The organism is Roseobacter sp. MH60115, from assembly GCF_015644665.1.
Taxonomy (GTDB): domain Bacteria; phylum Pseudomonadota; class Alphaproteobacteria; order Rhodobacterales; family Rhodobacteraceae; genus Roseobacter.
Genome location: NZ_JADOBQ010000001.1, coordinates 1 through 57,671, shown reverse-complemented (window position 1 = coordinate 57,671; position 57,671 = coordinate 1). Strand labels below are relative to the sequence as shown.

Sequence of the window (57,671 nt, the reverse complement as noted above, 5' to 3'; positions counted from 1 at the left end):
TCACCCACAACGTGCGCCACGCGCTGGCGGTCGGGGACCGCTTCACTGTGCTGAACCGTGGCAAAACCCTCGGGACGGCAAAGCGCGGCGAAATCACCCCGGAGGAGCTTCAGGACCTGATGGCCGGTGGGCAGGAGCTGGCGCAGTTGGAGGGCAGCCTGGGCGGCACGGTCTGACCGCTTGCCCCCGTTATCCCAGATCAGGCCTGCCGTTTAGCATCCATTGCGTCAATCCGGTGGGCAAAGCTCTCCGCATCCATCCCTTCCTTCAGCGCGCGTGCAAAGAACGCGGCTTGCGTCTCGGGTGCCAGCCCTCCTATTGGCGGATCGCTATCCAGGTTGGTGGGGAATGCATATCCTTCGGCGGTACAGGCAATGACGGCGGCCAGTTCATCCTCGGACAATCGCCCCTCCGACAACGCCGCCGCAATCATCGGATAGAGGCGTTTGCACATCGCACTGCGGTCCACCGTTTCCATCGCCCGGCCAAAGGCCGAAGAGATTTGCAGCAGGTTCGCCATCCTGTGGATATCTTTGGTCCTGTTCTCCCCCGCCGCGTGAAACAGTGCCGGGTTAAAGAATATCGCATCCCCCTTCGAGAGCGGCACCTGAACGCAATGCTCCTCAAAGCAAGCGCGGAAATCCTCTCGCCGAAACGCGGTGTAGCCGGGGCGATATGTCTGGCTGAACGGCAAGAGCTTGGTCGGGCCGCTCTCAACCGGCATATCACAATGGGCAATGCCGCCCTGCAAGGTCAGGACAGGGGACAGCATGTGCACATGGGCCGGGTAGGACGCCGCCTGCCCCGCCGTCAGAAACCCCAGGTGATAGTCGCGATGCGCTTCTTGCGCGGCCCCTCCCGGATAGACGACGTTGACCTGTGCGGTCATCTGGAAACCAGGGCCCAGCCAAGCCTCGCAGACCGCCGCGACCGACGCATTGGAAAAGTAGTCAAGATAGACCTCCGGCGCCCTGTCACACAGTTTCTGCAGGCTGTTCCATATCCGGTCATTGGCACCGGCGGTTGCGAAATGGTCCCCGCCCGCGCCGTTCGCCTGCTTCTCCTCTGCGATGATCGCCTCGTAGATCTCTGTCGCCTGATCGAGCACATCCGTTTGCTGATAGGCCCCGGCCAGCACCAGAACACCGGGCCCGGTCAGCAAGATATTTGCCCATTCCTGCAAGAGCACAGAACGTTCGTCAGAGCTGTCCAAGACACCCCGTATCGCCTTCATATCGTAGATTGGCACATTCTTCTGGATGTCCGTCGCCTGCGGCACATCGGCGGCGCGCGTCTTGCGCTGTACAATCTCCAGAAACGCCTGCAGATCACAGGCACCGGGCGCGTAGTAACCACTTTCCAGTTCAACCCGATCCTTCATGATGTGTCTCCTCCCGACACAACGAGCCTAGCGCCCGATTTTTCACCTGTGAAGGCCATTGCAACGTCGCCTCCCGGTACCTCTGTCACGCGTCCCGAAACGGGATCAATGCAGCCAGATGGGCAACTGGTGTTTGCCTTCTGCAATTTGTCAAAGTAGCGTCTCCAGACTGATGTTTAAAAAAGAGAATTCGGAGCCCCACGGCAGCGTGTCACGCGGGTATCTGAAATGGACTTGGGAGAGATAGATGACACTTTCATTACGCAAGCTGAAAGGATTGGTTGCAGGGGCCGCCATGGTGGCTGGTCTGGCCTCGATCGCTTCAGCACAGGAGCTGAAATTCTTCACCATCGGAACAGGTGGCACCGCCTATACCTACTACCCGGTGGGCGGCGTGATCGCCAACGCGATTTCCAAACCCCCGGGATCGCGCGAATGCGATGCGGGCGGGTCTTGCGGTGTCGAGGGGCTGATTGCGTCCGCGGTGTCCTCGCGCGGTTCGGTGGACAATGTGAACGCCATCATTTCCGGGCTGCGGAATTCCGGCTTTGCGCAATCGGACGTGGCCTATTGGGCCTATACCGGCACAGGCACGATGGAAGGCAAGGAACCCGCCGAAGACCTGCGGACCATCGCGGCGCTCTTTGAGGAACACATCCATCTGGTAGCCCTTGCGGATAGCGGCATCAACGCCGTGGCTGATCTCAAGGGCAAACGTGTGTCCCTGGATGAACCCGGGTCGGGCACATATGTCGATGCGAACCTGATCCTCGAAGCCAACGGTCTCGCCCTTGCCGATGTGACCGCTGAAGCCCTGAAAGGCGGGGCCGCATCGGAGGCGCTGCGCAACGGCAAGATCGATGCGTTCTTTGTGGTCGCGGGCTACCCCACAGGCTCCCTGGTCGAGCTTGCCTCAGCGGCAGAGATCAAGCTTGTACCCATTGACGGTGCCGGCGCCGACGCATTGGTGGAGAAATACGGCTTCTTCGCCGCATCCGACATCCCCGAAGGCGCCTATGAGGGCGTGGGCACGACATCAACCGTCGCCGTGGGGGCCCAGTGGTTTACCTCCGCCAAGGAGGACGATGACCTGATCTACGACATCACCAAGGCCCTGTGGAATGACAATTCCCGCAAGCTCTTGGACGTCGGCCACGCCAAGGGCAAGACAATCACCCCCGATACGGCGCTTAACGGCGTCGGCGTGCCGCTGCACGCGGGGGCAGAGCGTTTTTACAAGGAAATCGGTCTGCTGAAATAAGCGCGACCCTGAACAAGCAAGGCCCGGACGTAAGGATACGCCCGGGCCTTTTGCGCCGTGGCGGATGAAGACATATGACATCGGATACACAGAGAGAACTGACCGCCGAGGAGCTGGCGGAAATCGAACGGAAATTCGATCCCGAAACCGCATTCCGCGCGACCGGCCCCGGGCTAGGATCGATCATCGCCGCCGTGCTGGTCGCAATGTCTGTCTACCACTTCTATGCATCGGGATTTGGTCTGATCCGCGAGCTTTTGCATCGCGGCATCCACCTGTCCTTTGTCCTGGGCCTTGTCTATCTGCTCTTCGGCTGGCGCAGTGACACAAGCACGGATGTCGCCGCCCCCGCCTGGTACCGCGTGCAGGGCGTACCGCTGCTTGATATCATCTTTGCTGTGCTCGCCGTTGGGGCGGCGCTGTATCTGCCGCTCCTGCCGCCCACCATCGTTGCCGAACGGGTCGGCAACCCGTCGCAGTTCGATGTCTTCATGGGCACGGCTCTGTTGCTTTTGACCCTGGAGGCCACGCGCCGGTCTGTGGGTCCCACCCTGCCGATCATCGCACTGCTCTTCATCATCTTTGCCATTTTCGGCCCGCTGATGCCCGGCGCGCTGAAACACGGCGGGGCATCCTGGCTTGGGCTGATCAATCACCTCTACATGACCAATCAGGGCATCTATGGCGTGGCCATCGGGGTGATGGCGCAATATGTGTTCCTCTTCATCCTCTTTGGGGTGCTGGCCACGCGGATCGGTCTGGGACAGCTTTTCATTGACCTCGCCATGGTCATCGCCGGGCGGTATTCCGGCGGCCCCGCAAAGGTTGCGATCTTTTCCTCGGCCTTCATGGGGACCATCTCCGGCTCGTCGATTGCCAACACGGTGACCACCGGTGCCCTGACCATTCCGGCGATGAAGCGCGTGGGCTATCCGGCGCATTTCTCCGGTGCGGTCGAGGCCACCGCCTCAACCGGCGGGCAGATCACCCCTCCGATCCTCGGGGCTGCGGCCTTCATCATGGTTGAATACCTTGAAATTCCACTGCGCGATGTATTGGCCGCCGCGCTGTTCCCCGCGCTGCTGCATTACTTCGGCATCTTCATCATGGTGCATCTCGAAGCCCGCAAACTGGGCCTTAGAGGCTTGCGCACCGAGGAGTTGCCCAAGGCAGCACTTGTCCTGAAACAACACTGGCTGTCGATTATTCCACTGGGAATCCTCGTTTACTTGATCTTATCAGGCAAAACGCCCGATTACGCGGCTGTCTACGGGATCATCGCCTGCGTCGTTGTCGGGTTCCTCAATCCGGTTAACCGGCTGACCCTTACCGACCTGTGGAACGCACTCGCGGCCGGGGCCAAGAACACGCTGGCGGTCGGGGCAGCGGCCGCCACGGTTGGTGTGGTTGTTGGCGTCGTCACGCTGACAGGGGTCGGCTTCCGGCTAGGCTATGTTGTGGTGCAAACGGCCACGGATATCGGCGCGTTTCTCTCGACACTCTGGCCGCTGAGCTATTTTGCCATCGAACAATGGGCGCTTTTCGTCTCGCTGATCCTGATCGCCATCTCCTGCATCGTCATGGGGGCGGGCATCCCGACAACGGCCACCTACATCATTCTCGTGGCCGTCGCCGCCCCGGCGCTCGCGCAGTTGCAAGTACAGCCCTTGGTCGCCCACTTCTTTGTCTTCTACTACGGCGTGCTGGCCGACATCACGCCCCCCGTGGCGCTGGCGGCCTATGCGGCAGCGGGCATCGCAGGGTCCAACCCGTTCAAGACCGGCAACACCGCTTTCCGGCTTGGGATCGCCAAGGCGCTGGTGCCTTTCGTCTTTGTCTATTCGCCAGCCCTTCTGCTGGTTGCGGATGGCTTTACCTGGGGGGCCTTTGCCATCACCTTGACCGGCGCAATGCTGGGCATCGCCAGCCTCGGTGTGGCCTTTTCCGGTTTCCTGATCGCGCCCCTGAAACGGTGGGAGCGGTGGTGGGTTGCGCTCGCCTCGTTCCTGTTCATCGCGCCGGGGATGATCACCATGGGCATCGGTTTGATCGCCATGGCGCCCATCATGGTCTTGCAATTGTCACGCAAACCCGGGCCTGCGCAAGACGCACGGCGTAGCCACTAACACCAGACAATCGAGAAAGGCCGGGGAGTTTCCCCGGCCCTTTTTGATCAGGATAATCTGCGCTTTAACCGCGACGCCGACGCACACCGACCATGGCCGCCAAACCAAAACCCAGCAGAGGCAGAGAGGCTGGCAGCGGGATTGGTGCGAGGTCGGAGAAAACGCCAACGCGTACCGGAGCGAAAAGCCCGCTGTCCTGCGTCTCCTCAAAGAAGGAGAAAGTCACGGTCGCCGTGTCACCAAAAAGGCTTGCGCCATCACCGGACAGAGACCCGAACACCAAGGTAAAGAAATCCTCTGTCTCGGTCCCGTCGCCATTGATCGGGTTGATGGTCAGAACACTGTCGATCAGGTCGGCGCTTTCCAGCAGCGTGTCACCAGCAGCATTGGAGATCAGCAGGTCACTCACCAGCAAACCGCCGATCTGCTCGCCGTTAACGGCCACGTCGATGTCATCAAAGTCGAAATCGATGAATTCACCGAAGAAACCGGTGCCTGCATCCCCGCTGATCAGGGCTTCGCCCTCCGCCTCATAGATCGACACAAGGGCCGCCTGGGCTGTCACAGGTGCCAGCAGGAAAAAGCCGGCAGCAAAAGCATTAAGAAGTTTCATTTTCAAGTCCTTCAAGGGTAGAGGGCGCGGCAGGAAAGCCGCCGCACCAGGTAATTACGCGATGTCGAAAACACCGTTGTTGATAATATCGATCTCTTCGATGTCGCTGATCCCGCGCAGCAGGATTGTGTCGCGATCCTCGTCCAGCGTGATCAGGAGGTTGTCGCGCCCAATGGTCCGGGTGGCTGCGATCACCGCGCCGTCCAGATCGAGCGTGTCGATACCAGCTTCGAAGTCCTGCACGCGCAGGCTGTCCCGTTGCCCGTCGGTGTCCGTGAAGACAAAGGTATCGGCATCGCCGCCACCGCTGACAACATCCAGACGCCCCCCGCCAGAGACAATACGCTCTGCCGCGTCGGTCCCTGCCAGACGATCATTCCCGGATGTCCCGGCAATCAGCAGATCGGTGTCGCGGTCCAGATCCAGACCGACAATCACCGGGTCATGGTCAGAGCCGCGCAGCGGTGTGCTGCCGTCAAACAGGCCCTGATCCGTCGGGCGCAGTGTGTCGGACTGCGAGAAGGTGCCATCGAGGTTGTAGTCGAAGAACACCGGCGTGTCGGAGTTGATGTTCCACGTCGTCGCCCCGGTGACCTGATCCCGCAACCCTTCGTTGGCCAAAGCATAGTCAAGCGTGCCGATCTGACCACTGAAACGGTAGGAGTAGACATCGTCGCCTTCGAATTCCCGGGCAAGGTCAGTATAGCCTGCGGCTTCCAGCACCTGGATCGGGGTTTCGCGGGCATAGGCGTTTAGATCACCTAGGATCATCACGTCTTCGTCGTCCACACCAGTGGGATTTGTTTCCAGCCATGCGGCCAGTTCACGGGCGGCCTCTTCGCGGGTGGCGTTGTTGCGGCCTGCCCCATCGCCCTGATCCTGATCCTCGACCGCACCCGTGGGCGAGCCCTTGGATTTGAAGTGGTTGACCGACGCGGTGAAGACACCGCCGGTTTCGATCTCCTCAAAGCTTTGCGCCAGGGCCGCGCGGTTGAAGGCGTCGCCGCCCTGTCCGGCGCCCAGCGGATCAAGGAATTCCTCCGTGTCGAGGATCGCCGCGTCCCCCACCAGCCTGGTCGTCGTGGTGTCATAGATGAAGGCCACCGCGATGGCGTCATCACCGACGACGTCACGGCCCGGATCAACAAAGGACCAGACCTCGGACCCCAGTGTCGCATTGATCTCGGCCACCAGCGTCTTGATCGCAAAATCATCGCCTGCAAAGTCGTTCTCGATCTCGATCAGACCGATCACGTCGCTGTCCATGCCGAGGATGGTCTGCACCAGCTTCTCAGTCTGACGCGCCAGCTCTTCGGGGTTTTCGGCGCCCCGGGCGTTTTCGCCGTTATCGATCTGCCCGCCCAATGTGGTGAAGTAGTTCAGCACGTTCAGGGAGCCGACCTTGTAGTTGCTGCCCACATCTTCGGGCTCGGTCGGCACCGGGTTGGTCTCGGGGTCAAGGTCGGCCTCCGTACCTTCGGGCAGGCGCAGACGGAATTCACCAAAGTCGAAGTCTAGGATCGCGGTCAGCCCGTCAACCGACTGGCCCATGCGCGGCCCATCGGTCGGCCCGCCAATCAAGGTACCATCCGGCAAGGTGATCGGATCGAAATCGGAGCGCTCGCTGTTGGTGCCGTCGTCGATAGCAATGGTGCGATTGGCGACCTCTTCCAGGTAGGCCGCGTTACCATCGGCATCCGGCGTGTTGATCTGGCTATACTGGTAGACCGGGCCATCGGAGGTCAGCAGCGCGCGGCCAAAGTCCTCGTAGTCGAAGCTTTCAGAGAATGTCAGCGCTTCGTCGATGGTCACCAGCATGCTTTCATAGGCTTCGCGGTCATCAACATCGGGCAGTTGGATCGACTGGGCCAGTGACATCGGGTCCACCGCCTCGGCCTCTTCAACGCGGATTTCCTGGACCTGAATGGTGGTCTTGCCGAAGCGTTCGATCACCGTGCCCAGCACGCGGACCTTGTCGCCTGCGTTCACATCCGTGTTCAGGTCACCATTGCCTTCGAAGGCAAATATTCCTTCCGAGGTGTTCACATCCGCATCCTGATCAGCACTCTCTTCCATCAGGAAGAAACCACCCAGATCACGGAAGCTGTCATCGTCACCGTTCTGGAAATCGCCCGTCACGATGGCCTCGATCACGACGGTCTGACCAACAAGCGCGCTCGCCGCGCCGCTGCCCTGAACATCGCTGATCAGTGTGGGTTCATCGTCAATGTTGCCACCGCCGCCACCGCCGCCGCCAAGGCCAGTGCCGGAGGTCGGAGTATTGATCTCGGCGTCGTTGAAGAAGTTGAGCAGGTCAAAGTCCCCGGCGGTGTCGGTGTCCACGCCGTCCTCCACGCGACGCACACCTGCTGGCAGGAAATTCCCATCGGGGCCAATACCGGGCGCATCCAGGGCAGGCGTATCGCCATCCGCATCCAGTGTCGCCACAGAATCGATCACGACCTCACTACCGGTGATGGCATCGCCCTGCAGGCTGGAGGTCTCGACCAGCACGAAGGTGGACGAGCCATTCTCCAACGCATTGGCAGGCAGGGTGAGGTTGGCAGAGACGCCATAGGTCGCCTCGGCTGTCTGGTTTGCAAGCAGCAGGAAGCCATTGTCTCCCAGAACCGTGCCTGGCTCGAAATCAATACGGAAATCGATGCTGCCAGCCCCCTCGGGAGCATCCGCATCGTTCTCCACCACGATCAAGCTTAGGCCATCAAGCGAGGCGCCTGGCGTACCAAAAAGCTCTATATACTCGGCGTCCGTGCTGACGGTGCTGGAAAGCACTGCGTTGATCACCACGCTGTCCTCAGTCCCTTCGTCAAAGACCGTGTCTTCGCGGAAACTGAGGTTCTGGATGCGCGTATCACCGCTGGCATCCGTGTCCGCCTCCGAAAATGGCGCATCCAGATCGTCGAGGTATTCTGCCAGCGCGTCCTGTTCGGTGCCATCATCGGCAAAGGTCGCATCGCCTGTGCGCGCCGCATCCACCTGCGGCAAGTCCACCCGGTTTGCGCCCTCACCCTGGGGGAAGGGGAAACCGTCCCCACCACCTGCGAGGAAGTTCAGCGTGACAATGCGGAACTCCTGGCTCTCATCGCCGCTGATCTCGCCGTCGCGGACCAGCTCGGCAATCTGGTTACCGTCCTCATCCACGATCTCGGCATTCACGATACGGCCGCCTGCGGGCAGATCGGGATCGAAGGAGAACTCGACGCCGGACACCTGCGGGAAGCGGCCCGCCACGTCGGGCAGCGCGCCCACCCCATGCTCCAGCACCTCGACCAGCTCGGCCTTGGTCAGGGTCAGCAAGGTCAGGCCATTGTTGAACGCCAGCGCTGTCTGGATGTCATTCTGGCTGATGCCGCCTTCGGGCTTCACCACATTGCCATCACCATCGACGATCTCGCCATTGGGCAGACGCGTGGCGATTGTGTCCCCCGGCAGAACCACGGTTTCACCGATGGATGCCCGGATACCACCGCCATTCTTGATGGAAACAACAACCGTGTCATCCGCGTCTTTGGCGGCGGCAAGGTTGGCATCTGCCGTCAGATTGCCAAGATTTGTCTCTTGTGTACGGACCCCATCCGGGTCGCCTTCAACGCCCGAGCGGTTGCCGTTCAGGAAGACCTCGGAGGTGCCAAAGACATTGGATTCCGTTGCGATGATCTGCGCTTCGATGGCATCCGCAATGGCCTGAATTTCCGGATCGACCAGCCCTTCGGCACCCAGATCGGCCACACCCTGCGCATCGGTCGCATAGGCGCCGGACACATCCGCATCGTAGGAGCCGGGAATGATGTTGCCGTCTTCGTCAAAGTCTATGACGAGGCGGCCCACGTATTTGTAGCTACCATCCGTGTTCACGACCGCTGTCTGGGTGCCGCCGGCGTTCTCGATGAAGATCGGGTATTGGCCCTGATCGCTGTCGCCATCCCGCGGACGGTCGTTGTCGTCGAAGAGACGGGTGTTGGAGCCACCGGCAACGATCACGTCGACACCTTCAAGCCGGGCGGCCAGTTCCTGTTCTATGTTCAAGCGTTGCATATGCGCCAAAAGGATGACCTTGTTCAGGGTCGGATCGGCGGCCAGCAGCGCGTCGACCTCCTGCTGGATCTGTGCGGCCAGCGCATCCAACTGCTCGGGTGTCGGGTTGTCGTCGAAGTCACCCGGCAGGATGCCCAGATCGCCTGGGCTTGAAATCCGGTCGAGCGTCGGGGTGGTCGCGCCAATGACGGCAATCTTCTCACCGCCTGTTTCAAGCACAACCGATGAGGTCACCGTATTGCCCTGCGGCGCCGCGCCGCCTGCAACCTCCAGCGGCGCAAGATTTGCGTCGGTCGAAAAGTCGAGGTTGGACGAAAGATACGCGAAATCCGTCCCGCCGAAGTCGGTCCCGAAGACATCACCGGGCGCATCGCCGGAAATCAGGTCAGCCAGCGCCTCGGTGCCGAAGTCGAACTCGTGGTTGCCCAGCGCGATGGCCTGGATGCCCAGCTCGTTCTGGATCTGGATATCTCCGATCCCGGCGGAACCGAACACCGCCTCGGACGCGTCGAAGAAGACGCTCGGAATGATCGCGTCACCGGAGGACAGCGTCAGCGTGTTGTCGGGCTCGCCATCGTTGCCGAGGTCCTGCGCCCGCAGCGCGTTCAAGACGGCCGAGAGGTTTGGCGCATCCACAACCGCTGCGGAAGAGGCCTCCTGGTCGGAAATGTGCAGCAGTTCCAGCGTGAACACACCGCCGTCCCCATCGGTGGCCTCAAGCCCGTCCACCACGAGGTTATCGATGCCGAACTCGTCACGGGCACCGCCGCCGTCAACGTCATCACCTGACCACCGCAGATAGAAGGGGGTGTTCGCAGGCAGATCCGGCAACGGCACCGCGATCACGGATCCAACCACGCCATCGGCGTTCGGCGCAGCAGCGCTGGCAAACATATCGAGCGGCGAGAATGTGACGCCATCGAGCGAATAAGACAGATCAAATGCATTACCCCGCGGCGCGTTATTGTTGACCAGCCGCTCGAAAGTCACAACGACATCGGATAAATCGGTCTCGCCGCTGTTCAGGGTCAGTGTAATGTCGCCGGGTGTGAAATCGTTGCCACCCGGCTGCAGGTAAAGCGCGTTGTCACCGTCGGAGCGGTTGAGGGCATAGAGTCCCCCCGTGGATACGCCGCCGTCCGTTTCACCGCGCGACAGATCCGCCACGGAATTGAACCCTTCGACAGACCAAAGAAGGGAATCAAGCTGACCCGGTGCGGGGTTCTCATCCAGCCCAAGGCCTAGAAAATCGTTGAAATCATTAGCGTAAATCTGACGGCGCATGGCAAAACCTATCTTTGAAGCGAGGAACGCAGACGCCAGACAGCAACACTTCGCCGCCTGTTTCTGCGCTTTCTGGACCCGTGGGTAGAGTGTGGATGTAACGACTTGTTAACGATTACTTTACAGTTTTGTTCTGAGGCCAAAACAACCATAAAGTGTATCGCCTGCCGGACATGCGCGGATTTCAGCTTGTTTCGAGGATCGCATGATAACTTGCTGAGCATTTGACCAATGAAACGCCACCCGTGGCATTCTGGCCAAGTGATACGGTCCGGCGGCGCAAGAGCTCGATGGCGTCAGACCGTTTTGCGGGCAAGTCCCTGGCCGAAACCGGCGCACTGATGTGAACGCGGAACGGCTGGCGATCCTTGTTCAGCGTTTCATGGAACAGCGTGATGTCCCGCAGGGTGGGGTGCAGCAGGTCCAGAAGATAGAACAGCGCCGAATTGCGCGCCTGGATGTTCACCGGGATGATCGGCACGTCGAACTTCTGCGCAATCATGACGGCGGATTGCATCCAAGCGCGTTCGTAGAGGTGCAACTGCCGTCGTTTTGCCAATCGGCCCAAAGGAAAGATGATGCCCAGACGACCGTCCGACAAGGCGGTGCCGGTCAGCTGCATGGTCTTTTTCGTCTTCTCGTAGTTCCGCCGGTCAAGCCGCCATTCGACCGGCAGGATCAGGTTCCGCATCTGGGGCAAAACGCGCAGGATATCGGAGTTCGCAAAGATGAAGAGATCCGGCCGGGAGCGTGCAAAGGCGTGATAGAGGATGATCCCGTCGGCGATCCCCGTAGGGTGATTGGCCACGACCAACGCAGGCCCTGATTGCGGAATATGGCGGAGGCCGGTGATACGCACGTTCTGCGCGATGCGGTCGGTCAGGGCCGCCATGATCTCCGGCATCGGCATGTCGCGAAAACGATGCGCCAGTTCGACCGTTTCCCGATAACGCAGGATGTATTCCGCGACAGAGCGCACCGCCCGCGTCAACGGGTGAGGCGCAAACAGCCACGGCGCGCGCTCTGCAATCAGCGGGTCAAGCCGGTCTCTCATGCCGCAGGCTGTAGCGGGCTTTTGAAACAGAATTGTAACGCCTCCCACCCGTTCGGCGGGCATTGGCGCATTACGAAGATCAGCTGCGCAAAGCCAATCTAGCAGCCTTCATCTGGCTGTCACACCTGCCTCCTATGAAACCGCCAAATGCCGCGCAAGGGATCCTGCCCATGCTCCACCGAACGATATTTCTGTCCGACATCCATCTGGGCACGCGGGGCTGCCGCGCCGATCTTCTGCTGGATTTCTTGAATAAGCACGACGCAGAAGAAATCTACCTGGTGGGCGATATCTTTGACGGCTGGGCCCTGCGGCGGGGCTGGCACTGGCCGCAGAAACACAATGACGTTGTGCAATTGCTCCTGAAAAAGACCCACAACGGGACGCGGGTTGTGTTCATTCCCGGCAATCACGATGAGGTCATGCGCAACTATCTGGGCACCCATTTCGGCGGGATCGAGGTGGTTGAGACAGCGGATTTCACCGCGCAAAACGGTAAACGCTATTTTGTCACCCATGGCGATCAGTTCGACACGGTCGTGATGAACGCCAAGTGGCTCGCGCATTGGGGTGACCGGGTCTATGCGGCGCTGCTCTGGCTGAACCCCAAGATCAACCGCCTCAGATCCCTTTGGAGCGGGGGCTACTGGTCGCTGTCGAAATGGGCCAAGCGGCAGGTCAAGCACGCGGTCAGTTTCATCAGTGAATACGAATCCGTGCTGGCCGAAGAGGCGCGCAGAGGCGGGTATGACGGTGTGATCTGTGGCCACATCCATCACGCCAACATCCGCAAAATCGGCGAGATCACATATGTGAATACCGGCGACTGGGTCGAAAGCTGTACCGCCGTGGTGGAACGCGCCGACGGCACGCTGGAACTCTTTGATTGGGAAGCCCGGGCTGCCGCGACCTCCTCGGTCCGCCGACGCAGGCGGTTGGCCAGGATCAAGGCCCGTAAGAAAGACCTCGTAGAGACGCAAACATGATTCAGGAGCTGCCATGACTGTAACGCAAACCGTGACGGACCAGCTTGGCGCCGCCGTCCACCAGAATGCGCGCCTGTCGCGCGACGGCCTGCTGGAGCGGCTGTTTTCGCGTCTCTTTCACGGCTTGGTCTATGCCCAGATATGGGAAGACCCCGTCGTCGACATGCAGGCGCTGCACCTGACACCGGAGGACAACGTGATCTGCATCGCCTCAGGTGGCTGCAACGTGATGTCCTATCTGACGGCTCAACCGGCGTCGATTACGGCGGTCGATCTTTCGCCTGCGCATGTCATGCTCAACAAGGTCAAACTCACTGCAGCCCGGCAGTTGCCGGATCACGCGGCCTTCTATGACATGTTCGGCCACGCGGATCGCGCCCACAACATCAAGCTCTTTGACACCTATGTGGCACCGGCGCTGGACGCAGAGACCCGCGCCTACTGGAACGGCTGGACGCTGCGCGGCCCGCGAAAACGGATGTTGGCGAAGGGGCTCTACCGCTTTGGGCTGCTCGGCCGTTTTCTGGGTGCGGTTCATCTGGTGGCGCGCGTCGCTGGTGTGGATTTTCGACCTCTGCTCGCCGCGACGACTCTGGACGAACAACGCCGGTTCTTCGACGAAAAGATCGCGCCGCTCTACGCCTCCGGTTTCGTTCGGTTTCTCGCCCGCCGTCGCGCATCGCTCTTTGGACTGGGCATACCGCCCGCGCAATATGACAAACTGGCCTCTGATGCAGGGGGCGACGTGATCCCGGTCCTGCTCGACCGCACGCGCAAGCTCTTTTGCGACTTCCCGATTTCACGGAACTACTTTGCCTGGCAGGCTGCGCATCGTGGCTACGATCCTTCGGGCACTGGCCCCGTGCCACCCTATCTGCAACCGGAGAACTTTGACATTGTCAGGGACAATGCCGCCCGCGTTCAGGTGTTGAATAAATCACTGACCGACGTTCTGGCCAACCAGCCGACAGCGTCGAAAGATGCCTATGTTCTGCTCGACGCCCAGGATTGGATGACGGACACCCAGCTAAACACCCTGTGGGACCAGATCACCCGCACAGCGGCCCCGGGCGCGCGCGTGATTTTCCGCACGGGTGGCGCAGACAACATCCTGCCAGGGCGTGTGGCGGACAGCCTGCTGAGCATGTGGGAATACCAAACGGACGCGTCGCGCATCGGCTTTGAAAACGACCGTTCGGCGATCTACGGCGGGTTCCATGTCTATAAACTGCGGGGGTGAGACGATGACGGATGCCCGGTCAAGTCATGCGGCGCTGATGGACAATGTCTATCGCCGTCAACGGCTCTTTTACGACGCGACGCGCAAGTATTATCTGCTGGGCCGGGATCATCTTGTGGAGCAGATCGAACCCACCGCCGACGCCCGTATTCTGGAGGTCGCCTGCGGCACAGGCCGCAATCTGGACCGGATCGACAAACGCTATCCCGGGCGGCAGCTTTACGGGTTCGATATCTCACAACAGATGTTGATCTCGGCACGGGCCAAACTGGGACACCGTGCGACGCTCGCGCCCGGCGACGCCTGCGACTACGACCCGCAGCAGATGTTTGGCGCGCGGCAGTTCGACCACATCGTCATGTCCTATAGCCTGTCGATGATCCCTGACTGGCGGGCCGCCATTGACGAAAGTCTACGTCACCTCGCACCGGGTGGGCGGCTGCACATCGTCGATTTCGGCGACCAGAGCGACCTGCCCAACTGGTTTGATCGGGCCCTGCGCCAGTGGTTGGCGAAATTCCACGTCAAACCCCGCGATGCGCTGCGCCACTTCACCGCGCAGCTGTCAGGATGTAGCGTGCAGCACGAAGACCTCTATGGCACCTACGCACAGTATCTTTGCCTGCGTCTGCCGAACGTCTTGCCCTGTCGCGAAACGTTTGCACAGCATGAGAAAGGCCGCGACGGATACAAAGAGTTAACGCTGGCATCAGAATCTGTTTGAGATCGACGCGCATCCACGGTTGACTGCTGCCACCGCATTTTCCCCTTGGCCTCTTCGCCAAAACAAAAGACAGTACACGTAATGCGTGTTGTGACATGCAGGGTGCAAATAATCGGCGCGAGGCCCCAGTGCGAATACTTCTGGCAGACGATCACGAACTTGTCCGCGAAACGATTGCCGCCTTTCTGGAAAAGGAGGACGGGTTTGTCGTTGTGCAGTCAAACGATCTGCCGGAGGTCGAAAAGGCACTGATGGCGCATGATCCGTTTGATCTGGTCCTGCTGGACTATGAGATGCCCGGCATGAACGGTCTCAGCGGCTTGCAAAAGATCATGGATGCCGTGCGCCCGCGCCCTGTGGCGCTGATCTCGGGCTCTGCAAGCAAGGCCGTGGCCGAAGAGGCGCTGGAAATGGGGGCCGCCGGATTTCTGCCGAAAACGGTCGCGGCCAAATCACTGGTGAACGCCATCCGCTTCATGGCGATGGGCGAGAAATACGCGCCCATCGATTTCATGACCCAGGAAGAGGAAGAGGTAGAACACCCGCTCAAGGAATTGCTGACACCGCGCGAACTACAAGTTCTGTCCTGTCTGACCCGCGGGTTGGCCAACAAGGAAATCGCGCGGGAAATCGACCTGCAGGAAGTCACGATCAAACTGCATGTGAAAACGCTGTGCCGTAAGTTGGATGCAAAAAACCGCACGCATGCGGCAATGATCGCAAAGGAGGCGGGCCTGTTCTGACCTGCCTCCTGTTGAGTTTCAGAGTTCCAGGCTGTCGCAGACCTGAACCAGGAACATCTCCATCAGGTCGTTGTGATCCCACAAATCAACCGTCAGGTTCGCCAATTCGATCGTCACGCTGAAATCAGCGTTCTGCACCACGTGCTGGTCGATCCAGTCCGATTTGGTCTGGTCCGAGGTCAACAGATCCAGCATCCGGAAATCCAACCGGTCGTTTTCAGTACCGTCGCAGGTGAAGTCGAGGATCGTATCTGTGCCGCCGTCCGTATCCTCGCTTCTGAAAACGAACCAATCGGCATCGGCACCGCCCAGCACCACATCATTCCCGGCACCCAGCAGGATCTTGTCCCGTCCCTGCCCCGCGTCAATGGTGTCATCCCCTTTCGAGGCATTGATGTAGTCGCTGCCAGACCCGCCGTTGATCACGTCATTGCCGGACCCACCATAGAGCTTGTCCTTGTCGTCCCCCCCGTTCAACGTGTCGTTGCCGGTGCCGCCTTTCAGAACATCCCGCGCCCCCGCGCCTGACAACACGTCATCGCCGGAACCGCCGGTGAGAAGGTCGATACCGGTTCCCCCCGTCAGCATGTCGTTGCCTGAGCCACCGTCCATGACGTTATCTCCCTGGCTGTCGGTCAGGATGTCGTCGCCGGTGCTGCCTTCGAGCGTGTCATTGCCCTGCCCGCCTTCGAGACTGTCATCGCCGACACCGCCGTTGAGCAGATCATCCCCGGAACCGCCATCCATCCGGTCGGCCCCTTCACCACCGCGCAGGACATCCGCCCCGGCGTCTCCCTGCAGATCATCTGCGCCGGAACCCCCGATCAACTGGTCATTGCCCGCACCCCCTTGCAAAACGTCGTTCTGAGCACCGCCAGCAAGTTGGTCATCGCCATCGCCTCCCTGCAGCCAGTCGAACCCCGATCCGCCGTTGAGGTCATCGTTGTCGACGCCCCCATCCAGCGTGTCATTGCCAGACCCGCCGTGGATCATATCCGAACCGGCGCCACCAAAGAGACTATCGTTCTCCTCGGGCAGCAGATTGCCATAGCCGTCATAGCGGTTGCCGAGATCATCGTAGGTATAGGTCATTTGCGGCCCGACCCGGGTAGCATTGCCGCCAAAAAGCTGGTCATCGCCCTGCCCGCCGGTGAGCGTGTCGTTGCCGCCCTGGCCTTCGATCAGGTCCGCCCCGATCCCGCCATCCGCGATGTCCGCGCCAGCGCCATTGGCAATCACATCGTCATATGTCGTGTCCCCGCCGGTGGTCGCCGCGACGCTCAGCCCGCGGATCAGAACCGATGCGGATGTATCCACGTCCGCAAAGGGACTCATGGCGCGCGGATCGGCTGTGCCGTCATTGGAATAGGATTTCGGACTGCCCGCCATCAACTCCAGCTGAACGCTTTTGCCGTCTGCTTGACGCACCACGCGGTAGATACCGCCCGCCGTCGCGGTGGCGTCGTTCATATCATGATCGCCCCCGTTACCGCCCACGTAGAGGTTGCCATCCGCATCATGAATGGCCGCGCCAAAGGTCATCAGCGGGACACCTTCCTGCAACACGCCGTCAATCAGCGTCCCTGTGATATCGCTGGTCGTGATGATCGGCACCCCGCCATCCGCAACGGTGGAAATGTCGATCTGATACAGCTTGGCGGGCGCGCCTTCGGACGAGGGTCGCGTCACACCGTAGAAAGATGCGCTGGCGGCATCAAAGGCCACATCCCAGAGCTGATCCTGGATCATTGATTTTGGAAAGGGGAAGGTCTTGCTGACCACCTGACCATCGGCCCCGACGTTATCCACGTCGATCATGGTCAGCCGGTCCATGCTGGACTGGAACGCCCAGAGATTGCCATCGGCATCGAAATCCCCGGTCCATGACCGATAGGGCGTGCTGCCGATCCGGAAACTTGCCCCCGAGGCGTCCAGCATGACCAGATCGGAACTGGCAACATCATTGCCCAGACTGTCCGTGCCATTCGACACCGCAAGCCCATAGATCATGTCATCCTGAACATTGAAGCCGATGGCGTTGACGGTCACCGTCGCCTTTTGCCCAGCCAGCGTGTAGCTGCCGGTCTGCGGATCAAACACCTGAAGCGTGCCATTGATGACCTGATAAATGCTCGCCTGCCCCTCGGCAAAGCCTTTGACATCGACGGCTTTGCCCCCGATCTCCATCTGTTTTTCATAGTAAAAGACAGGTGCATCCGTGTGGATGGTCGGGCCGGTATCAAGCGTGCTGTCGATGGATCGGAATGTCAGCTCGCCGACGCCATCAATCCCCTTGAAGGTGATGTCATGGGCGGAAAAGCTGGCGCTGTTGGTATCGAACTGGTCAATGACGGCCCCGTTCCACAACACTTCCACAGCGCCGCTGACAGAGCCCGCACCATAGTTCGCCGCCAGATCGAAGCTGATCGCATAGACCTCACCTGCCCGGGTTTCCACCGCCTGCGTCATGCTGGTGTGGCCACTATCACTGGTGGACACGGCCCAGGCGCCGGTATCGGCGTATTGGGCAAAACTGGTGGCCCCGTCCGTGCCCTCAAGCATGTTGGTTTCGATGAAGTCCCCAAAGACGATGTCGTCCCCCTGCGTGGTCTGGATGATGTCATCCCCGGAAAGCCCAACAACGAAATCCACGTCGGCGGTGCCTTCAAGTGTTTCGGACAAGTGTGTCCCGATCCTAAGGTTCTGATTAACTGATACGGACATTTGTCCCTCCTTTACTGGTTACGTTCACAAAATGCGGGGCGGCTGTTACCAGCCGATCCCTTGATAGTTTGCCGCTGTCGGCGCCGCAGACGCGATCCGGGCGACATCAATGACCGGCGTGTCGCCTGCAGTCTCTACCGCAGCGCGGTAGGTTGGGTTGGCATGGGTGACGATCATTGCCTCGACACTGCCCGTGACCTCATCAAGATCGGCGCGCATCATACCCGGCAGGTCCTTGGCCAGCGCCTGCAGACCGGGGCTGCCGTGGCGCACATAGGCAAGCTGACCGGCAAGGGGGGTTTCCGGTGTGATCGCCGGGTCGTGGATCACCACCTCGACCCCTTCGGCGTTCAGCGCGGCAATCACCTCCAGAATGGGGCTTTCGCGCAGATCATCGGTACCGGGTTTGAACGCCAGCCCGAGAACGCCGACCCTTTTGGCACCCGTGTCGCGCACCATCTGAAGCGCTGCGTCGATATGTGTCTCATTGGAGGCGCCGAGGCTCTGGATCAGCGGCAGATCAACGCCTTGCTGCTCGGCAATATGCGCGACCGCGCGCACCTCCTTGGGCAGGCAGGAGCCCCCATAGGCGAAGCCCGGCTTGAGATAGTAGGGAGAGAGGTTCAGCTTTGTGTCCTGCACGAAAACATCCATGACATCGTGGCTGTCAACGCCCAGCGGCTTGCACAGGCGTCCCACTTCATTGGCAAAACAGACCTTTGTCGCGTGCCAGACATTGTCGATGTATTTCACCATCTCCGCCGTCTCGACGGTGGTGACAATCGGGTTTTCGTCCACCGCCTCGTAGATGCGGGACAGAACTGCGGCGCTGCGCGCGTCATTGGCGCCGATCACTGTCTTGGGCGGCGCGTAGAAATCCTCCACCGCGACACCTTCGCGCAGGAATTCCGGGTTGAAACAGACACCGAAATCCTCCCCTGCCGTCAGGCCGGACACCTCTTCGATGATCGGCGCCATGAAGCCCATGGTCACCCCCGGCGGGATCGAACACCGCATCACCACCACGTGGAAGCTTTGCTTGCGTTTCAGCCCGGCGCCAATGGCCCGCGCCGCCGCATCAATATAGCTGTGGTCACAGCCGCCATCCGCGGCGGTCGGGGTGCCGACAGAAACAAATGTGACATCCGTATCAACAACCGCCTGCTCCAGGTCATCCGTGGCAGAGACAAGACCATCCTCCACGCCTTCTCCCAACAACCGCTCCAGATCCTGTTCATGGATCGGCGACCGGCCAGCAGCGATGCAGGCCACCTTGCCGGGGTCGATATCGACCCCCACCACGCGGTGTCCGAGGCTGGACAGGCAAGCGGTGGACACCGCCCCGACATAGCCAAGGCCAACAACGCTGATGCTGGGTTTCTCATCTACCAGCCGCAGCGGCGCTTGCAGGGTTTCCTGGGGGAAGTTCAGGGGAATGTCGAACATGATACCAATCCTTACTTGTGACTGACATCCTTCTATCCAACTGTTTTACAACAATCTTTCCTACAGCGGTATAGGTGCGCCAAACTTTGTATGGCGGCGCTATCCTTTGGGATAGCCCCGTGCCCGGATGGGAGATCGCAGCAAATAGCGTGGGCATGACCCTGGGCTGACGCGGGCTGTGCCGCGTTTGGGGACCACGTCAGGCACAGAAATGACGGTGGCTCAGAAGAGAGGAGGCAGCTCCAGCGCGCCCACATAAACCGCCAGCGCCGTGACGAAAGCCGTGACCGTGGTGACCAGCTGGAACTTGGCCACTGCGTTCTGCATCCTGTCGCGCAACGTACCGCCATTGCCCGCCGTTTGATTGCCCCGGTTCGACCATTTCTGTTTGCTGAGGTGAAAGATCATATAGACCTTTACGCCCGCATTTATGATCTGGTTGAAGTAGAGAATGAAGGGCCAGCTGATATCGGCGCTGCGCGCATAGCGGAACAGGAACAGGCACAGGATTGTCCGGCTGAGCACGATCCAGATCAGACAATGCATCAGGTAGGCCGGTGCGACGAACACCGTCAGCACCGCCAGTGTCGGGCTGACCAGCATCGTCCACATGGCAAGCCGCTGGTCGACCAGGCACCACCAGATGAACGGGTTGACCACGCGCGGCCCCAATGCAATGGCGCGCGTACCGTTGCGCAGCATGTTGCCGGACCAGCGGCGGAAATTCTGCACCATACGCTCGGTGCCCGATCCTTCGATCTGTTCGATTGTGTAGACGCAGGCATCGGGCACATAGGTCATCTTGGCGCGTTTGGTTAGCAGGTGATACCAGGTGCTCTTGTCGTCGCCGGACAGAAACCTGAACCGCCCCCACAGCCAGTGATCAAGATGATCTGCTTCGATGGTCCGGATGAATGTCTCATCCGTGACGTGATACGCACGAAAGACGCTCATCCGCCCAGTCAACGTCAGCACCTTGTCGGACAATGCATGGCTTTGCATGGCCAACCGGCGTTGCGCAAACCGCATCGACAACCAGCTTTGAATCCAATCCGGCCCGTAACACAGCACCTCCTCATTGGTGGTCAGCGCCTGCAGGCCGGGGTCTGCGCCAAACATCGAGCAGGTCTTTTCCAGCACATCCGTGCCATAGACCGCGTCCCCGTCCATGAAGATAACCAGATCATCCGGGCGAATACCGGCACGATTCATCGCCCGCAGGATCATACCGATGGCCATGCGTTTGCCCGGCTGGTTCTGCCGCAAGAACACCAGTTCTGCATCCAGATCGGCGGCATGGGTGCGCACGAATTCCGTGATGATCTGCTCATCATAGGAAGCGCCGGTGCCAATCCACAGGGTGGTCGGGATGCCCTCTCGCCGGATTTGCCCAAGGATGGAGCCGATCACGCGGCGCGTGATGGCGGGTTCTTCGTAGAATGTTGTCATCTGGATATGCAACCGCCGCGGGCGCCATCCCGATTGCCAAACCGCATCCGCGCGACGGCGCATGCCCGGCCATTTGAACCGTGCAAAAATCTCGGCGCGGACCGCATGGGTGAACCACCAGCCAAAGCGCCAGATGCCAAGGCCACCCAGAACAAAGGTCACCTGCAAAAGGTCGGGATGAAAGAAGTTGTTTGGCCAGAACACCATCGCGGCGCTCAGCAGGCCAAGCAAAAGGGCGAACTGAACGCTCTGCCTCGGAGACCATTTGGCAAACCCTTTTGGCACCGGTCCGGAGAGCCTTTTCAACCAGCCATCCAGGTGCTTTTCAAAGGCATAGACCGTATCGGGCGCTTGCATGCTCTCACCCCTTCCAAAAAACAAGGGGGGAGACACGGTCAAGCGACACCTGCGCCGGGGCATTGCGGCGGAACCATTTGCGGCTGTTCATGACCCCGACATCATCCGCCTGAATGGTCAGGATCATGCCAAACCGGTCGGGCTGCGCGATATTCGTGCCGGCCTGCACATCGGTGACGGTGCCTGTGACCTCTCTGGCCTCACCCCGGTAGACATAGGCGATCCGCGCCGCCATGCCGACATGGACGCGGGTCGCCATGGCATCGTCCAACCAGGCAACGGCGCGGCGCGGGTTCTTGTCTTCGACGTCGATAACCGGTGTGTTCCGCCCGACATAGCCACCTTTTTCGGCGTGCACAGCATAGACGGTACCTGCGGTGCGTGCCCGGATCAGCAGCTTGTCGGCAGCAGCCTTGCGGTGCCGCAACTCGCGCTTCCAGCGACGCAGATCAAGCTCACGTTCCTCCACACCCGCCTCCAACGTGGCCTTCATGTCAAAGTAGCCCCCCGCAACCGTGTCGCGACCGCGGTCAAATGCGTATAATTCGCGCCATGCCGTCTCAACCACAGGGGGGTAAACCAGCGCGCGCGGGTCGTTCCGCTGCCACGGGTCCCACACCTGGGAAAACGCCGCCCAAAGTGCGGCGCGGCGCGTCTGGTACAGCGCCAGATGACGTGCCAGACGGTCTTCGGCGGTTTTCAGGCGGCGTTCCGCCAACAGCACTTCGGCCCGCACATCCTCTACATCGCTTTCCCGGTCCGGGTCCTCGATCCGGGCCAGAATGTCACCTGCGGCCACATCGTCACCAACCGCCACGTTCAGCCGCGTCACATATCCCGCGCCCGGTGCGACATACTCCAGGATTGGCGCCGTAAACCGCGCATGCTCCAGATCGATACGGGACAGGCGCTGCCAGATGTGGCCGCCCAGAAAGACCGTCAAGAGAGCGGCCATTGCCGTGTAGAATGCCATGTTCCAGATGATACGGAGGAGCCGGGGTTTCCCGGCTGCGCGACCCGCGGCCTCCTCCGCTTCGGTCTCGTGCATCGGCACCAGATCCACCGGGGTATCAAGACTGGTGATCATCTCTCCCGCAGAAACCATCTGGCCCGAAAGCACCCCCTGATAGAAGGTAGAAAGGGTCTCTCGCTGCCGCACGGTAAGCTCTGCAAACTGGTAGTGACCCGGCGTGTCGGTCGCCGTCAGCGAAACCGGGAAAGAGACCTCAACCCCTTGGAAAGGAACGCACAACATCGTTTCGCCGGCCATGTCGGGCGCGTCGACCTCCAGCCATATCCCCGCCAGCGACCAGCGGCTTGCAGTCACCTTGCAGCCATTTGCCTTGTGCAAATGCAGCGGTGCGGTGACCGAAAACGAAAGATCTGACATCGGACATTCGTGGCGAATGTTCATGGCGGGCTCCAGGCTGCGTACAGACGATACGGCGGCGTTCCGGACGGTATATCAGGCGGAGACGCGCCGCAGAGGGGCGCAGCGGAACACTCTCATGCGCAAAAGTCTAAAGGGGGCTATCCTTTGGGATAGGGGGATGTCGCCGCATCCCTCAGGGCTGTGCGGGTCTCTGGCCATGCATCGACAGCCTCCGTAGCCGCAGAGTGCGAGGCTGCAGGCTTCCCAGCCTTGGCCGCCTGTTCCAGCTTGCGCAAGCGCCGCTGGAACGGGACCACACCCACCATGCCCGCAGACCCAATTGATTTATGCGTACGTGCGGCCAGGGTTGGCAGGTCGGACGCATCCAGAAGGGTTGGCACGTCGGCCAACAAGGCATCAATCTCCGCCTCGAAGTCCGCCACCAGTCTCTGCAGCCTTTCCTTGGCGAACACTGTTCTGAGCTCGTCGAAAATGTGAGAGGCCACAAGATCCTCCACCTGCACCCTCGCTTTTTCCGGTGCCATCACATCCACGGTACCAATTGCAGTGGCCAGCGTGCCGAGCAGTTCCGCCTGCGACACCGGCTTGTTGAGGCAGATGTCCATCCCGGCAGCGATGAATTTGGCCTGTTCATCGGCCAGCGCATGCGCGGTCAACCCGATGATGGGCACCGCGCGATTGGGCGTGTCGGCCGCCCGGATAATCTCCGTTGCGTCGAGGCCATTCATCACCGGCATGCTGACATCCATCAGGATCGCGGCAAACCGGCGCTGATGCGCCAGATCCACCGCTTCCTGACCGTTATGGGCTTCGGTGACCTCCACGTCATGCGCCTTCAGCATTTGCCGTACGATCAGACGGTTGATCTCATTGTCTTCGACCAGCAGAATATCTTGCCCCTTCAACATCTCCGTATCCGGCATCGTCGGTGGTTGATGTGGCTCTGGGGCACGCTCCTCGGCGACCTGCAGAGGGACCGAAACGGTGAACGTGCTGCCCTTGCCCACCTTGCTTTTCAGGGTGATCGTCCCGTGCATCATATCCACAAGCTGTTTGCAGATGGTCAGCCCAAGACCCGCACCCGAGGCCAACCGGTCATAGGATTTTTCCTGCGTGAAGAAGCGATCAAAGACCCGCGTCTGATCTTCCGGGGGAATGCCAACGCCCGTATCCTTGACGGAGAATTCCAGCATCAGATGGCCATCATCCGTCGGTGTCGTCCGCGCCTTCAAGGTGACCTTGCCGTGGTGCGTGAACTTGAGCGCGTTGCTGACCAGGTTGAAGGCAATCTGGCGCAGCCGCTGTTCATCAGCAACCACGTGACAGCGTGACATGCCTGCCAAATCCAGCGTGAGCGTATTGCTTTGCGCATAGGCGGTGGTTTCATTCGTGGTCACCACGTCCTTGAAGAACTGCCGAAGCTCGAAAGTGTCCTCGCTCAGCTCCAGCTTGCCCACGTCCATGCGCGCCACGTCGAGCACGTTGTTGACATGGTAGAGCAGGATATCTGCCGAGTGTCGGGCGATCCCGAGATAGCCCGCCTGCGTCTTGCCCAGCTTGGTGTTTTGCAAAAGCTCGATTGTCCCGAATATACCGTTGAGCGGCGTGCGCATCTCGTGGCTCATCACCGCGAGGAAATTGGATTTGGCCTGTTCGGCCTGCAAGGCCTCGTCCCGGGCACGTTTCAGGTTTTCCTCGGCGGCCAGCCGTTCGGTGATGTCTCTCAGGTAGGAAATGAAGATCGTACCGCGATGGTCCTTGGCCATGCCGATGGAGATTTCCACCGGGAACTCCTCTCCCGATTTGCGCAAGGCCGTGATCTCGATCCGGCCCTGCCCCACCAGCCGCGCCTCTCCGGTTTTGTTGAACCGGTCCATCCCGGCCCGATGCGCCGCGCGGTGCTGATGGGGCACAATGAGATCAGCCATCTGGGACCCAATCGCCTCCTCTTTCGCAAAGCCGAACACCGTTTCCGCCGCGCCGCTGTAGTCCAGAATGACCCCATGATCGTCGGCCACGATGATTGCATCCAGGGACACATCAAAACTCGACTTCAACCGGGAATTCGCACGCTCCGCGGCCTCTGAAATCTCGCGGTGGACGCGATACTGGCGCAGCAAAACAAAGAGCATGAAGCCCAGAAAGAGAATGAGCGCGATGCTGATCGTGGCGGCGGCAAACAGCAATCGACTGAACGCCGCCCGTTCCGCATCGGACGCCGCAGAGCGCAGCGCGATACCGGTCAAGGCGATGTCATGTGCGTCCTCGCGGATCGTGGTCGACAGCTGCCAGACCTCTCGCAGACTGTTTCCCAGCTCCGCATCGGGGCGGTCGATCAGCAGCGCGAGCTTGTCCAGGCAGGCCTGCAACGTGGCCAGCTGTGCGGAAAAAGTGTCATCCGCGCGCATCTTCGCAAAGCCGCGGCTTTCGCGGATATTGACCGCGCGGCTATAGGCATTGTCGAACCGTCGCCGCAGGGTTGCGAGATCGGGCGGGTCCGACTGCTGCGCCAGCAGCGCCTCATCCGTCAGCAGCAGCACATCCACCTCAACCTGGGACAGGGTCCAGGTCAGATTGTCGCCGGGGGCCTCGCGCAGCGTGTTCATCCGCTGCGTGATCGCCAGGAACAGGCCGACCAAAAGTGCTATCCCGATGAGGATCACCCCAAGCGGGAGGATGCGCCGCAAGATCGCGTCCTTTCTGAACAATTCCAGTACCATCCCGATAAGGAGCCCAGCATCGCGCGCTAGTTGTTCGAGACTATACGGTCGAGTTGCCAAATAGAACGTGAATAGATCACCTCGCTGCGATACTTGGCATCGCTGTCGTAGTTGTAGACGATCCAGAGCGGCCCCTTGTTACGACGCGACATGGGCTCGCCGTTCATCAGATAGGCGATGATTGGGGTGTCTTCCTCGATCTCGCTGAGCGGGATCTCGATCTTGTAGTCGTTCAGAGCCACGGCACTGATCTCCTGCCCCTGCGCGCCGGCATAGTCCAGCACGTCACGCAGCGGCACACCGGTGAAGGTGACCTCCCCCTCCATCCAGATCGTGGAGGTGGTGAATTCCACCGTCTCCATGACTTCCAGCAACGCCCGATCCAGCGTGACAACCCCATCCGCCGTTTCATGTGTCAGTGCCCCGGAGAGGGTCAACAACACATCGCCAGTCGGAACGGGCAGCTGTTCTGCCAGACCTTCAGATGTCAGACCCAAAATGAGTGACAGGGCGCAAAGGGTAGGTTTGATGGACATGGTGTCGGCTCCGTGAAAGCAGCAAGGGATGTCCTCGGACTACCGCCACTAGCAGCCAAAAGCGATATGGCAGCGGTATAGCCGCCTATCCTTTGGTATAGGATCGGCGAAATGGAGCCTGCCGAACGGCTGGGCGTTGCCGGGCGGATCATGCGCGCGCGCAATCCGGCACTGTTTCGTGCACTCAATGGGCAGAAGATGCACAGCCGGTCCGGTATAGAGTACCCCGCCTTGTTCGAGGGGATGTCACAAAGGCGGTCGAAAATGCGGCCCATCGTTCTGCCCGCGGATTTCGGGGCCGCTTGTTTCTTGTACTCAAACTGACCTCAGAGCGGCAAAAACAGAGTGCTCCGACAGGCCAATTCACTCGTTACCAACACGGTTGCTACGAACCGGCTGTGCAAGGACAGGTCTACGCAAAAGGGCGCACATCGGGCAGACCTGCAAAAGAACAGGGACACGACAATTCGCCTAGCGCCGATAGCCGTCGGTATAGGTTTTGCTTTTGAACATGTGGGCGCGGGTTCAGAAACGCGCGCAGGCATGTGAAAGGGCCGCACGTTTGACAGCGCGGCCCTTGGTGGTGTGGTACCAGATCAGCCGTTGATCCAGCCGGTCACCGTTTCCTTGTTGTCGGCGATCCAGTCTTCGGCCACCTCACGCGGATCGCGCTTGTTTTCGAACATTTCAACGATCCAGCCGTTGATCTCGTCACCGGTGAACTGCACGTTGGACAGCATCTTGGCGACCGGTGGATTCCGCTCTTCCAGCGACTTGGAATAGGCGACAAAAATATCGTTCGCCGCGATCACGCATTCGAAATAGGACACTTCCAGCCAGTCTTCGGCATCCAGATCGACCACTTCGCAGCCGTCAAAGCGGTCGGGCTCTTCCAGAGCGGTCAGGTCGTATTTCACGTGGATCGCCTCAGGCGTCCAGTAGTAGAAAAGCTGTGGCTTGCCTGCGGTATAGGCCGCTTCGAGACCCGCCTTGAACGTGTCGGCAGAGACGATGTTCGGCTCCCACAGCCCGTCCAGCCCGTAGGATTTGAACTTGATCTGCCAGCGTTTGGTCGACGCCCATGTCACATCCCCGGCCCAGTATTCACCCTTGCCGTTGCCGTCGGTATCAAACATCGCTGCAATCTCGGGGTTGTTCAGGTCCTCGATGGAACTGACCTTATCCGCCATGTAGCTGGGTACGTAGATGTTGGACGTGCCCTTGTAGGGCTTGTTTGTCGCCACCGTCTGGTTGCCGTCGATGTACTCGTCCCAAAGCGCCTGCTGGTTCGGCATCCACATGTCCGTGTAGACATCGATAGATCCGTCGCCCTTATCCATGCCCGCCATGATGACGGCCGCCTGGTTCATGCCCGATACGATTTCCGCATCACCGCCCATTTCCTGCTCGACGATGGCCGCCAGCACATGCCCGATGGCCTGCGCGCCGTTCCAGCTGAGGTCGGAAAAGGTGATCTTCTCCTGCGCGCCCGCGCCTGTCGCTGCCAGCAAAAGCGCTGATGCGGCGGCGGAGTGTTTCAATCCCTTCATGGTAGTCTCCCTTCATTTTGATTTTGGTTGCGAGGTGATCAGATCCGACTGAACGAATTGCGGATCCCTTTGAGAATGCGGTCGATCATCATCGCCACAAGTGCGATGGCAATCCCGGCCAGAAGGCCCTTGCCCGCCTGCGCATCGCCCAGAGCGGAGGTCACAATCGCGCCCAGCCCCTCGGCCCCGATAAAGGCCGAGATCGTGGCCATGGAGAGCGCCAGCATGATGGTCTGGTTCAACCCGGCCATGATCGACGGGATCGCCATGGGCAATTCCACCTTGTGCAGCAGCTGCCGATGAGATGCGCCAAAGGCCATGGCGGCTTCCTTGGTGCTTTCAGGCACCTGCAGAATACCCAGCGCCGTCAGCTTGATCATCGGAGGCATCGCAAAGATCACCGTGGCCAGCACCGCCGGGGGCTGCGAGATGCCAAAGAAGGCAACCGCCGGGACCAGATAGCTGAGGCTGGGAATGGTCTGCATCACGTCGAGGATCGGCTCGGTGATCCAGCGGAACCACTTGTTCTTGGCCATCCAAATCCCGATGGGCAGGCCGACAAGCACACAGACGGCCGTCGAGACGACCACCAGCGCCATTGTCTGCATCGCGATCTGCCACAGTTCGAACAAGGCCAGAAAGCCCAGCGAGGCGCCGACAAAGATGGTCGTCCCGGTGCCCGCAAAGGCCCAGCTGAGCGCAAGGAAGAGGAAGGCAACCACCGGCCAGGGGGTCTGCATAAAGGCAACCTCGACCCGGATCAGCGACTGGCGCAGCACGTTGGTCATGGCGTCAAACGCGGTGGCATATTGCGCACGCAGCCGGTTGATCGAAATGTCGATGCTCTCGGCAGAATAGGTGAAGATCGTGACCTTGCGGCCTTCGACGGGCTCCTTGATCTGCGTGATGACCTTTGTGGCGCCTTCATCGCCTGCCGCAATTGCTTCCTCATCGGCAACACGGCGGTAGGTGATGTCTTCGGGCGGCGTGAGCCGCGCCAAGGTCGGGAAATCATCGATGGTCAGGCAATCGAACCGGTCACGTGTCGAGATGTTCTGGTAGTCCTCGACAAGGTCCCGGTTGCGCCCCAGATCGCGCAGTTCCTTGCGCACGGCCGACCGCTCCGACTTTTGTGCGTCCGTCAGTTCGTCCAGAGCTTCGAGCGCATCGAGCTTGGATTGCAGAGTTTCAACACCGGTTGACATGGACGCATAGAGCGCGAGGACATCCTCTGCCTGATAGAGCGGCAGCAACTGGTCCACGCTTTCCGCAGCGCGAATCTGGTTGAAACAGGCGCGCTCATCCAGGCGCAGCTGGGTGGCGCGATAGGTGGTCAGCGGCACGATGATCGCCATGACCAGAACGCCCAGCACGACACGTTTCATGCTGACGCCGCTTGGCACCGCCTGATTGATCCGCCAGCGGGCATATTGACTGTAATACCAACGGTTTGCACTGCTTCCCATCCAGAAACGGCCCAGGAAAAGCAGGCCCCATCCAGCCCAGCTATAGGTGGTGATCCAGTTGGAATAGCGCGCCACCAGCGTGGCATTCGCGGCAGCGTTGCTTTGCGCTTCCGCCAGCAAGGGCGAGAATTTCAGAACCTGCATCAGGCAGACAATGGCAATCACATCAAGGGCAAGGGACACCCAGAAGAGCAACCAGGACCCCCGCGCGGCGGCCCAAATCCACGGCACCAAAACCGCCCAGATATTGACATGCCAGCGCGGGAGTTTGCCGCGCTGTATGCGTTCGAAAATCGGGCCGAAATAGCTCTCGTTCTGTTCTACGAATGTCCCGATGGAGACATCGCGGTCGTCGATTTCACGCTGTTCCGCCCCGCTCATGCCTCGGCCCCCCCTTGCAATCCACGCAGCAGCGTATCCTTGGTGATGATCCCGACCACCGAACCGTCGTCTTTGATCAGCACCGGCAGGTCGGTGCCCGTGCTGAGACCGACAAGCGTGTCCAGATCGTCATCGGGCCGCGCGGTCGGATGATCCCCCTTGTCGTCCAGCGGCCCACGCGTGGCGGTGAATTCCGCCGGGTCCAGCATGATCTTGGAGGCCGACACCAGCTTGAGCCGCGAAATACCCGCAACGAAATCAGCGACATAATCGTCGGCGGGCGCTGTCACGATGTCTTCCGCCGTGCCGATTTGTACGATCTCTCCGTCCTTCATGATGCCAATCCGGTCGCCCATGCGGATGGCCTCATCCAGATCGTGGGTGATGAAGACGGTGGTTTTCTTGAGGTTCTGGCTGAGCCCCAGGAATTCGTCCTGCAGGTTCCGCCGGATCAGCGGGTCCAGCGCCGAAAACGGTTCATCCATCAACAGAATTTCGGGGTCCGCCGCGAGGGCCCGCGCAAGTCCCACCCGTTGTTGCATACCACCCGACAGTTCCGACGGCAGCCGGTCGCCATAGCCATGCAGCGACACCGTCTCAAGCGCACGATCAGCAGCCTGCGCGCGGGTGTATCCATCGATCCCGCGCAGTTCCAAGGCAAATCCGATATTGTCGCGCACCGAACGATGCGGCAGCAGGGCCATGTTCTGAAAGACCATGCCGATCTTGTCTGCCCGCGTCGCGCGCAGCTGTTCCGTCTTCATCGCACCGATGTCTTCGCCCATGATCCGGATCGTGCCGGAGGTGGGTTCAATCAAGCGGTTGATATGGCGCACCAGGGTCGATTTGCCGGAGCCCGACAGACCCATGAGGCAGAAAATCTCCCCCTCCTCGACCGAAAAGGACGCGTCTTTGACCCCGACCACGGCCTCGAACCGCTCCAGCACCTCAGCCTTGCCCAGACCTTCCGATTTGATGGCTTTCATGGCTTCCGCGGATCGGGATCCGAAAACCTTCCAGACGTTCTCCAGTTCGACAACACTCAAACGCGCGCCCTCTCTCTTGTTGGGTCGACAAAAGGCACATCGCAGAGCGTGCCGGACAGCCGCTTCATGCGGCCGTCGAGTTGACCGATTTCCAGTTTCGTCTCCGCCGCCGCATGCTCGACGCTCAGCCGGATCATGGCAATTGCCCGCTCCAACATCGGGGACCGGGTGGCAGAGGTCACCACGCCCACCTGCCGCTCCCCGCAGAATACCGGCGCGCCGTGGCGGGGGACGTCATCCGCCTCCAGCAGTATGCCCCGCAAGACCCGGCGGGGTGCTTCGGCGTTGCGTATCAAAGCCTCACGACCCACAAAATCCGTCTTTTTAAGGTTCACCGCAAAGCCAAGGCCTGCTTCGAAGGCATCGACACCCGGGGCAAACTCCGCGCCCGCTGCCGCGAGACCTGCTTCAATCCGAATGGTTTCCAGGGCCGCAGAGCCCATCGGTTTCAGGCCAAACTCTGCGCCCGCCGCCATCACGCTGTCCCAGACCTGCAGCGCGTTTTCCTTCGCACAGAAAATCTCGTAGCCCAATTCACCGGTATAACCGGTGCGGGTCAGCAGGAAGGGCACACCTTCGCGATCGTTCAGACGCCCGACCGTCACCCCGAACCATTTGACCTGATCCAGCGTCGGCACATGCGGTTGCGTGAAAACGAGCTTGCGCAGGATATCCCGCGACCGCGGCCCCTGCAGCGCGAGATTGGGCAAGGACCCCTGCATATCGTGGATGCGGACCTGCAGCCCCTCACGCTCCGCCAGTTTGCCCAGCCAACGACCGCTTTCCTCGTTCCCGCAGCACCATCGGAAAAGATCCGGGGCAAGGCGGAACAGGGTGCCGTCATCAATGACCTCCCCGCTTTCGTCACACATCAGCGCATAGCTCGCCCGCCAGACGGCGAGACGCGCAATATCGCGGGTCATCGCCTTTTGCAGCAACCGCTCCGCGTCCGGCCCGATGATGTCGTATTTGCGCAGCCCGCTCATGTCCTGCAGGGTCGCGGCCTCGCGACAGGCCCAGTATTCTCCCAGCGTGCCGGAAGACGGGAAGGACACCGGCGCCCACAGATCACGGGCGGGCGCAAACTGATCCGTCAGCGGCGCCAGACGCGCGTGGAAAGCGGAATGTTGCGAGATCTGCATCGGGGCATCCTCTTTGCTGCGGTAGGCAACCGCGCGGGTGATCCGGGTTTCGGGATGGTAGATGCGCACATGCACATCCGTGGGGTTCCAGCCGTTAATGGGATCAATGTCATCGGGACAGGCAGTGCTGACGCAGACCAGATCATCCAGCGCCTCCAGCGCGACATAATCGCCGGGGCGGGAGTGGGATTCCTCGGTCAGCAGATGCTGATGCTCATCAATCCACGTGTTCCAGAAAAAGTTGATCGCCGGCCATGCCCTGCGGCTGGCAACGCCGAAATTGTCCAACGCGCCGGAAATATTGTCGGAACAATTCACATGGCCGGGAAAGCCGCGTTCTTCATAGCCGCGCGCCGTGCAGGCCAGACCAAAGGTATCGTGCCGCCCGCAGGTGTCCTGGACCACCCGCATCATCGGCACCATTTGCGGATCAAAAAACTTGTCGAAAAGCCCCGGCCCCGGGAACGCCCGGCGCACCATGCTGCGGGTGGCGGTGCTGTCGATCATCAATTCCTGACCGCGATCCAGTCCGCTGGCTCGAAATGCCTGAAAATCGGAGCATTGTTGGCCCTCGACATCGATGATCTGAACGAACTCACCACGTCGGACCTCGAAGGCCCGGGCCGTGGCACGGGATACGGTGAATTCCTCGCGGACATCGCCCAGCGGGTCCGGCAGCGCGGAGGCGCCCGGCGCCCGCTGATGCATCACGACCAAGGCACCTGTGGCACGGGCAGAAACCAGCGCTGTTCGCTCAGCTGGCGCGACGAGCCACAATGTGCAGGCCAGCGGCGCACGCAGCACAAGCGGCTCGCGGACACCGGTCACGGACGTCGCGGTATATCGGATGTCGCGGGCCACACCCTGACGGATAAGCCATCCGGTCACTTCCTCACTGTCGAAGTCGGACCGCAGCAAGGGAACCGGTGCTGGCAGCCCAAATGCCGCTTCGCAACGCCCTCCCTCATCGGTAAACGCCATGATCGCGACGTGATCCTGCGGGTCGCTGAGATCGACCTGCACCAGGTCTCCGGCAGCCACATTCAGCCGCAGGGCCATCCGGGGCTCCAACAAGCGCTTGCGCGGCGACGCCGCATGTTCGAACCCGGCAAAGTGACGGCCTCGGCCCTGATGGCTGATGTTGGAAAACTCTCTTATCAGCGCAGTGGCAAGCACCATATCCCCCAGGCGAGTCGCGCGATGTAACTAGTTACATGATCAATTAAACTAGTTTCATTTGTCAACGATCACGTTTCTTCCTATGTCAGATTAATTGGTGGAGGATGAAAATATGGGCCCGCGGCACCGCAAGACACGCAGCAATATGCGTGATGTCGCCGAAAAAGCGGGCGTTTCCGTCGCCACGGTGTCACGGGTGCTCAGCGGTGCCGATGGCGTGCTGGAGACGACGCGCGAGCGCGTGCAGCAGGCTGCTGAAGAGCTCAGCTTCGTGCCAAGCCCAGCCGCGCGCGCGATCAACTCGGGCCGGACGTATATGGTGGGCGCGCTTGTCCCCACATTGGACCATGCGATTTTCGCCCGCTACATCGAAGCGCTGGAAATGGAACTGGTCAAACAGGGGTTTTCTCTGGTTGTCGCAACAACGGGCGGTGATCCGATACGGGAAGCGGAGCGCGCCGAGAACCTGCTCGATCTTGGGGTTGAGGGGTTGTTTGTCTCCGGGATCACACGCGGCGACGGGTTCGAGGCTCTGGTTGCGCGACGCAAGGTGCCGGTTATTGCGACATCCTATTTCAAGGTCGACCACAGTCTGCCGACAATCGGCTATGACAACGCCAGAGTGGCCTCGATGGCGCTGGAGCATCTTCACGCCCTCGGTCATCGCCAGATCGGCGTCCTCTCGGGTTTCAGCCAAGACAACGACCGAACGGCCGCACGTCTGACTGGAATAGAGCGGCACGGCATGACCGGCCTGCAGTTTGCGCAATCGGCCATCGACTACGATGCGGCGGGCGACAGCGCGGCGGCCCTCTTGGACCGGCATCCGAGGTTGACGGGCCTTCTGTGCCTGTCGGACGTGCTTGCCCAAGGAGCCCTCTTTCGCCTGCAGCGCATGGGTGTGCAGGTTCCGACCGACATTTCGATCATCGGGATCGACGATCTGCCGGGATCGGCCAGCACCTTCCCGGCTCTGACAAGTGTGCGGCTACCGGTTGCGGAAATGGGCAGGCGGGCCGCCGCAGCCCTCGCACATTGGATCGAGGAAGGCGAGCGCCCAACATCTGTTGAGTTGGAAGGCCAGATTTCGCGGCGTCAGTCGACCCGGGCCATCGCCTCTTGAGCGTTTTTCGGGCCGACAAAGGGTAGTTGAGCGACAGGTCCAATGCAGCGCATGCCGAGCAGAGTTTCAGAACACCTGACTTTCAGAAGAGCTGCAGGACTCCCCGGAAGGAGGTCAGCCTTCGTCCCTCGGCTGGCTGTCTGCCGAGGTCAGCTCAAGGCCATAAGCGCTGCGCATTTTTTCAATGAAAGCCAGCGTTTCCGCGTCAAAGGGGGATTTGCCTTCCAGACTGTGCAGCAAAATACCCTCAAGCAGATCGCCCAATGAAATTTCATGCTGAGCCGCGACTGCCTTGAGAACTTTCAATATGCGTTTCTCGATGCGAACACCGGTTTGCACACGTTCTATCCTTTTCTCAGCCATTCAGCCCCAACCGCACGTAGCCCTTTTGTTTCGAGGGTTGAACGTAACAATTTCATCACGGGCTGGAAAGGCCTGGTTGGTATGGCAAACGGCCCAAAAAAGGGTCATTCGGCCAATTAATTCTCCCGGAAATGATCACTGATCTGAAAACTTCACGGAGGGGTTGAAGAGTTCCCGACGGAACAGGTGTGCTGCAGAGAATCCCCCGCAGCACAGCGAGCGCTCAGACCATCGACCATTCTTCGGCAATCACCGGCACCTCCACCACTGGAAGCTCGAATTCCCAGGACGGATCCGGTTGCTTCACGCCGACTTCCGTGTGGAAGATATCGCCATTGGCAATCTGCTGGTTCAGAAGTGCCGCGTTCACGTCCTTGATGATCGCGATCGCCTGCACGTCTGGAACGAGGACCGCATCCCCGGCCACCCCATCCGGTAAAGTTGCGAAGCTGCGCGTGGCAAAGAGCAGCGAATCCTGACCGGTTTGGACCGCAACAAGATAATTCAGGTTGTCCACAGGTTCGTCGAAGTCATAGAAGAATCCACTTTCGAACGCGAATTCATCCCCCCAGATGTTCAAGTCATAAATGGTATCAATGCCGACCCCCGGCGTGTTGTCATAGTGGATGACGTCCAGACCGCTTCCAGTGTGGATGGTGTCGTCCCCCGCCCCGGCGTGGATGGTATCATTCCCACTCCCACCGACAATCATGTCGTCACCGACACCCGCGTCTATGAAATCGTGCCCGTCATCCCCTTCCAGCGTGTCGTTTCCGAAGTCGCCCAGCAGGCGATCATTGCCGTCGCCCCCGTACATCTGATCATTGCCGCCACCGCCATTCATGGTGTCATTGCCGTCACCGCCGGACAGCATGTCCTTGCCATTTTCGCCATAGACACGGTCATGACCTTCGCCCCCATAGACGGAGTCGTTCCCATTTCCCGCCAGCAGCAGATCGTCGCCAGCATGACCTTTTATGTTGTCGATGCCGCCAAAGCCGTAGACCGTATCGTCTCCCGCCCCCATCCACATGATGTTGGCCTCATCGGTGCCGATGACCTCATCATCACCGTCACCGGTTACAACGCGCTCAATACTGTGCAGCACGTCGATACCAAGGCCCCCGCCCCAGGCAATCCCGCCCTGTAGATCGACCGTCATGTCACCGTTCGTGTCGAAGATGGCAAAGTCGAACCCGTCGCCCCCATAAAGCTCATCATCGCCGGTGCCGCCTTCCAGCGTATCCTGACCTTCACCGCCCCATATACTGTCGTTGCCGTGGCCACCTTCCATGTTGTCGTGGCCATCATCACCGCTCAGAAAGTCGTCGTGATTGCCACCGTTCAACGTGTCGTTGCCATCGCCCCCTTCAAGACTGTCGTTCTGATCGCCGCCCAGCAGTGTATCGTCACCGCCCCCGCCAAGGAGTGTGTCGTTGCCCGCGGCGCCGGAAAGGTGGTTCGCGTTGCCGTCGCCGGTGATGTGATCGTCACCGGCGCCTCCGGTAGCGTTTTCAACACTGTAGAAGGTCATCTCGATGACCATCTCACTGTTTTGCCACCCGTCCTCCGGGGTCCACCACGAAACCGGCGGTATGTGAACCATACCGGTCCCACCTGCCAGATTGATCGTGACGGGATGGTGAGAATCCTGCAGGCTTACATGGTCGGTCCCACTGCCACCGTTTAAATAGATCGATCTGTCGAACCGGGTGGACATAAAGCTCCAGTCGATAATCGGATTGAACCTGAAGAAATCATTGCCCCCATACCCGTAAACGGAATGATCCCAGGGCGCGTCCGGCACCATATCGTCGTTTTTCAATCCCGAAATGTGAATGTAATCCGATTGCGCGGTTCCCTTGATGGGATCCGGTCCGGTGACTTGTCCGCGTGCCTTAGGCATTGCTTTAACTCCCTTTTTCAGTGCCTGGCGCGAACCGCTTCGCGTGGTCTCGAATGCAGGTCACGTCAGGCGAATTTAGGCTTGTCGGATCGCCCTGGCCCCAATGGGACAGGGGATTTTCCAGACCAAGACTTGTTGCGTTCCAGCGCACCAGCAGTGGCGCGATGTGGTGGGTCCCCGCCCAATTCCAAACTGTTGAGGAACCCCGCATCTTCAACCGCGAAATCTCAGGGGCCGCGCCCTCCCCCCGTGCATCGCAGCGCTTGCATTGACGGCGCGAGATCTGCACCGCATAGCGCGTAAAATTGCGATCACGACGGCTCTGCCAGTGTTTCGAATAAAACTCTCACAGGGGCTGGCAGGCAGCTGGCGGTTCCAGCTGATATTGCGCGCCCGCAAAGATGCGTGGGCATCACGCTTACGCGCAATGCCCATCGCATGTGGCCAAATGGTCTGCGATTTGCTTTCCGAGGAACAAAAAGCATCCGAGACCAGAGTGCCAAACCGACCCACAGGCCGGCCTTTGATGATCAAAGTGACGTCAAATGTTTTGCCGTAAAATGGCGACCGTTCAATCATTTCACATTTCTCCTCCGCACGACGCTTACGTCGCGCATCGGCCAAATTCGTCGTATCTATTGCATGCACACCCACACCGGGCGCACACCGTCACTTTGCTCTGACATCAGAGATACTCAGACACAGGTCCTGCCGGAACCCGAACCGCCGCAAGCAGCTCATGCGCGCCTGCATGACCGTTCTTCCCACGATGGCGATCCCAAACGTGGTCACTCTTCGGGCCTGGCCAATGGTTTGCTTTGAGAATGCTACCTGCGGAATTGCTACCAGGAACCCATGGTCGTGCGAGCTGCAGACACCAACATCAGCCGTCAAAAACAGACACCCGGCCCTATCTTGCCGCGATAGACCCCATGCATTGGACGCTCAGCGACACAGGCTCATTCCGCGCTCTCGACCACGCCCTTGCTGATCAATTCATTCAGTCCCTCAGGCGCAATAGGCGGATTGTAGTCACCATCATCCGACAGCCTGTGTTTTCGGGGAATATTGATCGCACCGTACATGTCCAAAAGCGCGTTTACCGCGTGCTGGCTCAGGGATTTGTTGGCTTTGGGGCTGGTATTGATATTGATTTTGTCCAGAGCCGTTCCAACGTCCTTGATCGCTTGGGTTCCATACCGATCAAGATCTTTGTCGGCATGCTCAAATCGTTTTTTATAGATCCATTTGTGACCCATGCCCGGAAAATGGAATTGACCATCAAAAGGCAACCATTGGCCGGGTTTTTTGGAGTTTTTTCCGGTGGATTGATAGAATGCCTGCATCACGGTATCGCCCTTCTCGTCGCGCATCTTGACGATCACAAAAGCGCGGGTGACTTTTTTCCCGTTAATGACCTCCACAGCGTCCTTGAGAATGAACACGTCGGACGCGACCGACCCGTCGCGCGGCAGCTTTATGTCGCGCAAGCCCGGAGCGGGCGGCTTGCCAAGCCGGAACTTCTTTCCAAGGTATTTTTTGATGCGTTTCCATCGGGTCCGCACCGTGATCCTGGTCACCTCGACCTGTGCTTTTGTCTTCTGCGCCCGCGTGGACGGTTTCACTGTCGTCACAGGCAGGCCGTTGATCATCATCTGTGACGTCGGCGCGCCGACTTGCGGTTTGACATTGCGCGTGAATTTCTGCGCGGCCGTGTTTTTGCCGCCCGCCATCCCTCCAATGCTCTGGAATTGATGGCCCATGGAATTGATTGCCACCTGATCGTCCGTGGCCCATCCCGTAGCAGTCGCAGCAAAGCCGCCAAGGAGGCTGGACGACATGATCTTGGCAGTATCCAACTGCAGTCTGAGCAGTTGGATGCGGTGGTGAACACTCGCCTGGTACCCCGTCCGAACAACGCCGTCGGCATCCCACCGCTTTACCATCATCAACCGGTGATACTCTGCCGCTTCTGGCGAGTCCAACGCCCGAAGGCGGCCCTCGAACTCGGCCTCCATCCAGTAATTCAGCCGCTCAAGACGCGCCTCCGCGTCCCTGTCTCCGGCCTGATCGGGATACATCTCGTCCAGAACCTGCAGGACGTTTGCCCGCAATCGCGCGCGCCGCCTGTTGGCGCGATCCGCGGGGCTCGGCGCAGGTGCGGTTTCCTCGGGCTCAGGCGAGGCCGTCGTAACCGGATCGCCCAGGTGAAAATCCATCAGTGGCGTGACGGAGTTTGGATCTTTGAACGGATCGAAAACCATCGCCCGGCCAACAGCGATATTGAAATCGGTCGTGTTCAGATTGTGCGACGCCTGAAAGAACAGGTTGCCTGGCTCGCCACTGATCAGCCCGGAATGCCCGTAGTATTCCAGGAAATAATTGCCCTGCCGGTCCTGTTTCACATCGCCATGGAAAATTCCGTAAGGCTCGCTCTTGTCCTTGTCGTTGGCGTGGATGTTCCGCTCGATACTGAATTCCTGGACTTTATCCATGGTGTCAGTCCTGCAGGCGGGTGATCATTTCCTCGCCAATGATCCGCGCCTCGAAATGCGTGAAAGCGGCCGCGTTCACCGCCAGCGCGATACGTTCGAAATGCCCAGCACCGGCATCCAACGTCTTGCTGGTGTTCAAAACGGCTTGCAGATTGGCGGAAAAACGCATCGTTTGCACGCCGGATGCCGCAAGCTCCACCGGCGGGTCAAACGCCCCGATGCTGAGCATTTCCGACAGGGAATGAAACCGGAGCGCGGAGTCGATCTCCTCCAATACGCTAACCCCGTGCAACAGTGGCAGCCCTACGCCGTCCTCAAGCCGCCCGCGCCTGCGTTCAGAGAAATGGGTGGAGGCCCTGACCTTCGCAATGAACTCAAACTGAAAGGACACAATGCCGGACAGGCCCAAGCCATCGGCGAAACTCTTGTCCGCGGGATCGGCATTGACGACCAGATCAATGATATTGGCAGAACCGCCCTCGTCCACCACGTGAAGCCGCGCGGTATAAGTGAAGGCGCCGTCGTGGGTGCGCTTGGACACCGCCATGTGCCAGGCGATCGCGTCAATATCGCTCGGTGTGACCAGATCAAAGGACTTGGACAACCAGCGGCAGGTGTCCTGATCCGACGCCACGAGCGTGAGCACACCCTGCACATCCGACAGAAACGCGTTTTCCAGCACACCACCGCTGAAATCCTCCTGCCCGGAAATCGCATGCACACGGGTTTTATAAGCATCCCGGTAATGCCCGGGCAGCAGTTCGCGAATGACGCCGATCTCCAGGATCGGATCCGTTTGCCGTTTCAGCATCTGGGCAGCCTGATCAGTATCGAAAACGAAATCCAGACCCGAAACCTCCCACTGCTGACCACCCTTGAGAGGCGAAGACAGGGCGGTTGTGACACCGGTAGCGCCCGAAGCGAGGTTCAGGCTTCCACTGCTTGGGTCGGTGAAATAGGTCGCCAGACCACTCAGATCGATCGTATCAGTTATCATCCCAGACCGGCGCCTCCGATACGTCATACCAAATGTCGATATCCACATCCTCTCCCAGATCGGACCCGAAACGAACCGCCAGAGCGTCCCGCACCCCGCGCCGCATCTGGTTGGCCAGCGCTGGCATCTCCATGCCCAGCGGGATGGTGCCCACGATGATATCGCGCGGCTCACCCTGCCAGATGACTTCATTGCCCTTGATGCGATCCAGATCTGTGCTTGGCACCGCCTTACGCTCGATGACCCGTTTGCTTTCGCCGCCCGAGGTCTCCGCGTAGCTCACCGCATCCTGCCCGTCGGTCTTCTTTTGCTTGCTGAAGGCGTGGGTGGATTGGGACGCGGCTTTCTGGATGCTGCCCTGCGAGCCAAAGGAGTGGTTCCCGAGAATGCCGGGCCAGAAATGCGCTGAACTGGTGCCCAGGCTGGCGCCAAACCCGATACCCACATTTATGCCTCCGTTCACACCGGGGGAGATGTTGAAGCCGTTGAGGTAGTTCTTCCAAAGCCCCGGTATCATATTCACGGTTGGACCGCTGCTGCTGGCAGGCCCGGTGGTCAGCAAAGCCATGATCTGGGGCCCCAGATCGGGCGGTGGCGGTACCTGCGTGACCAGCTCAAAGAGTTGCCGCAGGAATTCGCCGTTATTCTGAACCGCAGAAGCGGACGACAGGATCGGCGAAAACGGCGAGAAGGTGAGCGTGTGCAGGCCCTCGATCTCGCCGGGCGCCAGATCTCCCCAGTTTTGCTGAAAATCTACTGTCAGCGGGTTGGCGTCTTCGAGCGTGACAATCTCTTGCGACGGGTCGCCCGTCACATAACGTCGCGCATTGTTCACATAGGACGCCGCGTCCTCCCAGTCGTTCGAGACGGTCGGATAGAGGTGTTCCGTGTGCGAGCGCACCTCCTGCGACCCGCGCGATTCAAAGCCGGCGTGTGTCTCGCCACTGCGGTCGGTGTAGCTTATGCTGGGCCCCATTTCGGTCTGAATATATCCCTGGGACGAGGATTGCGTGATGTGCAGCGCGTAGTTTGGTCGCTCTTCTTCTGGAAAAGCATCAGTGTAGTCATTTGCGCCATAGGGATCCTGCCCCGCCGTCTCCTTTGTCGTGTAGACCACCGACTTTTCAAACTCGACAGACCGCCGCCTGGAGTTCTGGAACACCTGCGCCTTGGTAGTGTTCAGCACATCAAGGAGGCTCTTGAACTGGGCCACCTTCTGGCGTTGCCCTGTTTCCCGGACCCTTTCGATCCCGAGCGTGAAGCCGCGCGATCCCAGCACGGCATAGTCATCCAGCAGGTCTTTCCCGATCAAGCGGAAATGCAGAGCCTGCACGGTCTGAGATGTCGACAGGCGGGGCGTGATCCAGACATCAGACGACTGAAAGAAGTCAAGTTGGGAGACGACGATCCGGCAGGTTTCGCTGTCGGCATTGGACAGCCGGATCGACAGGTATTGCGCAGAGGTGGGCTGATCAAAGCGCAGACCGTCCTGCGCCAATCTGAAAATATCCATGAACGTAGAGACATGTGTCTGCGCGATGCGGCGAAGATACTCTGGCGAGGAGGCGATGCGTGTCGCGGCAAGACCGTCGGGCGGATCAACCTCAAACACCTCGATCTGGATGCTTTCGCAAAAGTTAACCGAATTGGGCAACTGCAGGATGTAGTCTTCTAGAACTTCTTCCAGCGCCTCGCGGCTGGCCGTTTTCAGGCTGTTGAGAAAGGTGAACAGGATGTCGCTGAAGTCCACGCTATCGGAATGGCGTTCGATATCCTGCAACCGGTCAATCAGCGCGTCGATGTCTTCAGCCCGTTTTTCGTCCGGAATGAAGGGCAGCCGCATCTTCAGCCCGGCCACACAGCGCGGTTCATCATCCGCCTGTTCAAAGAGCAGATCCACAGCATCACCGTTGCCAAGCGGTTCAGAGACAAAAATCTCCTTGTATCCTTTGCCTGCGCCGGTGGGATTTGACCGATAAGACCGCGCCGGGGACGTCAGCGACGTGGCGGAATAGACCCCATACTGCCCATCCGGATGCAGGATCGCCGATTTTGCGTGAATGGAAGTCCCATGATCGCTGTCCCGGTCGGGATATTGTTCTGACAGCACCCCGAAACCGGTCAAGGGACGGTACCGCATCGCCTCTTCATGCGTATAGAAGACCACCTGCGGGATGTCGTAGCCCAGTCTGAATTCCACCCGCTCGCGCATGTCATCCGTGAGGTCAGGCAGCTTTTCCTGTTCGTATTCGAACGGGAAGAAGGGAAAGTTCGACAGTTTCAGAGTAACCGCCGAAGTATAGGTCGGCTCAATCGGTATATAGTTGGCACCAGAGTGATAATTGCTTTCCTGATGCACCAATGTGTTGTCGGCATCGAAAAAATTCTGCCCTCTGAGGGGTTGGAACGCTGCATCGACGGAGCCTGCGTTCGTGATCTGAATTTCACGCGGGAGCCCGAAGTTGGCACTGCTCTGGCCAAACCTGTTGAACGTGTAGGGAATGTAGGGATTGCCGAAAACACACGCGCCCCCCAGAAGCGCGGGCCGGGCAAAGCGGATCAGGAGTTCCACCGAGGCTCTGCGCCCATGCGTGAAGGCCGCCTCGTAGTTGGTTTTGGACAGCAGCAAAGGTTTGGAGAGGGCGGAGAGGTGCACCGCGTCCTGTTTGTCGCCCCCGGTAAATTCCGGTCTTTCAAAAACAGTGAGGCCCGTCGCTGGTGCGATCACACTTCCATTGGCATTGAGTGAAGGCAGGTAGTCGTCAAACCGATGTTTTCCGGGGGTTCCCAGATCAAGAATATTCGACCTGAATGAAAACTCGAACGCATCCGTCGCGGCGCTGAGCCTGATAACCCGGGCCGCTTCTGAATTCTCGTTCCGTCCAAACCCGGAAAGCTCGATAGGTCGACCAACATTGGTCCGGATCGGATACCGCGTATTACTAATCATGCCCCACCCCTGGTTGGAGGGATGCTGGAGGTGACGTAGCGTCAAGTCAAGAAGTTTAAATTTCTGGGAAGTGTCGGGATGGGCAGGACCGGCGGTGCACATGGCACTTTGGGCCCTGTTTCAGCCGTGCGGTGATGGCGGGAATGGCAACGGTGCTGACGCGATCTCCGGGCGTACTGTGTGAGGACGACGATCAGGTTTTTCCCGCTTTTTTCAGGTCCCGCCGTCTTTTGGACCGGCCGTCTCCGGGGCATTCGCCCGGTCCGCGTCCAGTTCGACGGCATTAGCCGCGAGAGCCGCGGTTTCAGGGGTGGAGCCGCGCGCGAGTGGACCCGCCTGAAAGCTTCCCTTCTTCTCCTGGGCCACGGCAGGGGCGGTTTTCAGACGCAGAAGCGCAAAGAGAATGAGCAGGATATGCGCGATGCCCGTCACGGCGAAGAGGCTTTGGGGCCCAAGCCGGCTCATCGCGATCCCGGCTACGGTCGGCCCGATGATTGAACCGACGCCAAAGACCAGGAGCAGCCCACCGCTGACCTGGATGAAGGTTCCCGGTGCCGCGTGATCATTCGCATGCGCCACGATGATCGGATACATGGCAAAGACAGCTGCCCCGAAGAGCCCCGCCAGAACCATCACGCCCACCGGATTGACGAAACCGCCGAAGACAAACAGCGCATCGGCGAGCAGCGCCAGACCTGCGACACCGATCAGAACGCGGCGCCGGTCGAGCCTGTCCGACGCGATACCAACCGGTATCTGCAGTGCCGCGCCCGCCAGGATCGGGATGCTGGCAAACAGGGCAATGTCGCTGAGGGTGAGCCCAATGCGCGCCGCATAGACCGCGGCAAGCGTGCCGAATGCCGCGTTTGAGACCCCCACCATGAAAACGGAGAAAACGGCGATGGGTGAGTTTTTCCAGAGACCGCGCAGGTTCAGCGAAACACTGGTCAGGGGTGTCGGTGTCGACGTCGCCGAAATCGCCGTGGGCAGCAGCGCGAGGCAATAGACCATCGCGGCAAGAACAAAGAAAAAATACCCTCTGGAATCGCCCAGCGTCAGCACCATCTGACCAGCGGTCGTGGCGGCCAAGTTGACCATGGTGTAGATGCCAAAGATGCGCCCGCGCGATGCCGCGTCCGCCCGTTCGTTGAGCCAGCTTTCCACGATCATCGCGGCGCCTGCGAAACAGAACCCGGACAGGGCGCGCACGGGCACCCACACCCACGGTTTGATCAGAACCAGTGACAGCAGGACTGCAATCGCCGCCAGCGCGCACATCGCGCCAAAAGCCCGGATGTGGCCCACACGCGCGACCAGCGCAGGTGTGCGCAGGCACCCGGCGACATACCCCGTGGCCCATCCGGTGCCCAGCAGACCCAGGGATGTCGCGGAGAACCCTTCCGCCTCGCCGCGCACCGGCAGGATCAACCCGTTTACTCCACCGGCAAAAAGCAGGAAGGCCGACCCCATGAAGAGCGCCGTGAGCGGCAGGATACTTCTAAGCACCGATCAAAGCCCCTTTTGCTACAGCCATTTGGACAGCTTGAATATCGCGAATAGAGCTATGCCGCATAAGAGTGACGATAGCGTCAAGAACCAGAAAGCCATCGGCGTCGCGGTCCCCGGCATGCCCGCAACATTGACGCCGAAAAGACCGGTCAGGAAACCCAGCGGCAGGAAAATCGCCGCAACCACCGACAGGACATAGCTGTTGCGGCTCAGCGCATGCGCCCGGTCGGCCTCGATGTGATCCTGTAGCGCGGACAGCCGGTCGCGCGTGGCATCCAGTTCTTCGACAATACGGCGCGTGCGGTTGCTGGTCTCGCGCAGCAGGGCCAACTCTTCCGGCGTAAGGATCCATCCGTCCAGCCCCGCCAGCGCGGCAATGGCTTCGCGCTGCGGATTGATGAAGCGACGCAGCTTGATCACGGTCTGGCGCAGCCGGGACAGCCTGTCGGCCTCTACCCGACGCCCATCCGCAAGCGCTTCTTCCAGATCGTCGGTCTGTTCTTCAAGATCGAGAGACACCCGCTCGATCCGGCTTGTCAGCCCGTAGGTCAGCGCCGCCAGAAACTGACCGATGGTCGATGGTGCGCGGCCCTGCTCGGCCTCCTGCCGCATCGCGTCCACGGCCCAGATTTTTCGGATCCGCGCCGAGACAACGGCGTTCCCGGTGATCCACATGCGCAAGGATACCATATCCTCCGGATCGGCCTCGGGATTGAGGTTGACCCCGCGCAGGTTGAGGATCAACCCATCCCCCAGACGCTCGCACCTTGGGCGCGTCTCGCTCTGGCCCAAGGCGCGCGCCGCAATCTCCGGGAGCGATGCCTTGGCCCAGGCACGGGTATCCGGGTCATTCAGATCCAGATGCAGCCACCGGTACCCCTGGGCAGCACCAATCGCGGGCCAAGGGTCCGGCACCGGGGTCGTTTCGCCGTTTTCAATATCAAAGGCGGCGAGGGGTTTGATCGACGTAGGCTCCATCGGCATAGCTTATTGTCGAAATGCCGGAATGCAAAAGGCGAGACGCAGATTTGGAAAGACTGTGACCTTTCTATTGCGCGGCATCCCCAGCCGACCGGGGCCTGCAGGGCGACACCCACTCCTGACCCGCCTCAAAGACCTGTGTTCAGGTCGCTGACGCGGGATTTGTAATGTGCGTGTGCCAGGTGGTCCGTTTCGCAATAGGGCTGAGACGCCAGAAAGCTGCGTTTGAAAAGGGCGTCATACGTGAGACGGGGACCCAGCACGTATTTGCCAGCACCATCATCGCCCAACCCGTCCCCATGATGCTTGGCCGTCTTTAGCGCGTTGTGCATCCAGTTCAGACAGTTGATTGCCGTGAAGGGATCGTTCACCCCCGGAGAGAGGGCCCGGGCGAGCATTTCCACCAGTTGGTCCACCAGAAACAACACATTCTGATGCTCCGTGCGGCTGACACCCAGAGCGTAACATCCACAGAGTTCCTCACGATGCTCCTCTGACAGACCGCCCTCGGCCCAAACGGTCAATGTTGGCGTAAAGGGGGTCACGAAATCGCCGGGCAGTTTCTCGATCCTGATCTTTATATTATGGTCCTGCATCATCTCTTCGATAAGGTCATAGTTCAACGTCTGGATGTAGCCCGCCGATCCCAGCATGATCTGATCATCCGGCGCGCGATCCGGATAGTCGATTTCAGGGCGCTCTCCCAATGCGGCTTCGGCTTCGATGATGTTGACGATCTCGGTCTCCAGCCGCCGCCCCAAGGACGCCGTGATGTTGGAGACGTTGATCGTTTCCGGCACGTGGTGCACAAAATAGATCATCGTGAAAACGGCAATGATACAGCCCAGCATGGCCATCAGCATCGAATACTGCGGCACAAAGGCGTCGACGCCCGCCGCCTCGGACGGGTCCTGCACCGCGCGCAGGATGGAGAGCGCATAGGCAAAGGTCGCGATCAGGATGCCGAGGCTGACCTGGTTGCCTCGATCCCGCATGAAGTTGCCAATCAGGCGCGGCCCGTAGTTCCCCGCCGCAAAAGACACCGCGACAATCGTCATGGAGAACATCACACCGGTCACACCGATGACAGCGGTGGCGATTGTAGACAGGGTGCTGCGGGCACCGTCCACCTGCGTGTTCACGAAGGCATCGGGCAGATGGAAGGGCAAAAGCTCTGTGTGGCGGTCAATCCATTCCGTCACATGCGCCAGCCCAAGCGCAAGCAGGACAAGTGTGGCCGGGATGAACCAGTAGCTGGCGCGGATATCCTGTGCCAGTTTCAGCAGGAGCGCGCGTTTTTTCATGAAGCGCTGTCCGCCCTGTGCCGCATATCCCGGCTATCCGGGCCTGTCCCCCCTTGGCCAAAACCAAGAGCAGGCTTGGAGCCGAAAGCGGACATCAGCCCGCCTCGAAGGGTTCTCAATCGGGTTAGAGCCGCGGGCTTCACGACAGTTGTTTTCCCGTATCGTCAGCCGCCCCCAGAAAATTCCCGATGACGTTCAGCCTATCGACCTTGTCACACACGACCTTGAACACCAGCAGAAAGGGCACCGCCACCAGCGCCCCGGCAACGCCCCACAGCCAGGCCCACAACACAACCGTCAGAAAGACCGCGACGATGTTCAGCTCCAGCCGCTTGCCGATCAGGTAGGGCGTCACGAATTGCGCCTCGATCGACGTTAAAGCCTGATAGACAATCGGTGCCAAGAGCGCGTAGGACAGACTGTCAAAGAAGATCACCGCATGGGCAGCCACCAGCAAGGTCCCGATGACGCCGCCCAAAATGGGCAGATAATTGAGCAGGAAGGCCGCGATACCCCAGATGTAGGCGTATTCGAGCCCCACCAGCCACAACGCGGCAAAAACGGCCAGACCCAGCCCTGCATTGATCACCGTGATTGTCAGCAGGTAGCCGGAGACCCGTCTTTCAATGTCGTAGACCGTTGAAAGCGCCTTCTTTTTCTCGCTGAGTTTGGGAAACGCCTGCACCAATTTGACATAAAAGAGATCACCCGAGGCCAACAGGAACAGCGCGAGAATAAGGGCCACGCCGATGGATGTGGCGCTGCTGGCGACCGCTGTAACTGCAGAATTCAAAAGGCCCGGCTGCTGGACGACGACCTCCTGCGGGCCATCCACCGGGGCTGCCGTCATCTCCTCGACCTGAGACGACGCATCCTTGACCGCGTCGATGGCTTCCTGAACCCCACTGAGTTTGTTTTGAAGCTCCCTGGCGATATTAGGCGCATCATCAGTCCACGACCGCACCGTATCCCCGGCGAAGTATACGACCGAACCGATGGACGCGGTCGCCATCAGGATCAGAAAGCCCGCCGACAAGGCAGCGGGCAGCCCCTTGCGCTGCAGGAACCTGTTGATGGGGCTGAGTGTCAACGCAAAGAGAAAGCCCAGCATGATCGGCAAGATCAGATCGCGTGCGAAATAGGCGATCACAAAGATTGCAATCGTTGTGAGGGTGCTGGCACTGCGTCGCAGGGACCTGATATCGTCGTTCATCTATCGCTTCACTCAATGGCTGAAGGGACCTGCGGCACCCGGCAGCTGCCTTGATGGTTCTTCGGACCGGATGGGCAACGCCCGGTTGCCCGTGCCGATCAAGCCGTCCTAGTTCTGGTACAAAGGCACCGTCGAAATCGACATCTTGGCCGATCCGTCCTGCACCTCGCGCGCATGGGCAACGTAGATCAAAGTCTGATTTGCGTCATCAAAAATGCGTTTTACGCTCAACGACTTCCAAATGATCGACCGCCGTTCCGAAAAGATACTCTCCCCCTCGTCCGACCTGTCGATGTCTCCGATGACAATCGACCCTGTCTGGCGACACGCGATGGAGGAGTTGGAGGGATCTTCGAACCAGTTGCCTTTCTGAAGACGGTCAATCAGACCACGCTCGAAATACGCCACATGACAGGTGACACCTTCGACCTCCGGATCCGCAAAGGCCTCGATCACGATGTCATTGCCAAGCCAGTCCACGTCGACATTGCCGACTGTTTCCGCCGCAACCGGCCCGGCGATCAGGAAAAGGGCTGCAGCGGTCGGCAGGAGGGGAGACAGCCGTGACGCTCTGCCTTTCCGGATCATCTCAGCCCAAAGAACGACAAGACAGCCAGAATGACGACAATGAGGCCAACGATGTAGATAACGCGATTCATGATATTTCCTATCTGTGACGTCCGGCGCGCAACATTGTGCCACGCATCCGGCGCTCCTTCATGCAAACACTTGAGAACCGGCATGGTTCCCTGAATTCTGTGCAAAGATCGAATTAATGCGCGGCCCATTGATCGCGGCCTGCTGCACGGGGTCGAAACGCTAGGCGCCCCGCTCATCCCAGGTCGCGCGATGGCCGCGGGTGTCCACATGCACGAAACTGTTGTAGATCCCGATGCCGCCTTCGAAAAACCCGTCTCTGCGCAGCGCCAGCGCGACATCCGCCCAGTCTCCGGAATTGCCGTGTCCGCTGTCGATGACGCGGAAATCCGCAGCATCAAAAGCCATGTGCCGGCTGCTGCTGGCCCCGTTGATCGACCCATTGTAGGCGGGGCTGCGATAAACGCTGTTGAGGCTGACGCGACCACCGATGCGGTCCCGTACTTCGTCGAGGACACGCACCAAAGGCGTTACGCTGTTGTAGAGCTCTGTGGGCGGGTCGGTGTTGTTCCGATGCGTCGCGTTGGAGGCGCCCTTGAACAGGAATTCGTCCCAATTGAAATGACGCACATCCGACAGGTTGTCCCGCCAGAACGCTTCGAAAGTGTGGCCCGCCACAGCCGCCGCGTCCCGGTTGATATTGTCGCCCGTCTCCAGCGGATCATCGGTTTCCAGATCGGCGAATTGGTTGGACACCAGCTTGATCCGACCATCGTTAGAGAGTTGTCTCAGCAGGGCGCCGACCCCGCATTGTTGTGTCACCGCATTGGCATCAAACACATGATCGGCGATGAATTTTCCGCGCCGGTAGATGGTGGAAAAGCCCCAAAGATAGGGCGATGGCACGCGGCGAGACCGATAGCCGAACCCATTGTATCTTTCGAACCGAAAAAGCGCGCGTGGCAGGGACCAGTCTGTTTCCTGATCGAACCCTTTCAGGCGCAATGCATCCGTTGCACTTTCCTCGAACGTAAACGGCGGCGCGCCGGTGTCCGGCTTGCCCCCTGGGACACGGGACGTCCGGGCACCCAGAGGATCACCATTGTGCAGATGGGCCTCGAAGTTGTAGGTCGATTCCATCTGATGCAGGCCTGCGATGAACCACCACGGGATGCCCAGAGGGGTGCCGATAGATTGGTATCGGGCGCGATTGTCAAAGGCGGTCTGCGCCATCTTCCTGACCTTCGGCAGGTGGCTTGGGCGAATACCGGCCCCGTTGAAAAACCTCACATATTCATCCGCAAGATCGGCGTAGCTGCTGGAATTGATCGGGATCTGATCACTCAAAACACTGCCCGGGGCCAATACGGGTGTCGTTGCCCCATCGATGATCGCCGCGTCACTGCCCGGGTCAGGCGCGCCGGGCTCATCGGCCGGATCGCTGCGCCCGGCGTCGTGCAATTCCGCGTGCAGCCGCCCCATTTCAGCGCGCATATCGCCAATCGCTGGCGAGGCCGAAAACCCGACCGTGCGCGTCAGATGTTCGATATGGCCGATGATCCGCCCAATCACGTCCAGCATGGCCACCGAGTTGTCGCGCAGGTTCTTCAGGGCGGCCAGCCGCATCGCCTCTTCGGCCTCGGTCCAGAGCTTTTCAACCAGATCAAGCTCTTCGTGGCTTTGCGCCTGCGCAGCCAGTTCTATGAAATGGTCTTCGTCGTATCTGAATTCCGGCATCTCATGCTCCGATCAACGATCTTTATCTCTGAGGTCTTTCAAATCAGTCAGGACGCTCTCCAGCAAAATGCGGGTCTCCGTCGCCCTGCGGACAAATTCAGTGCTTCTTTCAACGGAATTGACGGTCTCCAACGTGATCGCCTCGCGCAGCGACACCAGCGTCTTGTCGGACCGGTCGAGTAGCTTCACGTAGTCGGTCAGGGCGTTTTCAAAAAGGATCGCCTTGGCCGCGTTGCCTTCGGGGCTGCGCAGCGCGTCGAGCTTGCGTTGCAACCGTGCCTGTTCTTCGGTCTTGCCGTCCAGACGGGCCCGGTTCAAGGCAATCGATGTCTGCTTCACTGAGCCCACAAATTGCGACACATAAACCCCATAAAGCGCGGGCGTATCGTCGATCATGAGACCGATCAGCGACCGGATATCCGGCTCCAGTTTCAGCACCGAACGGGATGCGGCATTCTGCGTGGCGGCGGTGACAAGCCGTTCAGCAATATTGGTCACGCCCGCAATGGGCAGTTCGGCAAGAACGACGCCGGTCCCGGCAAAAAGTGCTGTCACCGCCGTGTTCAGCGCGCCCAACTCCTTGCCCCGCTGCGCAATCACCGATGCAGGTCTGCCAGCGGAGACATCGAGCAGTATCTCGGAATAGGTCTCCAGAACCGCCAATGCCAGACGGCGGACCTGGATATCGGGATGCTCGTTGACGCGCACCCCCTCCTCACCCAGGGCAAATTCGACCTGGAAACAGGGGCGATACCCCTGCGCATTGCGCGCGCAAGATGTCGTTTTTGGTTCGCTGTCTGTGACCAATACCGCAGACACCTCGTCGAGGATCAGATCCCCAGCCGCCTTGGTGTTCGCAACACTGTCCGCATAGGCGACAAGCTCGTTTTTCGGCAGTACCGCGCAGGCGGATAGAAAAAAAACGGCAATAAATACACAAATAGTTCGGGGGCTACCCACAATAATCCTCCAGCTAAAAATGACCGGAAAAAATAAAAATGATTAAAATATTAACAACTATTAAAGCGCATGAAGGCGTGATCTGGCAAGGGTTTCGTTTATCCCAGCCTGTGCCGGGGCAGTGTGATCCCGCCTGATGAGGAGGCGCGGAGGCAGGTCCAAGAGTTTGTTTTCAAGGGATTCTCGAGGCTACCTCAAGATTCAGGATCTTGCTTTTGGAACCAACGGAGGGCAACCACGCACAAGGTATTCAGAGCTTGCGATAGATGAAATCAGGCGCATCGACGGTGCTCACTTCCTGCACCAACAGCGCATCCAGCGCCGCGCGGTCCGGGGACTTTCGGCACACCGGATCCGTCGCGGACGGATCACCCAGAACCGCCATTGCCTGACATCGGCAGCCCCCGAAATCAATGTCGCGCCGCTCGCAGCTTTGGCACAGGTCCGGGAGCCAGTCGGTACCGCGATAGGCATTGAACGCCCGGCTGTCATACCAGATGTCGCGCAGCGGCTGCTCTGTCACCCGCGCAAAGGTGAGGCCGGGAATGGTCTCGGCCGCATGACAGGGCAGAACGGTGCCGTCCGGCGTGATGTTGACCCCGGTCGAGCCCCAGCCATTCATGCAGGCCTTGGGGAAATCGGAATAGTAATCAGGCGGCACAAAGTCGATCACCAGAGTGCCGCGCAGCCGTTCCGTCGCGGCGCGCACGATCCGCTTGGCCGCGTCCACCTGATCGCGGCTCGGCTGCAGCGCTGCCCGGTTGCTCAGTGCCCAGCCCTGGAATTGCACGCAGGCCACCTCGATCCGGCGCGCGCCAAGGCGGACGGCCATCTCGATCGTGGCCTCCAGATCGTCGAGGTTTTCGCGGTGCATCACCGCATTCAGAGTTAGCGGAAAACCCATTTGGGCGATGTGATCCGCCACATGCATCTTGCGCTCAAACCCGCCCTTATAGCCGCCGATCCGGTCGGCGATCCGGGCATTCACCCCCTGTACCGACAGTTGGATATGGTCGAGACCTGCATCCTCCAGCGCTTGCAGACGTCTTGGCGTCAGGCCGATCCCGGAGGTGATCAGATTGGTGTAGAGCCCTGCATCCCGCGCCGCAGCCACCAATTCGACAATGTCTCTGCGCGATGCAGGCTCCCCGCCCGACAGATGCAGCTGCAACACCCCAAGACCTGCGGCTTGTTCAAAGATATCGGCCCATTGCTCGGTGGACAGCTCCCGATCCTTGGCGGTCAACTCCTGCGGGTTAGAGCAATAGGGGCACGCCAGCGGACAGCGGTGCGTCAACTCGGCAAGCATGGCGAGCGGCGCGTTGGTCATGGCCTGACGTCCAGCAGGCGCTTGTCCGCGAGGTCACCCAGATAGGCGATCACATCCGCCATGATCTCGGATTTCTCTGCATCATAGAGCCCGGCCAGCGTATCGGAAATCTGATCGATGCTCGCTTGCCCGTCGACGTGATCCAGCACCGCGCAACCGATCTGGTCCAGCATCAACACCCGCTCCGGGCCCAGCAGCACCGGGGTGTCACGCACCCGGTCGAAATGCCGACGCACCCCGCGCGGCAGAGAGGGGACATCCGCAGGTCCCATCACAACAGACCTTCGCCCGGTTGCCAGGCCCCGGGCGGAATGCGACCGGGGTCGACATAGGCAGAGTGAAGCGCATCCAGCTGCGACCATAGCACCTCTGTCTTGAAGATGAGCGCATTTGCCGCCGCATCCTGATCCCTTTGCGTCACCGCATGATCCAGCACCCAGCCCAGACCAAAGGCGACATCCCGCGGGGCTTCGTTCAACCGGTGCTGGAAATAGGAAATCGTCTCGGCATTCGCGAAGTCATAGTGTTCCAGGAGCCCCGCAATCCGGTCCTTGTGGATTTTCGGGGCAAAGAGTTCGGTGAGCGAGGAGGCCACCGCCGGCAGCATCGGCTCGTCCCGCACGAACCGGACATAGGCATCGACGGCAAAGCGCGTGGCGGGCAGCACACCCTGCGCCGAGGACACATAGTCGGGGTCCAGCCCAACCCCTTCGGCCAGTTTCAACCAGCGGTGAATGCCGCCCGTGCCCACTTCGGTGCCGTCGTGATCCTCGATCCGCCGCCGCCAGTTGCGCCGCAACGCGGGATCGCTCACGCGGGACAGAAAGGCCGCATCCTTCATCGGGATACGGGACTGGTAATAATAACGGTTGATCACCCAGGCGCGCACCTGATCCGGCGTGCAGCCCCCTGAATGCAGCAGGTGATGGAACGGGTGCTTGTCGTGATACCGTTCCTCTCCAATCTGGCGCAGACGCGCCTCGAACGCGGCACGATCAGGGGCTTGGGTCACAGCAATATCTCCATCCCGTCATGGGCAATCTCCCATCCGGCGGCGGTCACAGCGGCCCGTTCGGCGCTGTCCGGTTGCAGAATGGGGTTGGTGTTGTTGATGTGCACGAACATCTTGCGCGCCTCCAGACCGGCGAGCCGCGCAATCGACCCCTCCGGACCGTTGAGCGCAATATGCCCCATGCGGGCGCCGGTTTTCTGCCCGGTGCCCGTGCGCGCCATATCATCGTTTTCCCAGACCGTGCCGTCAAAGAGCAGGAAATCCACGCCCGCCAGCCGGTCGAGCAGCCAGTCCGGCACCGTCGCGCAGCCGGGCACATAGGCCGCGCGCCGGCCTTCCGTTTCCAGCAGCAGCCCCACGGTCTGCTCTCCCACCGCTTCAAGATCAAGCGCGGCTTCGTCTTCCAGAAACAGCGCGACCTTGCCGGGCACCGCAAAGGGCGTCACACGCAGACCAGGCACCGGTTCGAAAGGCGTATCCAGATGGATGGTCTCACGCCCAACGAGATCGGCATCCAGCACGTTGAAAACGGAATTGCTCGATGTGATCTCTATGCCTGATGATGTGGCATAAAGCCTAAAGGCGGTCTTTTCGCGCAGTGTCAGCAGCCCGGCAATGTGGTCGATATCGCCATTGGTCAGCACGACCGCCCCGATCGGCGTATGCCGCAGCGACTTGGGATGCAGCTGCGGGGTCCGCAGCAGTTGAGCAGAGATATCCGGGGAGGCATTCAGCACCGCCCAGGTCTCACCATCCGCCGAAACCGCGATCGAGGATTGCGTCATCACGGGCAGCTTGCCCGCCCGCGCATCGGCGCAATTCCGGCACCCACAATTCCATTGGGGCAGCCCACCACCGGCGGCCGCCCCAAGAACAACAATCTTCATACTGTCGAATCAGCTGGTGATTCAGATCACGTCGCGGTCGCCGCCACGCTCATCATCTTCGCCGGGTCCGTACATGTTGATTTCCATGCCACACTTGATTTCCCGGGCCTTTGGTTTGTTCCAAGCCATATCATTCCTCCTCTGAACACCTTCAATTGCTAGCATAGAAAGGTCTGATCGGAAAATGCGACCTTTGGATTAGGTCACGCGCTTGTGTGTTTTGCCCAAGCATTGGGGAAACAGCTTTATACCTTAGTCCCATAGGATAGGGGCCTGCGCGAGCCTAGGATCAGCGCCATGACAGGGAGAGAGACTGCAGCCGCGCGCTTGTTCCAGGTGTTGACGGCCTTGCTTTTCTGGGCGGTCACCACCGTACAGGGAGCAGCCGAGCCGTTGTCCCGTGAGGCTCTGGAACCCCATATCGCACCGCCCATGTCGCTGGGGGAGCAGATCAGCGACACCGGTGTCTGGCAGCTCCTGAATTCGGGCGGCGCGAATGCAGGCTATGTGTTTGAGACGGAACCGATGGCGCCGCTGCCGGGCTTCTCAGGCGCGCCCATCAACGTGCTGGTCGTGCTCGATCTGGATGGCCGGTTTCTGGATGTGAAACTCCTGTCGCACAACGAACCGATCTTTGTCTCCGGCCTTGGACAGGCGCCGTTCCATAAGTTCTTCGAGCAATACCGTGGCCATTCGATCACCGATAGCCTCGTGGTCGGCACACCCTATGGATCAGGTGGTGACGGATCGGCGCTGGTCTATCTGGATGGGGTGACCAAAGCCACGGCCAGCGTCCGCATCGCCCATGAAAGCGTGCTGGCCGCAACCCTTCAGGTGGCCCGCGAAAAGATGAGCGGGATTGCAACCGGCCCACCCGCCTATCCGGATCAGGACTACACCGAAAAGCTCACATGGGACGATCTGGTAACGCAGGGCATCGCCGTGCGCCGGGTTGTCAGCAATGCCGAGGTGGACGCGGCCTTCGCGGGTACCCTTTGGGAAGACGATGACCCGGAGGCCACCGATTACCCCGACGAGACCTATCTCGACCTCTGGGTGATCGACATCGGGCCGCATTCCATCGCCCGCGCGGTTCTGTCCGACGACAGCCTCGCAGAGCTGGAACAGTTCATGTCGATCTCCACCATGGACGAGCCCGTGCTGGTCGTGGAGACAGCACGGCACGGCCTGATCACGGATGACTTCGTGCGCAACACAGCCCCCGACCTGATCAGCGCGGAACAGGGTGGATTTCCCATCGCCTTTCGCGACGCCGATATCTACGTGGAGATGCAGGACACCGTGCCCGAAGACATCCGCGACGGCACCGCCCTGATCCTGCGCACGGACCGGCGGCTAGGCTTTGACCCAACGGCCGAATGGCAGCTGCAGATCAAGGCCTTGCGTGAACACGGCGTCTTTCAACCGGAGATCGGGTCGGTGACGTTCGAGGTCCCCTATCAGGCCCCCGAACGGTTCTTTGCCCGTCAAGAGGTGGTCAAACCGGCCCCGCCCTGGGTGGATGCCCTGCGCAACCGCGCCTCTGACCTGATCGTGCTGGGGGTTTTCCTGACCGGACTGCTGATGCTGTTGGGGCTCTCGCTCAACAGGCTGGCGGCGCACCCGCAGTTCACCCCGATCCGCCTCGCCATTCTGGCCTTCATGACCGGCTTCATCGGCTGGTGGGGTCAGGGACAGCTCTCCATTGCCACACCGCTTGCGGTGCTTCGAACGACATTTGAAGGCGGCAGCTATGCTTTCCTGCTCTACGACCCCTTCTCGCTCGTACTCTGGGCCGTCACGATCATCGGTTTCGTGCTCTGGGGGCGCGGTCTCTTTTGCGGCTGGCTCTGCCCCTTCGGCGCGATGCAGGAGTTCACCGCCCATCTGGGGCGCCTGCTCCGCCTGCCGCAAATCGAACCGAATGCGGTCTGGGATGACCGGCTGAAGCTCCTGAAGTATGTCGTCCTCGCGGGTCTCGTCGCCATTCTGTTCACCGCCCCTGCCCGGCTTGACCAAGCCATCGAGGTTGAACCCTTTAAGACCGCCGTCACGACGTTTTTCATCCGCGAATGGTATTATGTCGCCTACGCCGTCGGCTTGCTGGTGCTGTCCATGGTGCTTTTCAAAGGGTTCTGCCGGTATCTCTGCCCGCTGGGTGCCGTGATGGCCATTGGCGGGCTGATTCGCGGACGCGACTGGATTGCCCGGCGCACCGAATGCGGCACGCCCTGCCAACTGTGCAAGGTAAAATGCAGCTACGGCGCCATCAAGAAAACCGGCGAGATCCAGTATTCCGAATGCTTCCAATGCCTTGACTGCGTCACCATCCACGACGACGCACGTCAATGCGTGCCGCTCATCCTCGCGGGCAAAGGGCGCAGCCTGCAGAAGGTGGCCGCCGAATGACCCTGAGCAGACGACGCTTCCTGACCATCTCTGCGGGTTTCGCCTGTGCACCAGGATTTGCGCAGGCCAACACGTGGCAAGGGCGTGCTTTTGGTGCTGATGTGTCGATCACCCTGCGTGGTCCGAATTCGCAAACCAAGCCGGCCCTGCGGCAGGCGCGCGCGCAAATTGCCGAGATCGAGAAGCTCTTCAGCCTTCACGATCCCGCCTCTGCCCTGTCACAGCTAAATACCACGGGCGCGTTGCACAGCCCGGATTCCCGCTTTGTGGCGTTGATGCGGGCTGCGGATCACGCCTTCACAGTGACCGATGGGCTCTTCGATCCAACCGTGCAAACCCTCTGGCGCGCCACCGCCACGGGTGAAAACATTGACGTGGCGCAAAGGGCCGTCGGCTGGCGCAGGGTGCGGTTCGACGCTCAAAAGATCGCGCTGGACAAAGGTCAGGCCCTGACGTTCAACGGCATCGCCCAGGGCTTTGCTACAGATGAAGTCGCCCAAAGACTGAAGGCACACGGACTGCAGAACGTGCTGGTGAACATCGGAGAATACCGAGCCATCGGCGGCCCATGGCGCTTGGGGCTCAGCGATCCGTCATGGGGACATCTGGGCACACGTACAGTAACGGATACGGCGATCGCCACTTCAAGCCCAGGTGCGATGTCCCTTGGCTGTGCAGATCACATCCTGCACCCTGTCGCCCAACCACAATGGTCAACGGTCTCGGTTGAAGCGACGACAGCGACACTGGCAGACAGTCTCTCTACGGCGCTGGTGCTGGCACCGCTTGATCAAATCACCACCATCAAGCAGGCGTCGCGCGATTTGGGGCGCGTGACGTTGGTGTCCGGTCAGGGCGAGGTGATTACAATCTAGAGTTTTTCAGCCCTGCCGTTTTTGGCAGGGCTTTTTGTGTTGCGGGCCTTTTACGTGGCGTTTTGCACTGCGCGTTTGGTCATGACGGCGACCAGATGCGCGCGGTAGGCGCCGGTGCCGTGCAGGTCGCTGATCATGTTGTCCCCCGCCAGCGCAAGCCCCTCCA

General features: G+C 60.1%; 42 protein-coding genes and 1 pseudogene (1 of these 43 running past the window's edge). 11 read left to right on the top strand and 32 right to left on the bottom strand.

Features of this window, described 5'->3' with window-relative positions; translation table 11 throughout:
- Nucleotides 1-176, top strand: the 3' portion of a protein-coding gene (locus tag ISX84_RS00215) for an ATP-binding cassette domain-containing protein (protein ID WP_195818310.1). Its footprint begins 622 nt before the window's first position; 176 of the gene's 798 nt are visible here — the last part of the coding sequence; the start codon falls outside the window, past its left edge; the stop codon is at nt 174-176.
- A gap of 23 nt (nt 177-199) precedes the next feature.
- On the opposite strand, the gene ISX84_RS00210 is transcribed toward ISX84_RS00215, so the two are convergent.
- Nucleotides 200-1,381, bottom strand: coding sequence for a phytanoyl-CoA dioxygenase family protein (locus tag ISX84_RS00210; RefSeq protein ID WP_195818309.1), 1,182 nt, complete (start codon nt 1,379-1,381; stop codon nt 200-202).
- Between the two features lie 247 nt (nt 1,382-1,628).
- On the opposite strand from ISX84_RS00210, the gene ISX84_RS00205 reads away from it, so the two are divergent.
- Nucleotides 1,629-2,642: a TAXI family TRAP transporter solute-binding subunit gene (locus ISX84_RS00205; protein ID WP_195818308.1), complete on the top strand. Its 1,014-nt coding sequence runs from the start codon at nt 1,629-1,631 to the stop codon at nt 2,640-2,642.
- 74 nt (nt 2,643-2,716) lie between these two features.
- Nucleotides 2,717-4,768 (top strand): TRAP transporter permease, encoded by a 2,052-nt coding sequence (locus ISX84_RS00200; RefSeq protein ID WP_195818307.1) that lies wholly within the window; start codon nt 2,717-2,719, stop codon nt 4,766-4,768.
- Between the two features lie 64 nt (nt 4,769-4,832).
- Here the strand turns inward: ISX84_RS00200 and ISX84_RS00195 are convergent, their stop codons facing one another.
- The 3 genes from ISX84_RS00195 to ISX84_RS00185 all read right to left on the bottom strand — a co-directional run bounded on the left by ISX84_RS00195 (nt 4,833) and on the right by ISX84_RS00185 (nt 11,775).
- Nucleotides 4,833-5,381 (bottom strand): VPLPA-CTERM sorting domain-containing protein, encoded by a 549-nt coding sequence (locus tag ISX84_RS00195; protein ID WP_195818306.1) that lies wholly within the window; start codon nt 5,379-5,381, stop codon nt 4,833-4,835.
- 54 nt (nt 5,382-5,435) lie between these two features.
- Nucleotides 5,436-10,721, bottom strand: a complete 5,286-nt coding sequence (locus ISX84_RS00190) for an ExeM/NucH family extracellular endonuclease (protein WP_195818305.1) — start codon at nt 10,719-10,721, stop codon at nt 5,436-5,438.
- A gap of 184 nt (nt 10,722-10,905) precedes the next feature.
- A complete protein-coding gene (locus ISX84_RS00185; RefSeq protein WP_195818304.1) occupies nt 10,906-11,775 on the bottom strand; it encodes a 1-acyl-sn-glycerol-3-phosphate acyltransferase in 870 nt (289 codons plus the stop codon).
- A 170-nt stretch (nt 11,776-11,945) separates the two neighbouring features.
- Here ISX84_RS00185 and ISX84_RS00180 point away from each other — a divergent pair, with 170 nt between their 5' ends.
- From ISX84_RS00180 to ISX84_RS00165, 4 genes are all read left to right on the top strand, one after another.
- A complete protein-coding gene (locus tag ISX84_RS00180; protein ID WP_195818303.1) occupies nt 11,946-12,761 on the top strand; it encodes a UDP-2,3-diacylglucosamine diphosphatase in 816 nt (271 codons plus the stop codon).
- A 13-nt stretch (nt 12,762-12,774) separates the two neighbouring features.
- A complete protein-coding gene (locus ISX84_RS00175; RefSeq protein ID WP_195818302.1) occupies nt 12,775-14,001 on the top strand; it encodes a DUF3419 family protein in 1,227 nt (408 codons plus the stop codon).
- Nucleotides 14,002-14,005: 4 nt separating this feature from the next.
- Nucleotides 14,006-14,725, top strand: a complete 720-nt coding sequence (locus ISX84_RS00170) for a class I SAM-dependent methyltransferase (protein ID WP_195818301.1) — start codon at nt 14,006-14,008, stop codon at nt 14,723-14,725.
- A gap of 128 nt (nt 14,726-14,853) precedes the next feature.
- Complete coding sequence (locus ISX84_RS00165; protein WP_195818300.1) at nt 14,854-15,468, top strand: response regulator; 615 nt, start codon at nt 14,854-14,856, stop codon at nt 15,466-15,468.
- Nucleotides 15,469-15,486: 18 nt separating this feature from the next.
- On the opposite strand, the gene ISX84_RS00160 is transcribed toward ISX84_RS00165, so the two are convergent.
- The 10 genes from ISX84_RS00160 to ISX84_RS00115 all read right to left on the bottom strand — a co-directional run bounded on the left by ISX84_RS00160 (nt 15,487) and on the right by ISX84_RS00115 (nt 32,857).
- A complete protein-coding gene (locus tag ISX84_RS00160) occupies nt 15,487-18,192 on the bottom strand; it encodes a calcium-binding protein (protein ID WP_195818299.1) in 2,706 nt (901 codons plus the stop codon).
- A gap of 45 nt (nt 18,193-18,237) precedes the next feature.
- The gene (locus ISX84_RS00155) at nt 18,238-19,638 is read right to left on the bottom strand and encodes a nucleotide sugar dehydrogenase (RefSeq protein ID WP_195818298.1); all 1,401 of its coding nucleotides are present in this window, start codon (nt 19,636-19,638) and stop codon (nt 18,238-18,240) included.
- Between the two features lie 222 nt (nt 19,639-19,860).
- Nucleotides 19,861-21,444, bottom strand: coding sequence for a glycosyltransferase (locus tag ISX84_RS00150; RefSeq protein WP_195818297.1), 1,584 nt, complete (start codon nt 21,442-21,444; stop codon nt 19,861-19,863).
- 4 nt (nt 21,445-21,448) lie between these two features.
- Nucleotides 21,449-22,858, bottom strand: a complete 1,410-nt coding sequence (locus ISX84_RS00145) for an HlyD family secretion protein (RefSeq protein ID WP_195818296.1) — start codon at nt 22,856-22,858, stop codon at nt 21,449-21,451.
- A gap of 116 nt (nt 22,859-22,974) precedes the next feature.
- Nucleotides 22,975-25,524 carry a PAS domain-containing hybrid sensor histidine kinase/response regulator gene (locus ISX84_RS00140; RefSeq protein WP_195818295.1) on the bottom strand — a complete coding sequence of 850 codons (2,550 nt, stop codon included), beginning with the start codon at nt 25,522-25,524 and terminating at the stop codon, nt 22,975-22,977.
- A gap of 59 nt (nt 25,525-25,583) precedes the next feature.
- Nucleotides 25,584-26,093, bottom strand: coding sequence for a molybdopterin-dependent oxidoreductase (locus tag ISX84_RS00135; RefSeq protein ID WP_195818294.1), 510 nt, complete (start codon nt 26,091-26,093; stop codon nt 25,584-25,586).
- A gap of 596 nt (nt 26,094-26,689) precedes the next feature.
- Nucleotides 26,690-27,643, bottom strand: a complete 954-nt coding sequence (locus ISX84_RS00130) for an ABC transporter substrate-binding protein (RefSeq protein ID WP_195818293.1) — start codon at nt 27,641-27,643, stop codon at nt 26,690-26,692.
- A 38-nt stretch (nt 27,644-27,681) separates the two neighbouring features.
- Nucleotides 27,682-29,490, bottom strand: coding sequence for an ABC transporter permease (locus ISX84_RS00125; RefSeq protein ID WP_195818292.1), 1,809 nt, complete (start codon nt 29,488-29,490; stop codon nt 27,682-27,684).
- Nucleotides 29,487-30,476: a quaternary amine ABC transporter ATP-binding protein gene (locus ISX84_RS00120; protein ID WP_195819321.1), complete on the bottom strand. Its 990-nt coding sequence runs from the start codon at nt 30,474-30,476 to the stop codon at nt 29,487-29,489. Before ISX84_RS00120 ends, ISX84_RS00125 begins: the two co-directional genes overlap by 4 nt.
- Nucleotides 30,477-30,532: 56 nt before the next feature.
- Entirely contained in the window at nt 30,533-32,857 is a 2,325-nt protein-coding gene (locus tag ISX84_RS00115; protein ID WP_195818291.1) for a DUF1989 domain-containing protein, read from the bottom strand.
- 112 nt (nt 32,858-32,969) lie between these two features.
- Here ISX84_RS00115 and ISX84_RS00110 point away from each other — a divergent pair, with 112 nt between their 5' ends.
- Nucleotides 32,970-33,980 (top strand): LacI family DNA-binding transcriptional regulator, encoded by a 1,011-nt coding sequence (locus tag ISX84_RS00110; RefSeq protein WP_229884023.1) that lies wholly within the window; start codon nt 32,970-32,972, stop codon nt 33,978-33,980.
- A 114-nt stretch (nt 33,981-34,094) separates the two neighbouring features.
- Here the strand turns inward: ISX84_RS00110 and ISX84_RS00105 are convergent, their stop codons facing one another.
- The 3 genes from ISX84_RS00105 to ISX84_RS00095 form a co-directional block, all read right to left on the bottom strand.
- Nucleotides 34,095-34,319 carry a hypothetical protein gene (locus ISX84_RS00105; protein WP_299961836.1) on the bottom strand — a complete coding sequence of 75 codons (225 nt, stop codon included), beginning with the start codon at nt 34,317-34,319 and terminating at the stop codon, nt 34,095-34,097.
- Nucleotides 34,320-34,566: 247 nt separating this feature from the next.
- Entirely contained in the window at nt 34,567-36,249 is a 1,683-nt protein-coding gene (locus ISX84_RS00100) for a calcium-binding protein (RefSeq protein ID WP_195818289.1), read from the bottom strand.
- Between the two features lie 959 nt (nt 36,250-37,208).
- Nucleotides 37,209-38,267: a hypothetical protein gene (locus tag ISX84_RS00095; RefSeq protein ID WP_195818288.1), complete on the bottom strand. Its 1,059-nt coding sequence runs from the start codon at nt 38,265-38,267 to the stop codon at nt 37,209-37,211.
- A gap of 189 nt (nt 38,268-38,456) precedes the next feature.
- Here ISX84_RS00095 and ISX84_RS00090 point away from each other — a divergent pair, with 189 nt between their 5' ends.
- The gene (locus tag ISX84_RS00090) at nt 38,457-38,768 is read left to right on the top strand and encodes a hypothetical protein (RefSeq protein ID WP_195818287.1); all 312 of its coding nucleotides are present in this window, start codon (nt 38,457-38,459) and stop codon (nt 38,766-38,768) included.
- Here the strand turns inward: ISX84_RS00090 and ISX84_RS00085 are convergent.
- The 14 genes from ISX84_RS00085 to pqqA form a co-directional block, all read right to left on the bottom strand.
- Nucleotides 38,749-39,741 (bottom strand): hypothetical protein, encoded by a 993-nt coding sequence (locus ISX84_RS00085; protein ID WP_195818286.1) that lies wholly within the window; start codon nt 39,739-39,741, stop codon nt 38,749-38,751. The genes ISX84_RS00090 and ISX84_RS00085 overlap by 20 nt on opposite strands.
- Nucleotides 39,731-42,691 (bottom strand): hypothetical protein, encoded by a 2,961-nt coding sequence (locus ISX84_RS00080; RefSeq protein WP_195818285.1) that lies wholly within the window; start codon nt 42,689-42,691, stop codon nt 39,731-39,733. The genes ISX84_RS00085 and ISX84_RS00080 overlap by 11 nt, the downstream gene beginning before the upstream one ends.
- A gap of 213 nt (nt 42,692-42,904) precedes the next feature.
- Nucleotides 42,905-44,197, bottom strand: a complete 1,293-nt coding sequence (locus ISX84_RS00075) for an MFS transporter (protein ID WP_195818284.1) — start codon at nt 44,195-44,197, stop codon at nt 42,905-42,907.
- 18 nt (nt 44,198-44,215) lie between these two features.
- Nucleotides 44,216-45,184 carry a zinc transporter ZntB gene (locus ISX84_RS00070; protein ID WP_229884022.1) on the bottom strand — a complete coding sequence of 323 codons (969 nt, stop codon included), beginning with the start codon at nt 45,182-45,184 and terminating at the stop codon, nt 44,216-44,218.
- A gap of 125 nt (nt 45,185-45,309) precedes the next feature.
- Complete coding sequence (locus ISX84_RS00065; RefSeq protein WP_195818283.1) at nt 45,310-46,485, bottom strand: DUF2254 domain-containing protein; 1,176 nt, start codon at nt 46,483-46,485, stop codon at nt 45,310-45,312.
- Nucleotides 46,486-46,624: 139 nt separating this feature from the next.
- A complete protein-coding gene (locus ISX84_RS00060) occupies nt 46,625-47,698 on the bottom strand; it encodes an AI-2E family transporter (RefSeq protein ID WP_195818282.1) in 1,074 nt (357 codons plus the stop codon).
- Nucleotides 47,699-47,806: 108 nt separating this feature from the next.
- Nucleotides 47,807-48,286 carry a CreA family protein gene (locus ISX84_RS00055; protein ID WP_195818281.1) on the bottom strand — a complete coding sequence of 160 codons (480 nt, stop codon included), beginning with the start codon at nt 48,284-48,286 and terminating at the stop codon, nt 47,807-47,809.
- Between the two features lie 231 nt (nt 48,287-48,517).
- Complete coding sequence (locus tag ISX84_RS00050; protein ID WP_195818280.1) at nt 48,518-50,032, bottom strand: D-Ala-D-Ala carboxypeptidase family metallohydrolase; 1,515 nt, start codon at nt 50,030-50,032, stop codon at nt 48,518-48,520.
- 12 nt (nt 50,033-50,044) lie between these two features.
- A complete protein-coding gene (locus tag ISX84_RS00045; protein WP_195818279.1) occupies nt 50,045-50,992 on the bottom strand; it encodes a hypothetical protein in 948 nt (315 codons plus the stop codon).
- Nucleotides 50,993-51,242: 250 nt separating this feature from the next.
- Nucleotides 51,243-52,322 carry a pyrroloquinoline quinone biosynthesis protein PqqE gene (pqqE, locus tag ISX84_RS00040; RefSeq protein WP_195818278.1) on the bottom strand — a complete coding sequence of 360 codons (1,080 nt, stop codon included), beginning with the start codon at nt 52,320-52,322 and terminating at the stop codon, nt 51,243-51,245.
- A complete protein-coding gene (gene pqqD / locus ISX84_RS00035; protein WP_229884021.1) occupies nt 52,319-52,594 on the bottom strand; it encodes a pyrroloquinoline quinone biosynthesis peptide chaperone PqqD in 276 nt (91 codons plus the stop codon). The genes pqqE and pqqD overlap by 4 nt, the downstream gene beginning before the upstream one ends.
- Nucleotides 52,594-53,334 carry a pyrroloquinoline-quinone synthase PqqC gene (pqqC, locus tag ISX84_RS00030; protein WP_195818276.1) on the bottom strand — a complete coding sequence of 247 codons (741 nt, stop codon included), beginning with the start codon at nt 53,332-53,334 and terminating at the stop codon, nt 52,594-52,596. The genes pqqD and pqqC overlap by 1 nt, the downstream gene beginning before the upstream one ends.
- Nucleotides 53,331-54,221, bottom strand: coding sequence for a pyrroloquinoline quinone biosynthesis protein PqqB (pqqB, locus tag ISX84_RS00025; RefSeq protein WP_195818275.1), 891 nt, complete (start codon nt 54,219-54,221; stop codon nt 53,331-53,333). Before pqqB ends, pqqC begins: the two co-directional genes overlap by 4 nt.
- 21 nt (nt 54,222-54,242) lie before the next feature.
- A complete protein-coding gene (gene pqqA / locus ISX84_RS00020; protein WP_195818274.1) occupies nt 54,243-54,350 on the bottom strand; it encodes a pyrroloquinoline quinone precursor peptide PqqA in 108 nt (35 codons plus the stop codon).
- Between the two features lie 168 nt (nt 54,351-54,518).
- Between pqqA and ISX84_RS00015 the strand changes: the two genes are divergently transcribed.
- Together ISX84_RS00015 and ISX84_RS00010 are read left to right on the top strand one after the other, a co-directional pair.
- Nucleotides 54,519-56,630, top strand: coding sequence for a 4Fe-4S binding protein (locus tag ISX84_RS00015; RefSeq protein ID WP_195818273.1), 2,112 nt, complete (start codon nt 54,519-54,521; stop codon nt 56,628-56,630).
- Entirely contained in the window at nt 56,627-57,505 is an 879-nt protein-coding gene (locus tag ISX84_RS00010) for an FAD:protein FMN transferase (protein WP_195818272.1), read from the top strand. The genes ISX84_RS00015 and ISX84_RS00010 overlap by 4 nt, the downstream gene beginning before the upstream one ends.
- 50 nt (nt 57,506-57,555) lie before the next feature.
- Here ISX84_RS00010 and ISX84_RS00005 read toward each other — a convergent pair.
- Nucleotides 57,556-57,671, bottom strand: a pseudogene (locus ISX84_RS00005) (FAD binding domain-containing protein); the annotation flags it as partial.

Bases quoted from the DNA above. Each gene is read 5' to 3' on its own strand.
- ISX84_RS00115 (WP_195818291.1), bottom strand. From the start codon at position 32,857: ATGGTGCTTGCCACTGCGCTGATAAGAGAGTTTTCCAACATCAGCCAT.
- ISX84_RS00060 (WP_195818282.1), bottom strand. From the start codon at position 47,698: ATGAACGACGATATCAGGTCCCTGCGACGCAGTGCCAGCACCCTCACA.
- ISX84_RS00015 (WP_195818273.1), top strand. From the start codon at position 54,519: ATGACAGGGAGAGAGACTGCAGCCGCGCGCTTGTTCCAGGTGTTGACG.
- pqqD (WP_229884021.1), bottom strand. From the start codon at position 52,594: ATGGGACCTGCGGATGTCCCCTCTCTGCCGCGCGGGGTGCGTCGGCAT.
- ISX84_RS00135 (WP_195818294.1), bottom strand. From the start codon at position 26,093: ATGTCCATCAAACCTACCCTTTGCGCCCTGTCACTCATTTTGGGTCTG.
- ISX84_RS00095 (WP_195818288.1), bottom strand. From the start codon at position 38,267: ATGGAGGCCGAGTTCGAGGGCCGCCTTCGGGCGTTGGACTCGCCAGAA.
- pqqB (WP_195818275.1), bottom strand. From the start codon at position 54,221: ATGAAGATTGTTGTTCTTGGGGCGGCCGCCGGTGGTGGGCTGCCCCAA.
- ISX84_RS00160 (WP_195818299.1), bottom strand. From the start codon at position 18,192: ATGTCCGTATCAGTTAATCAGAACCTTAGGATCGGGACACACTTGTCC.
- pqqE (WP_195818278.1), bottom strand. From the start codon at position 52,322: ATGACCAACGCGCCGCTCGCCATGCTTGCCGAGTTGACGCACCGCTGT.
- ISX84_RS00145 (WP_195818296.1), bottom strand. From the start codon at position 22,858: ATGAACATTCGCCACGAATGTCCGATGTCAGATCTTTCGTTTTCGGTC.
- ISX84_RS00190 (WP_195818305.1), bottom strand. From the start codon at position 10,721: ATGCGCCGTCAGATTTACGCTAATGATTTCAACGATTTTCTAGGCCTT.
- ISX84_RS00055 (WP_195818281.1), bottom strand. From the start codon at position 48,286: ATGATCCGGAAAGGCAGAGCGTCACGGCTGTCTCCCCTCCTGCCGACC.
- ISX84_RS00205 (WP_195818308.1), top strand. From the start codon at position 1,629: ATGACACTTTCATTACGCAAGCTGAAAGGATTGGTTGCAGGGGCCGCC.
- ISX84_RS00185 (WP_195818304.1), bottom strand. From the start codon at position 11,775: ATGAGAGACCGGCTTGACCCGCTGATTGCAGAGCGCGCGCCGTGGCTG.
- ISX84_RS00120 (WP_195819321.1), bottom strand. From the start codon at position 30,476: ATGAAAGCCATCAAATCGGAAGGTCTGGGCAAGGCTGAGGTGCTGGAG.
- ISX84_RS00210 (WP_195818309.1), bottom strand. From the start codon at position 1,381: ATGAAGGATCGGGTTGAACTGGAAAGTGGTTACTACGCGCCCGGTGCC.
- ISX84_RS00180 (WP_195818303.1), top strand. From the start codon at position 11,946: ATGCTCCACCGAACGATATTTCTGTCCGACATCCATCTGGGCACGCGG.
- ISX84_RS00110 (WP_229884023.1), top strand. From the start codon at position 32,970: ATGGGCCCGCGGCACCGCAAGACACGCAGCAATATGCGTGATGTCGCC.
- ISX84_RS00080 (WP_195818285.1), bottom strand. From the start codon at position 42,691: ATGATTAGTAATACGCGGTATCCGATCCGGACCAATGTTGGTCGACCT.
- ISX84_RS00175 (WP_195818302.1), top strand. From the start codon at position 12,775: ATGACTGTAACGCAAACCGTGACGGACCAGCTTGGCGCCGCCGTCCAC.
- ISX84_RS00085 (WP_195818286.1), bottom strand. From the start codon at position 39,741: ATGATAACTGATACGATCGATCTGAGTGGTCTGGCGACCTATTTCACC.
- ISX84_RS00010 (WP_195818272.1), top strand. From the start codon at position 56,627: ATGACCCTGAGCAGACGACGCTTCCTGACCATCTCTGCGGGTTTCGCC.
- ISX84_RS00150 (WP_195818297.1), bottom strand. From the start codon at position 21,444: ATGCAAGCGCCCGATACGGTCTATGCCTTTGAAAAGCACCTGGATGGC.
- ISX84_RS00125 (WP_195818292.1), bottom strand. From the start codon at position 29,490: ATGAGCGGGGCGGAACAGCGTGAAATCGACGACCGCGATGTCTCCATC.
- ISX84_RS00200 (WP_195818307.1), top strand. From the start codon at position 2,717: ATGACATCGGATACACAGAGAGAACTGACCGCCGAGGAGCTGGCGGAA.
- ISX84_RS00070 (WP_229884022.1), bottom strand. From the start codon at position 45,184: ATGCCGATGGAGCCTACGTCGATCAAACCCCTCGCCGCCTTTGATATT.
- pqqA (WP_195818274.1), bottom strand. From the start codon at position 54,350: ATGGCTTGGAACAAACCAAAGGCCCGGGAAATCAAGTGTGGCATGGAA.
- ISX84_RS00065 (WP_195818283.1), bottom strand. From the start codon at position 46,485: ATGAAAAAACGCGCGCTCCTGCTGAAACTGGCACAGGATATCCGCGCC.
- ISX84_RS00195 (WP_195818306.1), bottom strand. From the start codon at position 5,381: ATGAAACTTCTTAATGCTTTTGCTGCCGGCTTTTTCCTGCTGGCACCT.
- ISX84_RS00170 (WP_195818301.1), top strand. From the start codon at position 14,006: ATGACGGATGCCCGGTCAAGTCATGCGGCGCTGATGGACAATGTCTAT.
- ISX84_RS00100 (WP_195818289.1), bottom strand. From the start codon at position 36,249: ATGCCTAAGGCACGCGGACAAGTCACCGGACCGGATCCCATCAAGGGA.
- ISX84_RS00130 (WP_195818293.1), bottom strand. From the start codon at position 27,643: ATGAAGGGATTGAAACACTCCGCCGCCGCATCAGCGCTTTTGCTGGCA.
- ISX84_RS00050 (WP_195818280.1), bottom strand. From the start codon at position 50,032: ATGCCGGAATTCAGATACGACGAAGACCATTTCATAGAACTGGCTGCG.
- ISX84_RS00155 (WP_195818298.1), bottom strand. From the start codon at position 19,638: ATGTTCGACATTCCCCTGAACTTCCCCCAGGAAACCCTGCAAGCGCCG.